The 57,259-nt window shown below is 72.5% G+C and carries 50 protein-coding genes, 1 pseudogene and 1 riboswitch (1 of these 52 cut by a window edge); of the genes and pseudogenes, 28 read left to right on the top strand and 23 right to left on the bottom strand.

Going from position 1 to position 57,259, the window contains the following annotated elements; genetic code table 11:
- Positions 1-424 precede the first annotated feature (424 nt).
- Complete coding sequence (locus ABZY20_RS01340) at positions 425-1,840, bottom strand: NAD(P)/FAD-dependent oxidoreductase (protein WP_356434877.1); 1,416 nt, start codon at positions 1,838-1,840, stop codon at positions 425-427.
- 249 nt (positions 1,841-2,089) lie between these two features.
- The gene (locus tag ABZY20_RS01345; RefSeq protein WP_356434878.1) at positions 2,090-2,986 is read right to left on the bottom strand and encodes a TIGR01777 family oxidoreductase; all 897 of its coding nucleotides are present in this window, start codon (positions 2,984-2,986) and stop codon (positions 2,090-2,092) included.
- Positions 2,987-3,057: 71 nt separating this feature from the next.
- Here ABZY20_RS01345 and ABZY20_RS01350 point away from each other — a divergent pair, with 71 nt between their 5' ends.
- Positions 3,058-3,558 carry a GNAT family N-acetyltransferase gene (locus tag ABZY20_RS01350; RefSeq protein ID WP_356434880.1) on the top strand — a complete coding sequence of 167 codons (501 nt, stop codon included), beginning with the start codon at positions 3,058-3,060 and terminating at the stop codon, positions 3,556-3,558.
- 16 nt (positions 3,559-3,574) lie between these two features.
- On the opposite strand, the gene ABZY20_RS01355 is transcribed toward ABZY20_RS01350, so the two are convergent.
- On the bottom strand, positions 3,575-4,759 hold the full coding sequence (locus ABZY20_RS01355) for a MarP family serine protease (protein ID WP_356434882.1): 1,185 nt from the start codon (positions 4,757-4,759) through the stop codon (positions 3,575-3,577).
- Between the two features lie 193 nt (positions 4,760-4,952).
- Between ABZY20_RS01355 and ABZY20_RS01360 the strand changes: the two genes are divergently transcribed.
- Together ABZY20_RS01360 and ABZY20_RS01365 are read left to right on the top strand one after the other, a co-directional pair.
- The gene (locus tag ABZY20_RS01360; protein WP_356434884.1) at positions 4,953-5,873 is read left to right on the top strand and encodes a peptidoglycan recognition protein; all 921 of its coding nucleotides are present in this window, start codon (positions 4,953-4,955) and stop codon (positions 5,871-5,873) included.
- Positions 5,870-6,112, top strand: a complete 243-nt coding sequence (locus ABZY20_RS01365; RefSeq protein WP_356434887.1) for a hypothetical protein — start codon at positions 5,870-5,872, stop codon at positions 6,110-6,112. Before ABZY20_RS01360 ends, ABZY20_RS01365 begins: the two co-directional genes overlap by 4 nt.
- Before the next feature lie 3 nt (positions 6,113-6,115).
- On the opposite strand, the gene ABZY20_RS01370 is transcribed toward ABZY20_RS01365, so the two are convergent.
- From ABZY20_RS01370 to ABZY20_RS01405, 8 genes are all read right to left on the bottom strand, one after another.
- A complete protein-coding gene (locus tag ABZY20_RS01370) occupies positions 6,116-6,634 on the bottom strand; it encodes a DUF4240 domain-containing protein (RefSeq protein WP_356435988.1) in 519 nt (172 codons plus the stop codon).
- Positions 6,635-6,720: 86 nt separating this feature from the next.
- Positions 6,721-7,707, bottom strand: a complete 987-nt coding sequence (locus ABZY20_RS01375; protein ID WP_356434890.1) for a WYL domain-containing protein — start codon at positions 7,705-7,707, stop codon at positions 6,721-6,723.
- Between the two features lie 69 nt (positions 7,708-7,776).
- A complete protein-coding gene (aceE, locus tag ABZY20_RS01380; RefSeq protein WP_356434893.1) occupies positions 7,777-10,479 on the bottom strand; it encodes a pyruvate dehydrogenase (acetyl-transferring), homodimeric type in 2,703 nt (900 codons plus the stop codon).
- Positions 10,480-10,744: 265 nt separating this feature from the next.
- Positions 10,745-11,368 carry a GntR family transcriptional regulator gene (locus ABZY20_RS01385; RefSeq protein ID WP_356434896.1) on the bottom strand — a complete coding sequence of 208 codons (624 nt, stop codon included), beginning with the start codon at positions 11,366-11,368 and terminating at the stop codon, positions 10,745-10,747.
- A gap of 300 nt (positions 11,369-11,668) precedes the next feature.
- The gene (gene sucB, locus ABZY20_RS01390) at positions 11,669-13,486 is read right to left on the bottom strand and encodes a 2-oxoglutarate dehydrogenase, E2 component, dihydrolipoamide succinyltransferase (protein WP_356434898.1); all 1,818 of its coding nucleotides are present in this window, start codon (positions 13,484-13,486) and stop codon (positions 11,669-11,671) included.
- Positions 13,487-13,549: 63 nt separating this feature from the next.
- Positions 13,550-14,938: a dihydrolipoyl dehydrogenase gene (lpdA, locus tag ABZY20_RS01395; RefSeq protein WP_356434901.1), complete on the bottom strand. Its 1,389-nt coding sequence runs from the start codon at positions 14,936-14,938 to the stop codon at positions 13,550-13,552.
- Between the two features lie 293 nt (positions 14,939-15,231).
- Entirely contained in the window at positions 15,232-16,758 is a 1,527-nt protein-coding gene (locus ABZY20_RS01400) for a leucyl aminopeptidase (RefSeq protein WP_356434904.1), read from the bottom strand.
- Between the two features lie 164 nt (positions 16,759-16,922).
- The gene (locus tag ABZY20_RS01405; RefSeq protein WP_356434907.1) at positions 16,923-17,048 is read right to left on the bottom strand and encodes a hypothetical protein; all 126 of its coding nucleotides are present in this window, start codon (positions 17,046-17,048) and stop codon (positions 16,923-16,925) included.
- Between the two features lie 56 nt (positions 17,049-17,104).
- Here ABZY20_RS01405 and ABZY20_RS01410 point away from each other — a divergent pair, with 56 nt between their 5' ends.
- The 5 genes from ABZY20_RS01410 to ABZY20_RS01430 all read left to right on the top strand — a co-directional run bounded on the left by ABZY20_RS01410 (position 17,105) and on the right by ABZY20_RS01430 (position 23,718).
- Complete coding sequence (locus tag ABZY20_RS01410; RefSeq protein WP_356434910.1) at positions 17,105-19,138, top strand: hypothetical protein; 2,034 nt, start codon at positions 17,105-17,107, stop codon at positions 19,136-19,138.
- 116 nt (positions 19,139-19,254) lie between these two features.
- Positions 19,255-20,778 carry a GT4 family glycosyltransferase PelF gene (pelF, locus tag ABZY20_RS01415; RefSeq protein ID WP_356434913.1) on the top strand — a complete coding sequence of 508 codons (1,524 nt, stop codon included), beginning with the start codon at positions 19,255-19,257 and terminating at the stop codon, positions 20,776-20,778.
- Positions 20,775-22,283, top strand: coding sequence for a hypothetical protein (locus ABZY20_RS01420; protein WP_356434916.1), 1,509 nt, complete (start codon positions 20,775-20,777; stop codon positions 22,281-22,283). The genes pelF and ABZY20_RS01420 overlap by 4 nt, the downstream gene beginning before the upstream one ends.
- Positions 22,280-22,939 carry a spherulation-specific family 4 protein gene (locus tag ABZY20_RS01425; RefSeq protein WP_356434919.1) on the top strand — a complete coding sequence of 220 codons (660 nt, stop codon included), beginning with the start codon at positions 22,280-22,282 and terminating at the stop codon, positions 22,937-22,939. The genes ABZY20_RS01420 and ABZY20_RS01425 overlap by 4 nt, the downstream gene beginning before the upstream one ends.
- Positions 22,936-23,718 carry an endo alpha-1,4 polygalactosaminidase gene (locus ABZY20_RS01430; protein WP_356434922.1) on the top strand — a complete coding sequence of 261 codons (783 nt, stop codon included), beginning with the start codon at positions 22,936-22,938 and terminating at the stop codon, positions 23,716-23,718. Before ABZY20_RS01425 ends, ABZY20_RS01430 begins: the two co-directional genes overlap by 4 nt.
- Here the strand turns inward: ABZY20_RS01430 and ABZY20_RS01435 are convergent.
- Positions 23,678-24,289, bottom strand: coding sequence for an RDD family protein (locus ABZY20_RS01435; RefSeq protein WP_356434925.1), 612 nt, complete (start codon positions 24,287-24,289; stop codon positions 23,678-23,680). The genes ABZY20_RS01430 and ABZY20_RS01435 overlap by 41 nt on opposite strands.
- Positions 24,290-24,372: 83 nt before the next feature.
- On the bottom strand, positions 24,373-25,155 hold the full coding sequence (locus ABZY20_RS01440; protein WP_356434928.1) for an adenosylcobinamide-GDP ribazoletransferase: 783 nt from the start codon (positions 25,153-25,155) through the stop codon (positions 24,373-24,375).
- Positions 25,156-25,215: 60 nt separating this feature from the next.
- On the opposite strand from ABZY20_RS01440, the gene ABZY20_RS01445 reads away from it, so the two are divergent.
- Positions 25,216-25,977, top strand: coding sequence for a hypothetical protein (locus tag ABZY20_RS01445; RefSeq protein WP_356434931.1), 762 nt, complete (start codon positions 25,216-25,218; stop codon positions 25,975-25,977).
- Here ABZY20_RS01445 and ABZY20_RS01450 read toward each other — a convergent pair.
- A pseudogene (locus ABZY20_RS01450) lies at positions 25,881-26,615 on the bottom strand (hypothetical protein); the annotation flags it as partial. The gene ABZY20_RS01445 and the pseudogene ABZY20_RS01450 sit on opposite strands and share 97 nt — an antisense overlap.
- 131 nt (positions 26,616-26,746) lie before the next feature.
- Positions 26,747-27,901 carry a nicotinate-nucleotide--dimethylbenzimidazole phosphoribosyltransferase gene (gene cobT / locus ABZY20_RS01455; RefSeq protein ID WP_356434934.1) on the bottom strand — a complete coding sequence of 385 codons (1,155 nt, stop codon included), beginning with the start codon at positions 27,899-27,901 and terminating at the stop codon, positions 26,747-26,749.
- Positions 27,902-28,083: 182 nt separating this feature from the next.
- Here cobT and ABZY20_RS01460 point away from each other — a divergent pair, with 182 nt between their 5' ends.
- Positions 28,084-29,139, top strand: a complete 1,056-nt coding sequence (locus tag ABZY20_RS01460; RefSeq protein ID WP_356434937.1) for a class I SAM-dependent methyltransferase — start codon at positions 28,084-28,086, stop codon at positions 29,137-29,139.
- A 25-nt stretch (positions 29,140-29,164) separates the two neighbouring features.
- Here ABZY20_RS01460 and ABZY20_RS01465 read toward each other — a convergent pair whose 3' ends face one another.
- On the bottom strand, positions 29,165-30,364 hold the full coding sequence (locus tag ABZY20_RS01465; protein ID WP_356434938.1) for a bifunctional adenosylcobinamide kinase/adenosylcobinamide-phosphate guanylyltransferase: 1,200 nt from the start codon (positions 30,362-30,364) through the stop codon (positions 29,165-29,167).
- Positions 30,365-30,585: 221 nt separating this feature from the next.
- Between ABZY20_RS01465 and ABZY20_RS01470 the strand changes: the two genes are divergently transcribed.
- Positions 30,586-30,798: a hypothetical protein gene (locus tag ABZY20_RS01470; RefSeq protein WP_356434941.1), complete on the top strand. Its 213-nt coding sequence runs from the start codon at positions 30,586-30,588 to the stop codon at positions 30,796-30,798.
- A 48-nt stretch (positions 30,799-30,846) separates the two neighbouring features.
- Here ABZY20_RS01470 and ABZY20_RS01475 read toward each other — a convergent pair whose 3' ends face one another.
- Together ABZY20_RS01475 and ABZY20_RS01480 are read right to left on the bottom strand one after the other, a co-directional pair.
- Positions 30,847-31,584: a methyltransferase domain-containing protein gene (locus ABZY20_RS01475; RefSeq protein ID WP_356435991.1), complete on the bottom strand. Its 738-nt coding sequence runs from the start codon at positions 31,582-31,584 to the stop codon at positions 30,847-30,849.
- 83 nt (positions 31,585-31,667) lie between these two features.
- On the bottom strand, positions 31,668-32,267 hold the full coding sequence (locus ABZY20_RS01480; protein ID WP_356434944.1) for a DUF3043 domain-containing protein: 600 nt from the start codon (positions 32,265-32,267) through the stop codon (positions 31,668-31,670).
- Between the two features lie 317 nt (positions 32,268-32,584).
- On the opposite strand from ABZY20_RS01480, the gene ABZY20_RS01485 reads away from it, so the two are divergent.
- The 5 genes from ABZY20_RS01485 (at position 32,585) to ABZY20_RS01505 (ending at position 38,985) form a co-directional block, all read left to right on the top strand.
- Entirely contained in the window at positions 32,585-33,367 is a 783-nt protein-coding gene (locus tag ABZY20_RS01485; protein WP_356434947.1) for a PspA/IM30 family protein, read from the top strand.
- 34 nt (positions 33,368-33,401) lie between these two features.
- On the top strand, positions 33,402-33,680 hold the full coding sequence (locus ABZY20_RS01490) for a hypothetical protein (RefSeq protein ID WP_356434950.1): 279 nt from the start codon (positions 33,402-33,404) through the stop codon (positions 33,678-33,680).
- Between the two features lie 127 nt (positions 33,681-33,807).
- Positions 33,808-35,025, top strand: a complete 1,218-nt coding sequence (locus ABZY20_RS01495) for a histidine kinase (protein WP_356434953.1) — start codon at positions 33,808-33,810, stop codon at positions 35,023-35,025.
- Complete coding sequence (locus tag ABZY20_RS01500) at positions 35,022-35,705, top strand: response regulator transcription factor (protein ID WP_356434955.1); 684 nt, start codon at positions 35,022-35,024, stop codon at positions 35,703-35,705. The genes ABZY20_RS01495 and ABZY20_RS01500 overlap by 4 nt, the downstream gene beginning before the upstream one ends.
- 160 nt (positions 35,706-35,865) lie before the next feature.
- Positions 35,866-38,985, top strand: a complete 3,120-nt coding sequence (locus ABZY20_RS01505; RefSeq protein ID WP_356434957.1) for an efflux RND transporter permease subunit — start codon at positions 35,866-35,868, stop codon at positions 38,983-38,985.
- Between the two features lie 78 nt (positions 38,986-39,063).
- Here the strand turns inward: ABZY20_RS01505 and nadA are convergent, their stop codons facing one another.
- A complete protein-coding gene (gene nadA / locus ABZY20_RS01510; RefSeq protein WP_355854055.1) occupies positions 39,064-40,248 on the bottom strand; it encodes a quinolinate synthase NadA in 1,185 nt (394 codons plus the stop codon).
- Between the two features lie 284 nt (positions 40,249-40,532).
- Between nadA and erpA the strand changes: the two genes are divergently transcribed.
- Complete coding sequence (gene erpA / locus ABZY20_RS01515) at positions 40,533-40,889, top strand: iron-sulfur cluster insertion protein ErpA (protein ID WP_130437147.1); 357 nt, start codon at positions 40,533-40,535, stop codon at positions 40,887-40,889.
- Positions 40,890-40,988: 99 nt separating this feature from the next.
- On the opposite strand, the gene ABZY20_RS01520 is transcribed toward erpA, so the two are convergent.
- The gene (locus ABZY20_RS01520) at positions 40,989-42,956 is read right to left on the bottom strand and encodes a hypothetical protein (protein ID WP_356434961.1); all 1,968 of its coding nucleotides are present in this window, start codon (positions 42,954-42,956) and stop codon (positions 40,989-40,991) included.
- A gap of 146 nt (positions 42,957-43,102) precedes the next feature.
- Positions 43,103-43,312: a hypothetical protein gene (locus tag ABZY20_RS01525; RefSeq protein ID WP_356434963.1), complete on the bottom strand. Its 210-nt coding sequence runs from the start codon at positions 43,310-43,312 to the stop codon at positions 43,103-43,105.
- Positions 43,313-43,443: 131 nt separating this feature from the next.
- On the opposite strand from ABZY20_RS01525, the gene ABZY20_RS01530 reads away from it, so the two are divergent.
- Complete coding sequence (locus ABZY20_RS01530) at positions 43,444-44,418, top strand: carbohydrate kinase family protein (RefSeq protein ID WP_356434966.1); 975 nt, start codon at positions 43,444-43,446, stop codon at positions 44,416-44,418.
- A 118-nt stretch (positions 44,419-44,536) separates the two neighbouring features.
- Here the strand turns inward: ABZY20_RS01530 and ABZY20_RS01535 are convergent, their stop codons facing one another.
- The gene (locus ABZY20_RS01535) at positions 44,537-45,916 is read right to left on the bottom strand and encodes an aminotransferase class V-fold PLP-dependent enzyme (RefSeq protein WP_356434968.1); all 1,380 of its coding nucleotides are present in this window, start codon (positions 45,914-45,916) and stop codon (positions 44,537-44,539) included.
- Positions 45,917-46,181: 265 nt separating this feature from the next.
- Here ABZY20_RS01535 and coxB point away from each other — a divergent pair, with 265 nt between their 5' ends.
- From coxB to ABZY20_RS01555, 4 genes are all read left to right on the top strand, one after another.
- The gene (gene coxB, locus ABZY20_RS01540) at positions 46,182-47,147 is read left to right on the top strand and encodes a cytochrome c oxidase subunit II (RefSeq protein ID WP_356434971.1); all 966 of its coding nucleotides are present in this window, start codon (positions 46,182-46,184) and stop codon (positions 47,145-47,147) included.
- Complete coding sequence (ctaD, locus tag ABZY20_RS01545; RefSeq protein ID WP_356434974.1) at positions 47,144-48,880, top strand: cytochrome c oxidase subunit I; 1,737 nt, start codon at positions 47,144-47,146, stop codon at positions 48,878-48,880. The genes coxB and ctaD overlap by 4 nt, the downstream gene beginning before the upstream one ends.
- Positions 48,877-49,275 carry a cytochrome c oxidase subunit 4 gene (locus tag ABZY20_RS01550; protein ID WP_356434977.1) on the top strand — a complete coding sequence of 133 codons (399 nt, stop codon included), beginning with the start codon at positions 48,877-48,879 and terminating at the stop codon, positions 49,273-49,275. The genes ctaD and ABZY20_RS01550 overlap by 4 nt, the downstream gene beginning before the upstream one ends.
- 142 nt (positions 49,276-49,417) lie before the next feature.
- Entirely contained in the window at positions 49,418-50,671 is a 1,254-nt protein-coding gene (locus ABZY20_RS01555) for an Ig-like domain-containing protein (RefSeq protein WP_356434980.1), read from the top strand.
- A 70-nt stretch (positions 50,672-50,741) separates the two neighbouring features.
- On the opposite strand, the gene ABZY20_RS01560 is transcribed toward ABZY20_RS01555, so the two are convergent.
- Positions 50,742-51,143: a hypothetical protein gene (locus ABZY20_RS01560; RefSeq protein ID WP_356434983.1), complete on the bottom strand. Its 402-nt coding sequence runs from the start codon at positions 51,141-51,143 to the stop codon at positions 50,742-50,744.
- 144 nt (positions 51,144-51,287) lie between these two features.
- Here ABZY20_RS01560 and ABZY20_RS01565 point away from each other — a divergent pair, with 144 nt between their 5' ends.
- The 6 genes from ABZY20_RS01565 to ABZY20_RS01590 all read left to right on the top strand — a co-directional run.
- Complete coding sequence (locus ABZY20_RS01565) at positions 51,288-51,908, top strand: heme-copper oxidase subunit III (protein WP_031115828.1); 621 nt, start codon at positions 51,288-51,290, stop codon at positions 51,906-51,908.
- Positions 51,909-51,985: 77 nt separating this feature from the next.
- Complete coding sequence (locus tag ABZY20_RS01570; RefSeq protein ID WP_356434986.1) at positions 51,986-52,798, top strand: c-type cytochrome; 813 nt, start codon at positions 51,986-51,988, stop codon at positions 52,796-52,798.
- The gene (locus ABZY20_RS01575) at positions 52,795-53,862 is read left to right on the top strand and encodes a Rieske 2Fe-2S domain-containing protein (RefSeq protein WP_356434988.1); all 1,068 of its coding nucleotides are present in this window, start codon (positions 52,795-52,797) and stop codon (positions 53,860-53,862) included. The genes ABZY20_RS01570 and ABZY20_RS01575 overlap by 4 nt, the downstream gene beginning before the upstream one ends.
- On the top strand, positions 53,859-55,481 hold the full coding sequence (locus ABZY20_RS01580; RefSeq protein ID WP_356434991.1) for a cytochrome bc complex cytochrome b subunit: 1,623 nt from the start codon (positions 53,859-53,861) through the stop codon (positions 55,479-55,481). The genes ABZY20_RS01575 and ABZY20_RS01580 overlap by 4 nt, the downstream gene beginning before the upstream one ends.
- Positions 55,482-55,619: 138 nt before the next feature.
- Positions 55,620-56,684, top strand: a complete 1,065-nt coding sequence (gene trpD / locus ABZY20_RS01585; protein WP_356434994.1) for an anthranilate phosphoribosyltransferase — start codon at positions 55,620-55,622, stop codon at positions 56,682-56,684.
- Positions 56,685-56,763: 79 nt separating this feature from the next.
- Positions 56,764-56,880, top strand: a riboswitch (SAM riboswitch).
- A 127-nt stretch (positions 56,881-57,007) separates the two neighbouring features.
- Positions 57,008-57,259: the beginning of an aminotransferase class V-fold PLP-dependent enzyme gene (locus tag ABZY20_RS01590; protein WP_356434997.1), read on the top strand. 1,116 nt of this gene lie beyond the right edge of the window; only the first 252 of its 1,368 coding nucleotides appear in the window; its start codon is at positions 57,008-57,010; the stop codon falls past the right edge of the window.

Below are 57,259 nucleotides of genomic sequence, written 5' to 3' on the forward strand. Positions count from 1 at the left end.
GAGTGACGCATGGCGCGGGCGCCGTGGTCCGGGCCTCGGGTCGAGGTACTCAGGGGCGCGGGGAACTGCGCGCCCAGCCCTCACGCACCCGCACCCGGGGCACGGTCTGAGTCACGCAGGCGCGCGTGCCGTCATCCGGGCCTCGGGTCGAGGTACTCAGGGGCGCGGGGAACTGCGCGCCCAGCCCCCACGCACCCGCACCCGCACCCGGGGCACGGTCTGAGTGACGCATGGCGCGGGCGCCGTGGTCCGGGCCTCGGGTCGAGGTACTCAGGGGCGCGGGGAACTGCGCGCCCAGCCCTCACGCACCCGCACCCGACACCCGCGCACGGCACCCGACACCGGACACCCGACACCCGACACCCGCACCCGACGCACGACACCCGGCACCCGGTCTGAGCGCCCCCGCTCACCTCCCCACCGGCTACGCCGCCCGCGGCACCGTCGGCACCGGATCGGCGACATGCAGCGACCGCCCCGCCCCGAGATCGGCCAGGATCGCCGCCGACGCCCGGTACCCCGAGTGCAGGGCGCCCTGCGCCGTACTGGTGTCCCGGTGGTCCCCGCAGACGTACAGCCCGGCCAGCAGCCGCACCGGCCGCCGCAGATCGTGCGGCGGCCGCATCGCGGGCACCGCCTCGGCCGTGTGGTGCACGGCCAGCGTCTCCCAGCGGGCCGTCGGCATCCCGTACAGCCGCGCCAGATGCATCCGCACGGCCCGGTCGACATCGGCCGGCGGCCGCCCCAGCACCGTGGAGGAGATCAGCGCCCGCCCCGCGGGTGCGCGCGACGGATCCACCCGGCTGACCACCGCCGTGTGCGCGACCGGCCCGCCGAGGTCCGCGTCCAGCAGCAGCGACGACCCCGTCCCGGGCGGCTCGTCGGTCGTGTGGTGCACCACCGTCACCGGATGGAATTCCGGCACCCGCAACCCGGGCAGCAGCTCCGCCGCGGCCCGGGCGTCCGTCGCCACCAGCACCGCCCGGCAGCGGATCTCCCCGTGCTCGGCGGTGGTCACCGAGGTCGTCGAGACGGACGTGACCCGCACGCCCGTGTGCACCGTGCCCGCCGGCAGCCTCCTCGCCAGCAGTTCGGGCAGGGCCTCGGCGCCGCCCTCCGGCAGGCACAGCCGGCCGCTCGCGAAGGCGCGCAGGGCGAGGTCCGCGCACCGGCTGGACGTGGTCAGGTCCGGGTCGCACAGCAGCGCCGCGAGCAGCGGGCGCAGGAAGCCGTCGATCGTCCGCGCGGGCAGTCCGCGCACCGCCAGGGCCTCACCGGCGGGCAGCTCCGGGCGGGCCAGCAGCCGTTCGGCCGGGGTGCCCGCCAGCCGCGTCAGGGCGGCGCCCAGGCGGGCCTGGTCGACGGCCGTGCCCAGCGGGGCGCCGGACCGGCTGCGGGGCACCGAGACCTGCCGTCCGGGCACGGCCACCGGCCGCCTGGGCGGCCTGGGCGCGGCCGGTGGCCGGGGAGCGCTCGCCAGGGTGCGCACCGCGTGCAGTGCGCCCCGTGCGCGCCGTGCGCCCCTCGCGCCGGGCTGGACGCCCGCCCGGTGGTGGCGGCCGTCGCCGTGCAGCAGGACCCCGGGCGCGAACGGGCGCAGCACGAGGCCGCCCAGGCCGGGTGTCCTTCGTAGTTCCGGGTACGCCGTGGACAGCAACTGGCCGATCCTGTCGAGCCGGAAGCCATCGACCTTCTCCGTCGTCATGCGGCCGCCGACACGATGGGCGGCCTCAAGGACCATGGTCGTCACTCCTGCGCTGGTCAGCCGGTGCGCGGCCGAGAGTCCGGCGACCCCGGCCCCCACGACGACCACGTCCGCCTGGTACGCGGGCTCAAGCACGTGCCCCTCCTCGAGGTTGCGCGGGCGCTGGAGACGTCATGCCCTCAACAGGCCGCAGGGATACGCGAGTTCTGGTCGAGGGTAGGGCCGTGATCGGTCAGCGGGAGTCGCGCATCGACAGGGCACGGTCGCACGGCGGTCGCATACGGAGGCCTTGTGCGCACGAAGTGGTCGCAGGGGGTTTGTGCGCGGAGCGGCGGGGCGTCCGCGCGACGCCCGTCGCGAGGGGCGGGCGTCGCGGAGGGACCGTCACAACGCCGCCCGGATCGCCCCCTCGACGTCCGGGAACGCGAACCGGAAACCCGACTCGAGCAGCCGCGTCGGCAGGATCCGCGCGCTGCCGAGGACGTCCCCGGCCATCTCGCCGAGCACGGACCGCAGCACCGGCGCGGGCACGGGGAACAGCGTCGGGCGGCGCAGCACCCGCCCCATCGCCGCCGTGATCTCACGGTTCGTCACCGGGTTCGGGGCGGTGAGGTTGAACGGCCCGGACAGACCCTCGGTGTCGATGAGGTGCCGGAGCGCCGCGACCTCGTCGTGCAGCGCGATGAACGACCAGTACTGCCGCCCGTCGCCCATCCGCCCGCCGAGCCCCGCCTGGAACAGCGGGAACAGGCGTCCCCACGCCCCGCCCTTGCGGGACACGACCAGTCCGGTCCGCGGGAACACCGTGCGCACCCCGGCCTCCCGGGCGGGTGCCGCGGCGGCCTCCCACTCCACGCACAGCTCGGGCAGGAAGCCCTCGCCCGCGGGCGCGCTCTCGTCGACGGCGCGGTCGCCGGTCTCGCCGTAGTAGCCGATGGCGCTGCCGTTCACGAACACCCGCGGCCGGTCCTCGTCGTCCAGCGAGGCGACCGCGCGGGCCAGCGCCGACGTGCCGTTCACCCGGCTGTCGTGGATCCGCTGCTTGTAGGCGTCCGTCCAGCGGCGGTCGCCGACCCCGGCACCCGCCAGGTTCACCACCGCGTCGCACCCGGCGAGCCCCGCGGCGTCCGCCTGCCCCGCCTCGGGGTCCCAGCGGACCTCGTCGGCCCCCCGGGGAGCCCGGCGCACCATACGGCGCACCTCGTGTCCGTCGGCGGTCAGGGACCGCACCAGGGCGCTGCCGATCAGACCGGACGCGCCGGCCACCGCGATGCGTTGCATGGGTCCATCCTGCCCCGCGGCCGAACAAAAACCCCGCTGGGCCACGGCCCGCCCGTTCTAGGGTGACGCCCATGCCAGAGTCCCGCGACCATGACGTCACCATCCGCGCCGCCCGGTCCGCCGACGACGAGGCGCTCGCCCTCATCGACCGGCACACCTGGTCGACCCTGCACGCCGTCATGCCCCGGCCGGCCCCGGACGAGCCCTTCTTCGACGAGCGCCACCTTCCCGAGGACTACCTCGTCGCCGAGTCCGGGGGGGTCCTCCTCGGATACGTCCGCCTCGTCCCGCCCACCGGTCTCGCCGTCAACGAGCACGTCCGCCAGATACAGGGCCTCGCCGTCCTCGACCCGGCCCGCGGCAAGGGCGTCGGACGCGCCCTGGTGCGCGCGGCCGTCGACGCCGCCCGCCGCGAGGGCGCCCGCCGCATCACCCTGCGCGTCCTCGCCCACAACACCCCCGCCCGCGCGCTGTACGCCTCCGAGGGGTTCGCCGTGGAGGGGGTCCTGCCCGAGGAGTTCCTGCTCGACGGCGCCTACGTCGACGACGTGCTGATGGGCCGCTTCCTGTGAGCCGGGCGGGCCCCGCCTACGACGCCGTCGGCTCCCCCGTGTCCACCGGGGCCGTCTCGCCCGCCGCCCGCTTCGCCTCGTCGGCGACCTCCGCCGCCGTCAGCACGTAGCCCGTCCCGGCGTCCGAGGTGGAACGGGCGAAGACCACGCCGAAGACCCGGCCGTCCGTGGTGAGCAGCGGGCCGCCGGAGTTGCCGGGGCGGACCGTGGAGCGGATCGAGTAGATCTCGCGGGTGACCGTGTCGTCGTTGTAGATGTTCTGGCCCGTCGCCCGCACCCGGTTCGCGACCGTCGCCGCCTGCAGGTTCAGGTCGCCGTCCTGCGGATAGCCCGCCACGACCGCCGAGTCGCCGCGCCGGGCGGTGTCGTCGAAGCGCAGCACCGGCGCCCGCAGACCCGGCACGTAGAGCACGGCCACGTCCTTCTGCGGGTCGAACAGCACCACCCGCGCCTCGTACGTCCGCCCGACCCCGCCGATCTGCACGGTCGGCTCGTCGATGCCGGCCACCACGTGGGCGTTGGTCATCACGTGCCGGCGTGCGTAGACGAACCCGCTGCCCTCGCGGCCCTGTGTGCCCGCGACGCCCTCGACCTTCACCGTGCTGCGCTGGGCGGCGGCGGTGGCGGCCGCCGTGACGCTGTCGCCGGAGGGCTCGGCGACCTCGGCCGTCGACTCGTTCTCGAAGGGGTTGAACACCTGCGGGAAGCCCGCCTGGGTGAGCGCGGACGTGGCCTCCGAGAACCACGCCGGAGTCGTGTCCGGCATCGTCCGCTGCACCGCGCCCAGCAGCCGCGAGTCCCGGATCGCGGAGGTCACCAGCGGCGAGGAGGACGCGCCCAGGACGCTCGCCGCCACCCACGCCACGATCAGCACCGCCACCGCGTTGGCCACCGCCCCGCCGATGCCGTCCGCCACGCGCAGCGGCCCCCGGTCCAGCTCCCGCCGCAGCCGCAGGGCCAGGCGGCCCGCCAGCTCGTGCCCCACCACCGCCGGCAGCAGCACCGTGAACACCGCCGCCACCGTCGCGCGCGTCGTGCCCGGCTCGACCAGGTCCATCACCCACGGCAGGATCCACACGCCGGCGACCGCGCCGCCCACGAAGCCCGCCAGCGACACGCAGCCGGCCAGCAGCCCGCGACGGTACCCGGACGCCGCGTAGGCCAGGACGACCAGCAACAGCAGGATGTCGAGCAGGTCCACGCACGCCGCCTTTCTCTCGGAACCCCTAGTACGTGGGGGACGGGTCCGGTGATCAGTCGCACGCGCGCGGGTCGGCCGGAACCGGCCACACGCGCCCCCTGCACCCGGAGAAACGTCGCGGACCGTGACGATGGTTCCACCGGGTGGCACATCACACATCGCGGACGGAGCGGAACCGCCCGACAGTGGGCTCATGCGTGTCTTCCGAAGACGGCGGGGTGCGCACCGGCACCGCGCCGCCGGAACACCCGGCGCACCCGGTATGCCGCGCGCGGCCCGCGTAGTGCTCGGCTGCCTGCCGGGCACCGCCGCCGTCGCCGCGCTGCTGCTGTGCGCCTACGGCGTCGAGAACGCCGCCGGGACGGGCGCCGCCCCGGCCGCGCGCCGCCCCTCCGCCACGCCCCACGCAGCCCCCCGGCCGCCCATCGTGCCCCGCTCGCGCTGGCTGGGCGACGCCGCCCGCGCACAGCCCCGCCCGCGCTACGACGACCGGGTCGCCGCCGTCTTCGTCCACCACACCGACTCGCCCAACGGCTACGACTGCGCCGACGCGCCCCGCATCCTGCGCGACCTGTACAGCGGCCAGACCGGCACCCGCGACTGGGACGACATCGGCTACAACTTCGTCGTCGACCGCTGCGGCACCATCTACGAGGGCCGCGCGGGCGGCGTCGACCGGGCCGTCACCGGCGCCCACACCCAGGGCTTCAACCACCGCACCACCGGCATCGCCGCCCTCGGCACCTTCACCGAGGGCATGCCCGTCCCGCGGCCCCTGATCCACTCCATCGCCGCGCTGTCCGCCTGGAAGCTGGGCCTGACCGGCACCGACCCGCGGGCGCACGTCCGCCTGGTCTCCAGCAACGGCCTGAGCCGGTACGCGGCCGGCACCACCGCCGAGCTGCCCGCCCTGGCCGGCCACAGCGACGGCTACATGACCAGCTGCCCGGGCGCCGCCCTGCACGCCCGCCTGCCCGAGATCAGACGGCTCGCCGCGCGGATGCAGGGCCGCTCCGCCGGCGCACAGGAAGGCCACAGCGAGCGCGCAGCGTCCTCCGATGCCGGCCGCCTACGGTCGCCGGCACAGGCAGCCGACCGGAGGTGGGGACCATGAACGACAGCCTTACGAAGAACCCGGCGAAGAAGCCGACGGACAACCCCGCTACGTACGCCGGGACCGCACGCGGCCCCTGGGCGGTGCTCCGCGCGGCCCTGACCGTGGTGCTGGGCCCGGCCGCTGCCACCGCCTCCGCCCTCGACCAGGCCAACGCCGCCCCGCTGCACCACCCGGTGGAGGCGGACCGGACGCAGCCCCGCCCGCCGTCGCACCCGGGCGGCCACCGGGCGCCCTGACGATCAGCTCCGGAAACGCTCCCACAGCCGGGGATAGCGCTCGGCGAGCAGCCGCTCGTTCTCGAAGTCCAGCGGCGTGCCGTCCGGCTCAGCAGGCGCCGCGGGCAGCTCCAGATCGGGTGCGACCAGGCCGGTGAGCTGCTCGTAGGCCTCGTCCGCCGCGTAGCCCAGATCCTCGCCGTCGCCGTCGATCTCCTCGTCGAAGTCGTCCAGCAGATCGGCGAGCGCGTCCGGGTCGTGCAGCGCCCCCTCGAAGACCTCGCGGCCCTGGCCGATCAGCCAGCACCGGAAGAAGTCGAACGCGTCGTCGCTCGCCCCGTCCAGCAGCACCCAGGCGGCGCCCCACAGGTCCCAGCGGTAGGCCCGGTTGTAGCGGGACTCGAAATGACGGGCGAAGTCCAGGACCGAGTCCGGGTCCAGCTGGGCGAGCCGGTCCACGAGCACGTCGGCCTGCTCCTCCGGGTCGCCCTCGGCGGCCTCCCGGGCGTCGTCCACCAGCTCCCAGAACTCCGTCTCGTCCATCACGGGTCAAGCATCGGCCCTGGGGCACAGGGGCGCACCCGGAGTGCGCGGGATCGTTATGCGCCGCCCCGGGGGTACGGACACCGTCACGCGCCCTGCCGCGGGTGGTACAGCCGGGCCAGCCGCAGCGCGTCCGCGGCGAACCGCTCGCGCAGGCCCTCCGGCTCCAGCACCTCCGCCTCGGGGCCCAGCGCCGCCAGCTGGGTGTGGGCCACCTCCTCGGACTCCACGGCCAGGCAGACCCTCACCCATCCGTCGCCGTCCGGATCACCCGCCTGCGCCAGCGCCTCCCGGGCGGACACCGGGTCCAGCGCGTACGGCAGGGCCCGCACCCCGTCCGGGGACAGCCGCACCACGACCCGCGCCCGCAGCAGGGACCGCGCGAACTGCTCCGCCCGCTCCTCCCAGAACGCCGGCAGGTCGAAGTCCGCCTCCCGCTCGAAGCGCTCCGCTCCCGGGTCCACGGCGGTGAACCGGTCGATCCGGTACACCCGGAAGGACGCCCCGCCCGTCACCCGGGCGCACAGGTACCAGACGCCCGCCTTGAGCACCAGCCCGTACGGCTCCAGCTCCCGGACGACCTCGTCCTCCCCGCGCCGGTAGCGCGCGCTGATCCGCCGGTCGTCCCACACCGCGTCCGCGACCGCGGGCAGCAGCGCCGGCGTCTTCGGCTCCCTGAACCAGTTCGGCGCGTCCAGGTGGAACCGCTGCGCCGCCGTCCGGGAGGCGTCCCTGAGGGACGGCAGCAGCGCCGCCGACACCTTCAGCCGGGCCGCCGAGGCCGCGTCCTCCAGCCCCATCTCGCGCAGCGCCCCCGGCACCCCGGACAGGAACAGCGCCTCGGCCTCGCCGCGGTGCAGCCCGGTCAGCCGCGTCCGGTAGCCGCCGACCAGCCGGTACCCGCCGGCCCGGCCCCGGTCCGCGTACACCGGCACTCCGGCCTCCGACAGCGCCTGCGCGTCCCGCGTCACCGTCCGCTCCGACACCTCCAGCTCCCGGGCGAGCTCGGCGGCCGTCATGGAGGGCCGGGACTGGAGCAGCAGCACCATCTTGATCAGCCGGGCAGCACGCATGTCCACATCATGCAGCAGGCCCCCGCCGGGGCGGGGGCCTGCCGATCAACGGTCCGTTCTCGGGGAGGACTACAGACCGTACTTCTCGCGCGCTTCCTTCACGGCCGCCGCCTTGACCTCGCCGCGCCTGGCCAGCTGGGCCAGGGCCGCGACGACGATCGACTCGGCGTCGACACCGAAGTGGCGGCGGGCCGCCTCGCGGGTGTCCGAGAGGCCGAAGCCGTCGGCGCCCAGCGAGGACCAGTCCTGCTCGACCCACTGCGCGATCTGGTCCGGGACCTGGCGCATGTAGTCGGAGACCGCCAGCACCGGGCCCTCGGCGCCCTGCAGCGCCTGCCGCACGAACGGCACCCGCTCCTCGCCGCGCAGCAGCGCCTCGTCCGCCTCCAGGGCGTCCCGGCGCAGCTCGCTCCAGGACGTCGCCGACCACACGTCGGCCGCCACGCCCCACTCGTCGGCCAGCAGCCGCTGCGCCTTCAGGGCCCAGTGGATCGCCGTGCCGGAGCCGAGCAGCTGGATCCGCGGGGCGTTCGCCGGGGGCGTGATGCCCGCCGACTCCGCCGTGTTGAAGCGGTACAGGCCCTTGACGATGCCCTCGTCGATCCCGGCGACGGACGGCTTCGCGGGCTGCGGCAGCGGCTCGTTGTAGACGGTCAGGTAGTAGAAGACGTCCTGGTCCTCGCCCGGTGCGGCCTCGCCGTACATCCGGCGCAGACCCTCCTTGACGATGGCCGCGACCTCGTAGGCGAAGGCCGGGTCGTACGTCAGCGCCGCCGGGTTGGTCGCGGCGATGACGGGGGAGTGGCCGTCGGCGTGCTGCAGGCCCTCGCCGGTCAGCGTGGTGCGGCCCGCCGTGGCGCCGACCAGGAAGCCGCGGCCGAGCTGGTCGCCGAGCTGCCACATCTGGTCGGCCGTGCGCTGCCAGCCGAACATCGAGTAGAAGATGTAGAACGGGATCATCGTCTCGCCGTGCGTCGCGTACGACGTCGACGCGGCGATGAAGTCGGCCATCGAACCGGCCTCGGTGATCCCCTCGTTGAGGATCTGGCCGTTCCTGGCCTCCTTGTAGTACATCAGCTGGTCGCGGTCGACCGGCTCGTACGTCTGGCCCTTGGGCGAGTAGATGCCGAGCGACGGGAACAGCGACTCCATGCCGAAGGTGCGCGCCTCGTCGGGGACGATCGGCACCCAGCGCTTGCCCGTCTCCTTGTCGCGGACGAGGTCCTTGACCAGGCGGACGAACGCCATGGTGGTGGCCACGTTCTGCGAGCCGGAGCCCTTGTCGAAGGAGGCGAACGCCTTCTCCGCCGGGGCGGGCAGCGGGGCGACCGGGTGCACGCGGCGGGCCGGGGCCGGACCGCCGAGGGCGGCGCGCCGCTCCTGGAGGTAGCGGACCTCGGGGGAGTCGGCGCCGGGGTGGCCGTAGGGGACCACGCCGTCGACGAAGTCGCTGTCCTTGATCGGCAGGCCGAGCAGGTCGCGCATGTTCTTGAACTCGTCCACCGAGAGCTTCTTCATCTGGTGGTTGGCGTTCTTCGACGCGAAGCCCTCGCCCAGGGTGTGGCCCTTGACCGTCTGGGCCAGGATCACGGTCGGCGCGCCCTTGTGCTCGACGGCCGCCTTGTACGCGGCGTACACCTTGCGGGCCTCGTGACCGCCGCGCGAGAGGTGGAAGCACTCCAGGATCTTGTCGTCGCTCAGCAGCTTCGCCATCTCCGCCAGCGCCGGGTCGGCGCCGAAGAAGTCCTGGCGGATGTAGGCCGCGTCGCGCGTCTGGTACGTCTGGATCTGCGCGTCCGGTACCTGGCGCAGGCGGCGTACGAGCGCGCCCGTGGTGTCGAGCTGGAACAGCTCGTCCCAGGCGGTGCCCCACAGCGTCTTGACGACGTTCCAGCCGGCGCCGCGGAACTGGGCCTCCAGCTCCTGCACGATCTTGAAGTTGGCGCGGACCGGGCCGTCCAGGCGCTGCAGGTTGCAGTTGATGACGAAGGTGAGGTTGTCCAGCTCCTCACGGGCCGCGAGCGCGAGGGCCGCCGTCGACTCGGGCTCGTCCATCTCGCCGTCGCCGAGGAACGCCCACACGTGCGAGGCGGAGGTGTCCTTGATGCCGCGGTTGGTCAGGTAGCGGTTGAACCGCGCCTGGTAGATGGCCGACAGCGGGCCGAGGCCCATGGAGACCGTCGGGAACTCCCACAGCCAGGGCAGGCGGCGCGGGTGCGGGTAGGAGGGCAGGCCGTCGCCGCCCGACTCGCGGCGGAAGTTGTCGAGCTGCTGCTCGCTGAGCCGGCCGTCGAGGAACGCGCGGGCGTAGATGCCGGGGGAGGCGTGGCCCTGGATGTAGAGCTGGTCGCCGGAGCCGTCGGCCTCTTTGCCCTTGAAGAAGTGGTTGAAGCCGGTCTCGTAGAGCCAGGCGGCGGAGGCGAAGGTGGCGATGTGGCCGCCGACGCCGTACTTGCTGCCCCGGGTCACCATCGCGGCCGCGTTCCAGCGGTTCCAGGCGGTGATCCGCTGCTCCATCGCCTCGTCACCGGGCACGGCCGGCTCGGCGGAGGTCGGGATGGAGTTGACGTAGTCGGTCTCGAGGAGCTTCGGCAGCGCGATGCCGGCGCCCTCGGCGCGCTCCAGCGTGCGGCGCATCAGGTATGCGGCACGGTGCGGCCCGGCTGCCTTGGCGACCGCGTCCAGGGAGGCCTGCCACTCGGCGGTCTCCTCCGGGTCCCGGTCGGGGAGCTGGTCGAGCTCGCTCGGCTGGATGGCGTTGGGGTCGGTCATGTCGCCGCCTTCCTCAGTCGAAGGGGGTTCCCTCACATAAGGGGATCGGGGTGCCCTTGGTCTTTGGCAGGACAGGGCTGGGGCTCGGGTGGAAGCCCGTCGGCGACTGTAACTCGCTGATCGATGATCGATCAAAGGGTTGAGGGGCAAAACCTCTTGATCACGAGAAAGTAGGCACGCGGTGCCTCCGACGGTGGCACGCGGTGACGGGTTTTCGAACGGTTTTCGCAGGTCGGAGGCGTTTGAGCGAGGGTGCGCTCGGGTGTCACGCCCGGGGCGCGCAGCCCAGGACGTGCGCCTTCACCAGTTCCGCGATCCGGGGGTCACGGCGCTTGAACGCGGCGACGAGCTCCTCGTGCTCCTCGGCGTACGACTGCTGCCGCGTGCCCAGCCAGCGGATCGACAGGGCCGTGAACACCTCGATGCCCAGGCCCTCCCAGGTGTGCAACAGGACCGAGTTGCCCGCGGCGCGGACCAGTTCGCGGTGGAAGGCGACGGTGTGGCGGACCTGGGAGGTGCCGTCGGCCATGCGGTCGGCCTCGTACAGGGCGCCCACGTGGGGCTCCAGGGCCGAGCAGTCCTCGGCGAGGACCGGGGCGGCCAGCTCCGCCGCGATGGCCTCCAGACCGGCCCGGACCGGGTAGCTCTCCTCCAGGTCGGCCGCGGTGAGGTTGCGCACGCGCACGCCCTTGTTCGGGGCGGACTCGATCAGGCGCAGCGACTCCAGCTCGCGCAGGGCCTCGCGGACCGGGGTCTGGCTGACCTCCAGCTCGGTGGCGATCCGGCGCTCCACGATCCGCTCGCCCGGCTGCCAGCGTCCGCTGATGATCCCTTCCAGGATGTGCTCGCGGATCTGTTCGCGCAGCGAGTGGACGACGGGCGCGGTCATGGAGGCTCCTCGGTCGGGATCGACGTTTAGACAATACGGCTGGTTCGCTCCGCGGGTGGGACCGACGAGGGTGCTTGCACGCAGGTGAGACCAGTTGCACACGGGGTGGGTGGCGCCTTGGTGCCCGGCGTGCCCGGCGTGCCCGGCGTGCCCGGCGTGCCCGGCGTGCCCGGCGTGCCCGGCGGGTGGGCGGCCACGGGCCGTCGGTGGCCGATCGCGTGGTTCCCCGCGCCCCCAAGCGAAGTGCCCCCGCTCGGAGATGATCCGAGCGGGGGCACCGCACAGCCGTACCGCGGAAGGTCAGAGACCGAGTTCGACCTCGAACTCGCCGGCCTCCAGGATGGCCTTGACCGCCGTCAGGTAGCGGGCGGCGTCGGCGCCGTCCACCAGGCGGTGGTCGTAGGACAGGGTCAGGTACGTCATGTCGCGGACGCCGATGACCGTGCCCTCCTCCGTCTCGATGACGGCGGGGCGCTTGACCGTGGCGCCGATGCCGAGGATCGCGACCTGGCCCGGCGGCACGATGATCGTGTCGAACAGCGCGCCGCGCGAACCGGTGTTGGAGATGGTGAAGGTCGCGCCGGACAGCTCGTCCGGGGTGATCTTGTTGGCGCGGACCTTGCCCGCCAGATCGGCCGTGGCCTTGGCGATGCCGGCGAGGTTGAGGTCACCGGCGTTCTTGATGACCGGGGTCATCAGGCCCTTCTCGGAGTCCACCGCGATACCGATGTTCTCGGTGTCGAAGTAGGTGATGGTCCCCTCGGCCTCGTTGATCTTGGCGTTGACGGCCGGGTGGGCCTTCAGCGCCTGCGCCGCGGCCTTGACGAAGAACGGCATCGGGGAGAGCTTGACGCCCTCGCGCGCCGCGAACGCGTCCTTGGCCCGGGCGCGCAGCTTCATCAGACGCGTGACGTCGACCTCGACGACCGAGGACAGCTGCGCCTGCTCGTGCAGGGCCTTGACCATGTTGTCGCCGATGACCTTGCGGATCCGCGGCATCTTGATGGTCTGCCCGCGCAGCGGGGACGCCTCCAGCGCCGGGGCCTTCTTCGAGGCGGCCGGAGCGGCGGCGGCCGGAGCCGGAGCGGCGGCCGCGGCCTTCGCGGCCTCGGCGGCGGCGACGACGTCCTGCTTGCGGATGCGGCCGCCGACGCCGGTGCCCTTGACGGTGGACAGGTCGACGCCGTTCTCGGCGGCGAGCTTGCGCACCAGCGGGGTGACGTAGGCGCCGTCGTCGGCCGGCTTGGCGGCGGCCGGAGCGGCCGGTGCCTGGGCCGGAGCCGGGGCGGGCGCCGGAGCGGCCGGGGCCGGCTCGGGAGCCGGGGTGACCTGCTGCTGCGGGGCCGGAGCCGACGGGGCCTGCGGGGCCGGGGCCTGCTGCGCGGGGGCGGGCTGCGCCGGGGCCGGAGCCGGGGTGGGCTCGGGCTGGGCCGGGGCGGCCGGGGCCTCCTGCGCGGGGGCGGCGGCCGGAGCGGCACCCGCCTCGCCGATGACGGCCAGCTTGGCGCCGACCTCGGCGGTCTCGTCCTCGCCGACCACGATCTCCAGCAGCGTGCCCGAGGCGGGCGCCGGGATCTCGGTGTCGACCTTGTCGGTGGAGACCTCGAGCAGCGGCTCGTCGGCCTCGACGGTGTCACCGACCGACTTCAGCCAGCGGGTGACGGTGCCCTCGGTGACGGACTCGCCGAGCGCGGGCAGGACGACGTCCGTGCCCTCGGCGGAACCGCCGCCGGTGGCGGCTTCGGCGGTGGGAGCGGGCGCCGGGGCGGCCTGCTCGGTGGAGGGCGCGGCCGCGGCCGGCTCCGGGGCGGGCTCGGCGACCTGCTCGGCCTGCGGGGCCTGCTCGGCGGCCGGGGCCTCCTGGGCCGCGGGGGCGCCGGAGCCGTCGTCGATCAGGGCCAGCTCGGCGCCGACCTCGACCGTCTCGTCCTCGGCGACCTTGATGGAGGACAGCACGCCGGACGCGGGCGAGGGGATCTCGGTGTCGACCTTGTCGGTCGACACCTCGAGCAGCGGCTCGTCGGCCTCGACGCGCTCACCCTCGGCCTTCAGCCAGCGGGTGACAGTGCCCTCGGTGACGCTCTCGCCGAGCGCCGGAAGGGTTACGGAAACCGCCATGGTTTCGGTTGCTCCTTACGGAAAGTGCGGAAGTCTGTGTCGTCGCGTTCGTCGACCGAGGGGTCAGTCGTGCGCGTGGAGCGGCTTGCCGGCCAGGGCCAGGTGGGCCTCGCCCATCGCCTCGTTCTGCGTCGGGTGGGCGTGGATGAGCTGCGCGACCTCGGCGGGCAGCGCCTCCCAGTTGTAGATCAGCTGGGCTTCGCCGACCTGCTCGCCCATACGGTCGCCGACCATGTGGACGCCGACGACGGCACCGTCCTTGACCTGGACGAGCTTGATCTCGCCCGCGGTGTTGAGGATCTTGCTCTTGCCGTTGCCGGCCAGGTTGTACTTCAGGGCGACGACCTTGTCCGCACCGTAGATCTCCTTGGCCTTGGCCTCGGTGATGCCGACGGAGGCGACCTCGGGGTGGCAGTACGTCACCCGCGGGACACCGTCGTAGTCGATCGGGACGGTCTTCAGACCGGCCAGGCGCTCCGCCACCAGGATGCCCTCGGCGAAGCCGACGTGCGCGAGCTGCAGCGTCGGGACGAGGTCGCCCACGGCGGAGATGGTCGGCACGTTCGTGCGCATGTACTCGTCGACCAGGACGTAGCCGCGGTCCATCGCGACGCCCTGCTCCTCGTAGCCCAGGCCCTGGGAGACCGGGCCGCGGCCGATGGCCACCAGCAGGATCTCGGCCTCGAACTGCTTGCCGTCGGCGAGGGTGACCTTGACGCCGTCCTGGGTGTACTCGGCGCTCTGGAAGAACGTGCCCAGGTTGAACTTGATGCCGCGCTTGCGGAACGCGCGCTCCAGGAGCTTGGAGGAGTTCTCGTCCTCGACCGGGACGAGGTGCTTCAGGCCCTCGATGATCGTGACCTCGGTGCCGAAGGACTTCCAGGCGGAGGCGAACTCGACGCCGATGACACCGCCGCCCAGGATGATCGCGGACTTCGGCACGCGGTCCAGCACGAGGGCGTGGTCGGAGGAGATGATCCGGTTGCCGTCGATCTCCAGGCCGGGCAGCGACTTGGGCACCGAGCCGGTCGCGAGCAGGACGTGGCGGCCCTGGATCCGCTGCCCGTTCACGTCGACGGAGGTCGGGGAGGACAGGCGTCCCTCACCCTCGATGTACGTCACCTTCCGGGAGGCGATCAGGCCCTGCAGGCCCTTGTACAGACCGGCGATCACGCCGTCCTTGTACTTGTGGACCCCGGCGATGTCGATGCCCTCGAACGAGGCCTTCACACCGAACTGCTCGCTCTCGCGGGCCTGGTCGGCGATCTCGCCCGCGTGCAGCAGGGCCTTGGTGGGGATGCAACCCTTGTGCAGGCAGGTGCCGCCGACCTTGTCCTTCTCGATCAGGGCGACGTCCAGGCCCAGCTGCGCCCCGCGCAGGGCCGCAGCGTAACCACCGCTGCCACCGCCGAGGATCACTAGGTCGAAAACGGTGCTGGCGTCGTTCGCCACGTCACGTCCTCCATGCATGTGCGCCGTACGCCGGTCGTCACTGACCGGCAGGCGGCTGGTGTCCGGCCGCTCGTTCTTCGGCCCTTCGGTGGGGCCCTGTCCTGCCGTGCCCCATCTTCGCACTTGTCGGCACACAACGAGACGCCGGGCTGCTGTGTGAGACGCCCCACGTCCGGACGGGCCGCGCGAGCAGGGGCGCGGTCCCGCCGAAGGGGCGCGGGGAACCGCCCGGCCGGGCCCCCGCGCCCCCGCACTCGCCCTACGACGGGCGAGACCGGGCTCTCAGACGACGGTCAGCCCAGATCCCCGGCGGCCGTCAGCTCCGCCAGCCGCACCAGCGTGCGCACGCCGCTGCCCGTGCCGCCCTTCGGCGTGTAGCCGAACGGGCCGCCCTCGTTGAAGGCCGGTCCGGCGATGTCGAGGTGCGCCCAGGTGATGCCCTCGCCGACGAACTCGCGCAGGAAGAGCCCGGCGACGAGCCCGCCGCCCATCCGCTCGCCCATGTTCGCGATGTCGGCCGTGGGCGAGTCCATCCCCTTGCGCAGGTGCTCCGGCAGCGGCATCGGCCACGCCGGCTCGCCGACCTCCTCGGCCGCCTCGTACAGCGCCGTGCGGAAGGAGTCGTCGTTGCCCATGATCCCGAACGTCCGGTTGCCCAGCGCCAGGACCATCGCGCCGGTCAGCGTCGCCACGTCCACGATCGCGTCCGGCTTCTCCTGGGAGGCGGCCCACAGCGCGTCGGCCAGCACCAGCCGGCCCTCGGCGTCGGTGTTGAGCACCTCCACCGTCTTGCCGCTGTACATCCGCAGCACGTCACCCGGACGGGTGGCGGAGCCGGAGGGCATGTTCTCGGCCAGGGCGAGCCAGCCGGTGACGTTGACCTCCAGGCCCAGGCGCGCGGCGGCGACGACGGCGGCGAACACCGCGGCCGCGCCGCTCATGTCGCACTTCATCGTCTCGTTGTGACCGGCCGGCTTCAGCGAGATGCCGCCCGAGTCGTAGGTGATGCCCTTGCCGACGAAGGCCAGGTGCTTCTTGGCCTTGGAGGAGGTGTAGGACAGCTTCACCAGGCGCGGGGTCGCCGCCGAGCCGGCGCCGACGCCGAGGATGCCGCCGTAGCCGCCCTTGGCCAGGGCCTTCTCGTCGAGCACCTGCACCTTGATGCCGTGCTCCTTGGCCGCGGCCTGCGCGATCGCGGCGAACGACTCGGGGTTCAGGTCGTTGGGCGGGGTGTTGACCAGGTCGCGGGCGCGGTTGAGCTCCTCCGACACGGCGACGGCGCGCTCGACGGCCGCCTTGTACGCCTTGTCGCGGGGCTTGCCGCCGAGCAGGGCGACCTCGGCGAGCGGGGCCTTGCCGTTCTTCGCCTTGGGGTCCTTGCCATTGGCCTTGTACGCGTCGAAGGCGTACGCGCCGAGCAGCGCGCCCTCGCCGACCGCGCCGGCGTCCGCCGCGTCGGTCAGGGGCAGGGCGAAGGCGGCCTTCCGGGAGCCGGCCAGGGCGCGGGCGGCCACGCCGGCGGCCCTGCGCAGCACGTCGGCGTCGTAGCCGGCGTCCTTCTCGGGCACCGCGCCCAGCCCCACCGCCAGCACGAGCGGGGCCTTGAAGCCGGACGGTGCCGGCACCTTCGTCACCTCGCCCTCGCCGCCGGAGGCGCCGAGAGTCTCCAGGACGCCGGCCAGCCTGCCGTCGTACGCCTTGTCCACGGCCTCGGCGCCCGGTGCGACGACCGGCCCCTTGGCACCCTTGGCGACACCGATCACGATCGCGTCGGCCCGCAGACCGGACGCCGCGGCGGTGCTGAGAGTGAGAGCAGTCACGGTGGTGAAATCTCGCTTCCGATGTGAAGTTGCGGTGGTCGAGCGGTGTGGGTCGACCGGGCCCGACAGCCGACCCTATGCGGACCTCAGGGCGCGGTTTCAGCGGGGCCGTCCCCGGTGCGGCGAACACTCGACGACGAGACTACGCGCGTGGCCCGGTTCGCTCATTCCTGCGGGCGTTCACCGGTCGATGGCATGGTGGCCACTTCTTGATCCCTCACACCGGTGAGCTGAGTCACACTCGTCACGATCCGGTGAGCGCCCTGCTCGCCGCTTTGCATGATTTCCATGGATCCTCCTCTGTTCGACCGCAAGGGGATCCCGCGGATCTTCTGTGGGGGGCACCATGGCGCTGCGTGCGCGCAGATGGAGAAACACGACCGCCGCGATGACGGCGGCCGGCGTGATCATGGCCGGGGCGGTGGCGCCCGGCGCGGCCGCCGCGGAGGACCCGCGCATCGACCTGAGGGTGCTGGTCGTCGACAACGGCGACAGCCCCGTCCGGGCCGTCACCGCACAGCTCAGGAGCACGGGCGTCCCGTACACCACGATCGACCTGAACGACGCCGCCCGCCCGAGGATCACCGAGTCGTTCCTGAGCGACACGGTCGACGGCCGGCCCCGCGCCCGGTACCAGGGCGTCGTCCTGCCGAACGAGGCCCCGTTCGGTGCGGGTTCCGCCGAGCAGGCCGCGCTGGAGGCGTACGAGAGGACGTACGGCATCCCGCAGGTCGACGCCTACACCTGGGCACACCCCGGGGTCGGCCTCGACTACACCAGTGAGGGCGGCTGGGCCGGCGCCCTGGACGGGCGGGAGGCCTCCGTCACCCCGGCCGGGAAGGCCGGCTGGTTCGGCTATCTGGAGGGCGCGTTCCGCTTCGAGGACAACGCCCCCTCCGTGCAGGAGAGTTACGGCTACGCCGCCCGCCCCCGCGCCGGCTTCACCAGCTACGTCGACATCCCCGTGCCGGGCGGCACCGGCCGCGGCAGCCTGGTCGGCGAGTACGCCCACGACGGCCGCCGCGAACTCGTCGTGACGTTCGCCTGCAACGGCAGCCAGCAGCAGTTCCGGCTGCTGGCCCGCGGCATCGTCGAGTGGCTCACCCAGGGCGTGCACCTGGGCCGGACCCGCAACTCCTTCGCGGTCCACGTCGACGACGTGTTCGCCCCGGACAGCCGCTGGGACACCGAACGCAACTGCACCCCGGGCGACTTCGACTGCGCGGGCGGCGACGGCGAGGGCACCGCGCCGATCCGCATGACCGCCGCCGACGCCGCCTACGCCGCCCAGTGGCAGCGCGAGCACGGCTTCACCATGGACATGGTCTTCAACGCCGGCTCGGGCGAGGAGTGGAAGGCCGAGCACGGCGGCACCGACGCCCTCACCGCACGGCTGCTCGCCGACAAGGCGCAGTACCGCTGGGTCAACCACACCTACACGCACCCCTTCCTCGGCTGCGTCCAGGACACCTCCACCGTGCCGTGGAGCTGCGCGAAGAACGCCGACGGCTCGACGACGTACATGAGCCGCGCCGAGATCGCCGCGCAGATCCGCGACAACCACGACTGGGCCGTGCGCAAGGGCCTGCCCGTCGACCGCGCCGAGCTGGTCACCGGGGAGCACTCGGGCCTCAGGACGCTGCCGCAGCAGCCGGACGACAATCCGAACCTGGCCGGCGCGCTCGCCGGCACCGGCATCCGGTGGATCGCCTCGGACAACTCCCGCGAGCCCGGGCAGCGCGCCGTCGGCCGGGCCCTGACCGTCCCGCGCCACCCGATGAACGTGTACTACAACGTGGGCACGGCGGCCGAGATGGCCGACGAGTACAACTGGATCTACACCTCCCGGGCCGACGGCGGCAGCGGCGTCTGCGAGGACGACCCGGCCTCCACCTGCCTCGACGCACCGCTGGACGTCACCACCGGCTACACCGGGCACATCGTCCCGCAGGAGGCCCGCACCGCGCTCGGGCACGTCCTCGCGGGCGACCCCCGGCCGCACTACGCGCACCAGTCCAACCTGGCCGAGGACCGGCTGCTCTACCCGGTGATGGAGAAGGTGCTCGACGACTACGGGGCGCTGTTCGCCGGCAACACCCCGCTGGAGAACCCCCGGCACAGCGCCATCGGCACCGAGGTGCAGCGCCGCGCCGCCTGGCAGAAGGCCCTGGCGGACAACCGCGTGACGGCGTACCGGATCGGCGGCACGGTCACCGTCACCGCACCGTCCGGCACCCAGATCCCGATGACCGCCCCGGAGGGCACCACGAAGCAACTCGTCCTGGGCACCACCGCCTTCGGGACCCCGTACGCGGGAGCCCGCTCGGCCTGGACGACCCCGGCCGCGCTCCAGCCGGCCCTGACGCTGAAACTCCCCTAGGGGGAGCGCCCGAAGGGGCGCGGGGAACTGCGCGACCAGCCCACACGACGCCCGCACTCGGCATCCGGGCATGCAGTTCCCCGCACGACATCCGCAACACAGGGGGGAAGCACCGCATGAGGCGAACAGGCCGGCATGTCACCATGCTCACGGAAGGCACCTACCCGCACGTCCACGGCGGCGTCAGCACCTGGTGCGACCAGCTCGTCAAGGGCATGCCGGAGGTCGACTTCCACATCGTCTCGCTCACCGGCAGCGGCCGCGAACCCGTCGCCTGGGAGCTGCCGCCCAACGTCCGCCGGCACACCCCGGTCCCGACCTGGGGCCCGCGCCCCGGCCGCAGAAGGCCCCCGTACGGCAGGGCCCGCCGCCGCTTCACCGAGACCCACGAGCGCTTCCTGCTGTCCTTCCTCGACCCCGGCTCGCAGGCCGACTTCGGCGAGTCCCTGGAGGAACTCGCCGCACTCGCCCGGGACGGACGCCTGCCCGCCGCGCTGCGCACCGAGTCGGCGCTGCGGTCCCTGATGGGGATCTGGACCATGCCGCATCTGCCGACGGCCGCGGCCCGCCCCACGGTGCACGACGCGTTGACCGCGACCGACCTGCTGGAGCACGCCCTGCGCCCGCTCGGCGTCCGCATCCCGGAGGACTCCGTCGCGCACGCCGTCAGCAGCGGCCTCGCCACCCTGCCCGCGCTCGCCGCCCGCCACCTGGACGGCGTGCCGTTCCTGCTCACCGAGCACGGCATCTACCTGCGCGAGCGCTACCTCGGCCACCGCCGGGGCGGCCAGCGCTGGCCCGTGAAGGCGTTCATGCTGGGCTTCTACCGCGAGCTGAACTCCTACGGCTACCGCGCCGCCGACCTGATCACCCCGTGCAACCAGTACAACCGCCGCTGGGAGGAGCGCGGCGGCGCCGACGCCGGCAAGATCCGCACGGTCTACAACGGCGTCGACCCGGCCGCCTTCCCGCACGCCGGCCCCGAACCCGAGGTCCCCACGCTGTCCTGGTGCGGGCGGATCGACCCCATCAAGGACCTGGAGACGCTGATCCGCGCCTACGCCATGGTCCGGGCCGAGGTCCCGGCGACCCGGCTCCGGCTCTTCGGCCCGGTCCCGCCCGGCGGCGAGGCCTACCGCACCCGCCTGGAGAAGCTCGCCGCCGAACTGGGCGTCACCGACGGACTGACCTTCGAGGGCCGTATCGAGGAGGTCTGGCGGGCGTACGCGGCCGGGCACGTCGTCATGCTGTCGTCGATCTCCGAGGGCTTCCCGTTCTCCCTCATCGAGGCCATGTCGTGCGGCCGTACGACGGTGTCCACGGACGTCGGCGGGGTGCGCGAGGCCGTCGGCGACACCGGCCTGGTGGTCCCGCCGCGCGAGCCGGAGAGGATGGCCGCCGCCGCGCTGACCCTGCTCAAGGACGACGAACGGCGGCTGGAACTGGGCCGGTTGTCGCGCCAGCGCGTCATCGACCGGTTCACGCTGCGCCGCTCGGTGGACGCCTTCCGCACCATCTACAAGGAACTCGCGGGCGAGGACGAGGTGTACGAGCCCACCCTGGAGACCGTCGCCGACTGGACCCTGGAGCTGCGCGACCCCTGGTACGCGTCCGTCGCCGCGGACGGGGCCGGCTGGTGAGCGGAAGCGTCTGGCTCCCCCCGGGCTCCCGCCCGGACGCACTCCCGGAGATCCCCCGGCCGCACCCCCCGAGCTGGGCGCTGCCCGACCCGGTCGACGAACTCGCCGACCGGCTGGAGGACTTCGTAGCCGCGGCCGTCCACCCCGACGAGATCGCCGCCCTGCTGGAGTCCGACGGCCTCTCGGACGAGAGGATCCGCGAGCGGTACGGCGTGAAGAACTCCTTCGCCCTCGCCGAGACCCTCTACGAACGCGTCGAGCGCCGCTACCCCGAGCCCGACGGCCCCGCCGGCGACCCCTGGCGGATCGGCCTGCTCGGCTGCCTGCTGCGCGGCGTGGTCTTCGCCCTGCCCGGACTCGCCTACGTCCTCGGGTCGCCGCTTTTCACCGGCCCGGGCGACCTCGGCCTCCCCGCGGGCACGGTCCCGCTCCTGGCCGGCGCGCTGTGCGGCTGGAGCTGGAACCAGGGCCTGGCCCACCGGGCGTACGCGTGGCTGGGGCTGGGCGACCGCCCGGCCGCCCGGCGCGCCCTGCTGCTCGGGGCCCCGGCGGGCGCGCTGCTCGGCTCCCTGGTCGCCCTGCTGTGCGCGGGCGGCGCCGGACCGGCCGTGGTGGCCTTCGCCGCCGGGCAGTCCTGCTACCTCGCGGCGGCGACCGTCCTGCTGGTGATGGGCCGCGAACGGCTCCTGCTGGCCGCCCTGGGGCCGATGGCGCTCGGCGCGGTGCTGTCCCTGGTCGACCCGCTGCCCGAACCGGCCGGCGCGGTGCTGCTGCTGGGTTCCCTGGCCGCGGTCGTGGTGCTCGCGCTGCGCGAGGTGGCGCCCACCCTGCGGGACGAGGGCGGCTGGATCGCCGGCCTCGCCGCCCTGCTCCCCTTCGGCGCGTCCGGCACCGCACCCGCCCGGCACCGCCCCGCCGGGCGCCGGCTCACCGGCTCCCTGCCGTACGCGCTGTTCGGGCTGGCCACCGGCGTCCTCGTGCTGCACGCGGCGCTCGGCGACGTCCTCGCGGGCGGGAGCGCCACGGCCGTGGCCGCGCCGGCCGCCGTGGCGCTCACCCTCAGCATGGGACCCGCCGAGTGGCTGCTGTACCGCTTCCGCAGCGACAGCCTCGCCGCACTGCGCGCCAGCGGCAGCGCCCGCGACTTCCGGCGCGTCACCGTCCTCACCGTCGTCCAGTGCCTGGCCGCCTACCTCGCCGCCCTGCTCGCGCTGAGCCTCGCCGCCTCCGCCCTGTGGCCGCACGCCCCGGTCCCCGGCGGCGTCCGGCTGGCCGGGCTGCTGCTGCTCGGTGCCGTCCTGTGGACGGGACTGCTGCTCCAGTCGTTCGGCGCGGTGACCGGCGCGACCGCGGTGTGCTGCGCCGCCGCCCTCGCCCAGACGCTGCTCCTCGTCACCCGCACCGGCGATCCGCACGCGTCCGGTGCGCTCGTGTACGGCACCGCCGCCGCCGTCCAGGCGGCCCTGGTGTGCACCCTCCTGGGAAGGGCAACCGCCCACCGATGAGCACTCTCCTGGTCCCGTACTACGAGCACCCGTCCGTCCGCCCCGCCGAATGGGACGCCATCGTCGCCGCCGCACCCCGCCTCTACGGGGTGGTCCTCAACCCGGCCAGCGGCCCCGGCGACCGCCCCGACCCGGCCTTCGCCGAGGTCGCCGCCCGGCTGCGCTCGGCGGGCGTACGGGTCCTCGGCTACGCCGACACCGGCTACGGCCGCCGCGCCGCCGGCGACGTCGTACGCGACCTCACCCGGCACCGCGACTGGTACCGCGCCGACGGCGCCTTCCTCGACCAGGTCCCGTCCGGGCCCGAGGAGTTCGAGCACTACCAGAGACTGGCCGTCGCCGCCTGGGGCGTCGGCTGCGGCACCCTCGTCCTCAACCACGGCACGGCACCCCACCCCTGCTACGGCCGCATCGCCGACGTCCTCGTCACCTTCGAGGGCACCTGGGCGTCGTACCGCGCCCTGCCCCCGCAGCCGTGGCCGGGAGGCCCCGACGTCCGGCTGTGCCACCTGGTCCACGGCGTCCCGCCCGACGCCGACCCGGCGGCCCTGGCCCGGGCGAGGGGAGCGGCGGTGCACTGCGCGGTCCCCGGCACGGGGGACCATCCTTGGGGCACCCTGCCGTACACCCTGAAGAACACGAGGAACACCCCGTGAGACGCCCCGCCCCGCTGGTCGCCGCCCTGCTCGCCCTGCTGCTCGCGGGCTGCACCGGCGCCCCCGACGACAAGCCCGGCCCCCGCTGGCAGCCCCGCCCGGGCACCGCCTGGCAGTGGCAGCTCAGCGGACGCCTGGACACCTCCGTCGACGTGCCGGTCTACGACATCGACGGCTTCGACCACTCCGCGGACACCGTCGCCGGGCTGCACGACGACGGACGCAAGGTCATCTGCTACCTGTCGACCGGCGCCTGGGAGGAGTTCCGCCCGGACGCCGGGAAGTTCCCGGAGGAGGTCCTGGGCCGGGGCAACGGCTGGAAGGGCGAGCGCTGGCTCGACATCCGCCGCACCGACGTCCTGGAGCCGCTGATGGCGGCCCGGATCGACATGTGCCGCGACAAGGGCTTCGACGCGGTCGAGCCCGACAACATGGACGGCTACCGCAATGACACCGGCTTCCCGCTCACCGCCGCCGACCAGCTCCGCTACAACCGCCTCATCGCCCGCCTCGCCCACGACCGGGGCCTCGCCGTCGGGCTGAAGAACGACCTGGACCAGATCCCGGAACTGGTCGGCGACTTCGACTTCGCGGTCAACGAGCAGTGCGCCCAGTACGGCGAGTGCGCGGCCCTGAAGCCGTTCGTGGCGGCGGGCAAGGCCGTCTTCCACGTCGAGTACGAGGTCCCCGTCCGCCGCTTCTGCGCCGACTCCCGCCGCCTGAAGCTGAGTTCACTGCTCAAGAAGTACGAACTGGGGGCGTGGCGGCAGGCATGCTGAGTTCGATCCCCGTCACCGACGTGCCCGCCACCCGGTCGGCCAGCGACCGCCGGGCGGGGGAGAGGACCGGCAGCGCGTTCAGCAGGAACAGCAGCACCGCCACCGCCCACACCAGCACCGACAGCACGACCTGCCCCTCGACCAGCAGCACGCAGGCGACGGCGTACACGGCGACGTCCACGGCGGTGGTGACGGCGGCCCGCCGCGCGGCCCTGACCCGGCGCGGGAGGCCCGAGGTGACCTTCAGCCCGGCCACGGCCTTGCCCACCGTGCGCCCGGCCAGCGCCAGGCACGCCCACTGGTAGAGGAACACCGCCAGCACCAGCAGCCCGAAGGCCTGCTCGACGTAGAGCACCGACTTGTCCCACAGCCGCAGCCCGAGGTCCTGGGAGGCGCCGACCACGTCGCCGCGGGAGGTCAGCAGGTCGAAACCGCCCCGGGTGGCCAGCTCGGGCACGTCGGTCACGAGCGCCGAGATCCGGTGGAAGGTGAGCACCGCGAGCGCCGAGGCGAGCGCCACCACCAGCGCGAAGTCGACGGACCAGGCCACGGCACGGCGCAGCTTCGGCATGGACGTCCCCCGATCACTTGTGTGTCCGGGGCAGGAAACTAGCGGCTCGGCGGGGCGGGCAGGAGGGGGACGGGGAGATCGTTTCAGCCCAGTGACAGAACGACCAGCGCGAGGGTCGCCGCCGTCTCCGCCAGGCCGCCGAAGACGTCCCCGGTCACCCCGCCGAAGCGGCGCGTGCAGTGCCGCAGCAGTGCCTCCGCGGCGGCCAGGGCGAGGACGACGGCGAGCACGGCCCGGACCGCGCCGTACGCCCCGGACAGGGCTCCCACCGCCGCCGTCACGCCCACGACGGCGACCGCGGCGGCCAGCGCCCGGCGCGGCGGCACCACGCCCGCCACCGCCGCGCCCAGCCCTTCCGGCCGCGCCGCCGGCACCCCGGCCCGGGCCGCCAGGGTCAGGGCCAGCCGGGCCGCCGTGGCGGAGACGACGGCGGCGAAGGCGCCCCACGCCCAGGAGGCGCCGTAGGCCTGGGTGAGCGCGGCGGCCTGCGCGAGCAGGACCAGGACCAGGGTGATCACACCGAACGGCCCGATGTCCGACTGCTTCATGATCCGCAGCGCGTCCTCGGCGGGCTTGCCGCTGCCCAGCCCGTCGGCGGTGTCGGCCAGCCCGTCGAGATGCAGCCCCCGGGTGAGCGCCGCCGGCACGGCGACGGTGGCCACGGCGGCGAGCGGAGCGCCCGCGCCGAGGAACAGCAGTACGAGCCCCACGGCGGCCGAGGCGGCGCCGACCGCCAGCCCGGCCACCGGAGCGCACAGCATGCCGCCGCGCGCCGCCTCCCTGTCCCACCGGGTCACCCGGACGGGGATCACCGTGAGCGTGCCGAAGGCGAAGCGCAGTCCGTCGAGGGAAGAGGTTCTGGGCACCGGCGCAGGCTACCCGCCGGTCGGCAGGGCGGGACCGGCGGCCGCGGATAAAGTGCACGTATGGGATGGCTGGAGCGGAACATCATCGAACCCGGCAAACTGCCCCTGCTCCTGGCTCTCGTCGCCTTCGTGCTGACCTTCCTGATCACCCGGGGCATCACCCGCCTGATCCGCGCGGGCAAGGGCCCGTTCGGCAACATCAGCACCGGCGGCGTCCACGTCCACCACGTGGTCCCCGGGGTCATCCTGACGATCGTCGGCGGTTTCGGCGCGGTCGCCGGCGGCCAGTACGGCTGGGGCTCCTACCTGGCCGCGGTGGTCTTCGGCATCGGCGCCGGACTCGTCCTGGACGAGTTCGCCCTGGTGCTGCACCTCGCCGACGTCTACTGGACCGAGGACGGCCGCAAGAGCGTCGAGATGGTCGTCCTCACCGCCTCCCTGGTCGGCCTGCTCCTCATCGGCTTCTCGCCCTTGGGCGTCAACGACCTCAGTGAGGACCAGCAGCAGAACCGCGCCGTCGTCCTGGCGAACATCCTGGCCAACTTCGCGCTCGCCCTCGTCGCCCTGTTCAAGGGCAAGGTCCGCATGGCCGTCCTGGGCGTGGTCATCCCCCTCGTCGCCGTGGTCGGCGCCGTGCGGCTGGCCCGTCCCACCTCGCTGTGGGCCAAGCGGTTCTACCGCAACCGCCCCAAGGCCCGGGCCCGGTCCGCCCTGCGCGCGTACCACCACGACCGCCGCTGGGCCGGACCCAGACGCGCCTTCCAGGACTGGATCGGCGGCGCCCCCGACCCCGAGCGGACCCGCTCCCTCGAACACCGCTGACGCACCTCGCCGGCTGCGCACAGCACCAGCACCGCCGCGATCGCCGCGAGGTGCTCCTTGCCCGCGAGGTTCTCCTTGAGGACGACCTCGGCCACCATCGCGGCCACCACCAGCGCGGCCGTGACGTACGCGCGGTGGCGCACGCCCAGGAAGACGGCCAGAGCCACCACCGCCGCCGACGGCCCGGTGTCCACGACCCAGCGGTCCGAGGCGGGCAGTCCCAGCGGAGATCCGGGTCCCAGCCGGACGCCCAGCCGCGCGTACATCGTGCCCGCGAGCGTGGCGGCGTAGGCGAGGGCGAGTGTGCGCCACCGGCCCAGGCACAGCTCCGCGAGGCCGAACACCAGCAGGAGCTGCGCCAGCGCGCCCCACACCGGCAGATCGAGCGCGGGCACGAACAGCGACAGCGGCGTCCGCAGCAGCACGAGCCACAGCGGGTCCGCGGCCCGGACCGTGCCCACGTCCTGCACGAACCGGTGGCCCCACGGCTGGGTGTGCGCGGCGTGCAGCGCGGCCGTCAGGCACACGGCCGTGACGGCCAGGGGCACCGCCCGCCACCGCCGCCGCACCAGCGGCCCGCGCACCGCCGCGCACAGCGGCCCCCATTCCGCGCGGGCCCAGCGGGCGAGCGTGCTCATCGGGTCGTCCTCGTCCGTGCGTCGGTCCGTCCGCGATGCCCGCCACTCGGTTGGGCCGGCACCACGTTCCAAGACCGGCCCGGACGGGACGAAGTTGAGCCGGACGCGCGTGACCAGGATCTCCGGGCGGCTCAGCGCTCGGAGGGAACCCCGGCGGCCTCCTGCCCGTCGGGCGCCTGTGCCGCCCCGGCGGTCTCCTGATCCCCGGGCTCCTCCGGCTCGCCGGGCTTCTCGGGCTTGACGGGCTTCTCGGGCAGCTCCGCCGCCAGCGCGGCGGCCGCCTGCACGAGCGGCAGCGCCAGCAGGCCGCCGGTGCCCTCCCCGACGGTCACGCCGTGGTGCAGCAGCGGCTCCAGGGCCATCCGGTCCAGGGCCTTCGCCTGGCCGGGCTCACCGCTGTCGTGCGCGGCCAGCCACCAGTCCGGCGCGCGGAAGGCGATCCGCTGCCCGACCAGCGCGCACGCCGCCGCCACCACCCCGTCGAGCACCACCGGCAGCTTGCGCACCGCGCACTGCAGCAGGAAGCCCGTCATCGCCGTCAGGTCGGCGCCGCCCACCGTCGCCAGCAGCCGCAGCTGGTCGCCGAGCACGGGCCGGGCCCGGCGCAGCGCGTCACGGATCGCCGCGCACTTGCGCATCCACGCCAGGTCGTCGATCGCCAGCCCGCCGCGCCCGGTGACGACCGACGCGTCGACCCCGCACAGCGCCGCGACCAGCACGCCCGCCGCCGTGGTCCCGCCGACGCTCACATCGCCCAACACCACCAGGTCCGTACCGGAGTCGGCCTCCTCGTCGGCCACCGCGACCCCGGCCCGGAACGCGGCCTCGGCCTCCTCCTGCGTCAGCGCGTCCTCGACGTCGATCCGCCCGCTGCCGCGCCGCACCCGGTGCCGTACGACGTCCTCCGGCAGGGTCTTCGGGTCGCAGTCCAGGGCCATGTCGACGATCCGCACCGGCACGCCCTGCCGCCGGGCGAGCACCGACACCGGCCGGCCGCCCTCCAGCACCTCGCGCACCAACTCCGCGGCGCTGCCCGCCTGTCGGGCCGAGACGCCCAGCTCGGCGATGCCGTGGTCACCGGCGAAGAGCACCACCCGCGGCCGTTCCACCGGCCGCACCGGCACGGCCGACTGCGCCGCCGCCAGCCACTCACCCAGCTCGTCGAGGCGGCCCAGTGACCCGGGCGGCACGACCTGCCGCTCCCGGCGCGCCTCCGCGTCACGGCGCACCCCGCCGTCCGGACGCTCGATCAGATCGGTGAAGTCGTCGAGATTAAGCGAGCTCATTCGCCGAACAGTACCGGCACCGGTCGAACGGCAGGGCGCCACATGACCACTCCGCCGAGGCGACGTCGTTGCACCCGGCATCGGCATCCCATACGTTCCGTTTTGCAGCGGATTGTCGTACCCGGTTCGCTCGCCGTCCCGCCGTACGTCCCCTGCCGTACGCCCTCGCCCGGGAGCCGCCCATGCCCGCACGCCCCTTCCACCCCGCCCCGTCCGCATCCCCCGTCCCCCAGGCGACCACCCGGGTCCACGAACCACGTCGCGAGGACTGCCCCTGGTGCGGCTCCGCCCGGCTGCGCAACCGGCTGCGCACCGGCGACCTGCGGCAGTTCCAGCCGGGCAGCTTCACCGTCGACGAGTGCCGCGACTGCGGCCACACCTTCCAGAACCCCCGCCTCACCGCCGAGGGCCTGGCCCGCTACCACCGGATCGTGCGCGGGGCGCCCAGGGAGCCGGCCTGCGACGGCCTGCTGGCCCTGCGCGCCGGCCACCGCCGCCACCGCTCGGCCGCCCGCGCGATGCGGCGCCTGGGCGAACCCGAGAGCTGGCTGGACGTGGGCACCGGCCACGCCGGCTTCCCCGCCGCGGCCCGCGAGTTCTTCCCCTACACCGCGTTCGACGGACTGGACCCCACCCCGCGCGTGGTCCGCGCCCGCTCCGCCGACCGCGTCGAGGAGGCCCACGTGGGCCGCCTGACCGACCCGCGGATCACGGCCCCGCTGCGCGAGCGCTACGACGTGGTCAGCATGCTCCACCACCTGGAGGGCACGGCGGACCCCCGAGCCGAACTCCGCGCGGCTGTGGGCCTCCTGCGCCCCGGCGGCCACCTCCTCGTGGAGACCCTCGACCCCCGCAGCCTGTTCGCCGCGCTCCTGGGCCGCTGGTGGCTGCCCTACGACCAGCCGCGCCACCTCCACCTGCTGCCCCCGCACAACCTCCGCGCGGAACTGGAGGCGTCCGGCTGCGCGATCCTGACGCTCGACCACCGTCCGGTCCACGTCCCCCACGACCTCGCGGGCGCCACGGCCCTGGCCCTCTCCCACAGCCTCCCGGCCCCCGACGCCCCCTGGCGGGCCGTCCCCCCGCCCCGCTCCCACCAGCACCTGCGCACGGTCCTGCTGCGGGCCGGCGTCCCCCTGGTGGCCCTGGCGGCGGCGGCCGACCACCTCATCGCCCCGCTCGCCCGCCGCACCCGCTTCGCGAACACCTACCGGGTGATCGCCCGCAGGACCGCCTAGCCGCACCGGCGAGCCGGGTCGCCCGTCACCCCCGCAGCACCATCGCCTGCCCCGCCACCACCAGCACCACGTGCTCGCACTCGTCCGCGAACCCCGCGTTCAGCCGCCCCAGTTCGTCCCGGTAGCGCCGCCCGGACGCGGTCGCCGGCACGATGCCCGACCCCACCTCGTTCGACACCGCGACCACGGTCCGCCGGGTCGCCCGCACCGCCTCGGTCAACTCCCGCACCCGCTCCCGCAGCACCTTCTCGCCCCGCTCCGCCCACACCGCGTCGTCCCACGCCCCGGCGGCGTCCATCGCGTCCGTCAGCCACAACGACAGGCAGTCGATGAGCAGCGGCGGCCCCTCCGCCTGCAGCAGCGGCACCAGATCGCAGGTCTCGACCGTCTGCCAGGAACCCGGCCGCCGCTCCCGGTGCGCCGAGACCCGCACGGACCACTCGGTGTCCCCGTTGCGCGACCCGCCCGTCGCCACGTACAGCACGTCCGGGAAGGACTCCAGCCGCCGTTCGGCCTCCACCGACTTCCCCGAGCGGGCGCCGCCCAGCACCAGCGTCCGCCGCGGCACGTCGGGCACGTCCTCGTAGGCGCCCACGGCCAGCGTCGTCCCGTCCGGCACGGCCCGCGCCCCGGCCGCCGCGAGCCGCCGCGCGAGCTCCGGGCCCGGCGGCACGTCGTGGTCCAGGTGCACGGCGACCACGTCGGTCGTCGGCCCGGCCGCGCCCACCGCCCGCAGCTTCGCCAGCGCGTCCGGCCGCCCCACCACGTCCAGCAGCACCATGTCGTACGGCTCGGCCGGCTCCTCCAGCCCCGCCGGCGCGCCGCCCGGCGGCAGATACAGCAGGCGCTGCCCCTCCGGCCCGGTCACCGCGTAACCGGTGCCCGGCGCGTCCAGCGCCACCGCCCGCACCCGGTGTCCCGTCAGCAGCGTCAGCTCCCGCCCGTCCGGCACCCGCCCGGGCTGCGGCAGCCCGGCCGGCACCTCCACCGCGGGCCCGTCGTGCGGATGCGACAGCAACACCTGCCGTACGCCGGTCAGCGAACGCCCGGCACGCGCCGCCGCGAACGCCGCCCCGGGCGTCAGGTCGAGCAGCAGCGCCCCGTCCACGAGCAGCGCGGCGGCCGCCCGGGCGTCCGGGCCGATCGCGGACGCGCAGGCCGCGCAGGGACAGTCGGGGCGGGGCAGGCCCGCGGGGGCGCCGGTGCCGAGCAGAGTCAGTTCCACGCCCCGATTCTCACCCGTGACCATGTGACACGCGTGTCGGCACCGTCCCCACAGGGGCCCGGGGGAACCGCGCGACCAGCCCTCACGGCCGCACCGACCCGATGACCCGCACTCCCGACCACGTGTCCCGCCCCACCCGGCCAAGCGCATAGGCTCGGGTCGGGAGCCGGACCGGGATCCGGCTTTTCGCTGTGCAGTGTGCTCACACATGGGAGGCGTACATGGCGGCATGGTCGTGGCGGTTCGAGAAGACGGACGGGACGGAGGTCCAGCCCGCGGTGCCGCCGGAGGAGTTCCCCACGCAGGGGGACGCCGAGTCCTGGATCGGGGAGCACTGGAAGGCCCTGAAGGAGGGCGGCGCCGACCAGGTGCGGCTGTTCGAGGACGCCACGGAGATCTACGGGCCGATGAGCCTGCACGCCGCCGAGGCGTGAGCCCGGGGGGCGGGGGCCGACGGCCCTCGCCCTCCCTCACCGGGTGCGTCAGCCCCGTACGCCGCACAGGTGCAGCAGCGCGGCCACCCCGCGGTACGGATCCGTCCGCCCCGCCTTCTCCTCCACCGCGAGCAGCGTCTCGACGTCGGCCGGAACCTCGGCGCCGTCGGCCGCCGTGTCGGTGAACACGCGCACCCCGTACCAGGCGTGCAGCGGCGCCCCGATCCCCGCGAGCGTCGCCGTCAGGTCCTTCAGCCGGTCGGCCCGTACGTCGAGCCCCGGCCGGTCGGGGATCCCGCCGTCCGAGTCGGTCCGGCTGTGAGGGCGGTAGGAGACCGTGTCGAACGCGGCCAGCGCGCCCGCCCAGTCGCCGGACAGGCCGGGCCGTATCGCCAGCGCGTCGCCGTTGCGCACCAGCAGCGACAGCAGCCCGCCCGGCGCGAGCATCCGGGCCAGCCCCGCCAGCAGCGGGTCGGGCTCCTCGACGTACATGAGCACGCCGTGGCACAGCACCACGTCGAAACTGCCCGGCAGGAAGTGCACACCGGTGTCCCGGCCGTCGCCCTCGATGATCCGCATCCGCTTGCGGATGCCCTCCGGTTCGCCCGCGAGGCACTCGCGGGCGGCGGCGATCATCGACACGTCCTGCTCCAGACCGGTCACCTGGTGCCCGGCCCGGGCCAGCCGCAGCGCCTGCGTGCCCCGGCCCATCCCCACGTCGAGCACGCGCAGCCGCCGCCCGACCGGGAACCGGCCGACTATCTGCTCGTCCAGCTGGCGCGTCACCAGCTCGCGGCGGACGACCTCACGCACCCCCTCCGGCGCGGCCGGCCGGGCGTGGGCCGCACCCCCGGGCAGCGGCGTCGTGGTCAGGGCCGCTCTCCGCGCTTGACCTGCGGCTTCGGCAGCCGGAGCCGGCGCATCTGGAGGGAGCGCATCAGGGCGTAGGCGACGGCGCCGCGCTTGTTCTCCCCGGCGAAGCGCTCGTTCAGCTGCTTCTTCAGGCGGAAGGCGGTGACGAACGAGTCGAGCACGATCAGCACGATCACCACGAGCCACAGCAGCAGCGCGATGTTCTGCAGCGAGGCCACCCGCACCATGCTCAGCACGAGGATGACCACCGCCATCGGCAGGAAGAACTCCGCGATGTTGAACCGCGAGTCGACGAAGTCGCGCGCGAACCGGCGGACCGGTCCCTTGTCACGCGCGGGCAGGTACCGCTCGTCGCCGGAGGCCAGCGCCTGGCGCTGCCGCTCCAGCGCGGCACGGCGCTCCTCCCGCTGCCGCTTGGCGGCGTCCTTGCGCGTCGTCGACGTGTTGGCCACGCTGCGGCGCTGCGACTGGGCCGCACTGCGCTTGGGCGTGGGGCGGCCCTTGGGGGCCTCGGGGTGACGGGGCTGACTGGAGTCGGTCACCGGCGCCTTGTCGGCTGCCTGGGCCTTCTCATCCTTCGCACGGCTACGGAACACAAAACCCAAGGGTAAGGGCTTCCCGGCATGGACCGAAGCCCCGTGGGGAACGATCCGGCAACACCAGTCGTCAGTAAGGGGACAGAGGGGACGTTGTGTACGCACCCGGTCGTTCCCCGGGGGACGGGCACCCGGTGACCCCGGGGACCACCTACTCCCTACGCCGGAGCGGCGGCGCACGCAGTCGTCCTTGGGGATGAGCGCATCCGTCCCCGAACAGTGCGGTAATGGATGCAGGGCCCGTACTGTGGGTTCTGTCGCAGGAGCTGGAGCCGGAGTCGGTCAGAAGGGGGCGCGCGAAGCCCATGAGCGGTGTCATGAAGCGTATGGGGATGATCTTCCGCGCGAAGGCGAACAAGGCCCTTGACCGGGCCGAGGACCCGCGCGAGACCCTCGATTACTCGTACCAGAAGCAGCTGGAGCTGCTCCAGAAGGTCCGCCGCGGCGTCGCCGACGTGGCGACCAGCCGCAAGCGCCTGGAGCTCCAGATGAACCAGCTGCAGTCGCAGTCCACCAAGCTGGAGGACCAGGGCCGCAAGGCGCTCGCGCTGGGCCGGGAGGACCTCGCCCGCGAGGCGCTCTCCCGCCGGGCCGCGCTCCAGCAGCAGGTGACCGACCTGGAGACCCAGCACGCGACGCTCCAGGGCGAGGAGGAGAAGCTCACCCTCGCGGCCCAGCGGCTCCAGGCCAAGGTGGACGCCTTCCGCACGAAGAAGGAGACCATCAAGGCGACGTACACGGCGGCCCAGGCGCAGACCCGGATCGGCGAGGCCTTCTCCGGCATCTCCGAGGAGATGGGCGACGTGGGCCTGGCCATCCAGCGCGCCGAGGACAAGACGGCACAGCTCCAGGCCCGGGCCGGCGCGATCGACGAACTGCTCGCCTCCGGCGCCCTCGACGACCCCTCCGGCATGCACAAGGACGACATCCAGGCCGAGCTGGACCGGCTCTCCGGTGGTACGGATGTAGAGCTGGAGCTGCAGCGCATGAAGGCCGAGCTGGCCGGCGGCTCCGGCAGCGGACAGCAGGCCATCGAGGGCGGCACCCAGCAGCAGTCGCAGCAGCAGCCGCAGGACACTCCGCGCTTCGACAAGCAGTAGACGGGCAGTAGGGGTCCACGCCTAGGAGGGCGACATGATCGTACGGATCATGGGGGAGGGCCAGGTGAGGCTGGCCGACAGCCACCTCGCCGAGCTGAACAAGCTGGACGACGAGCTCCTCGCGGAAATGGAGAACGGCGACGGCCCCGGCTTCCGCCGCACCCTCCAGGCACTCCTCACCCAGGTCCGCGACCTGGGCGACCCCCTCCCCGACGACTCCCTGGAGCCGTCGGAGCTGATCCTGCCCTCTCCGGACGCGACGCTGGAGGAGGTCAGGGAACTGCTCAGCGACGACGGCCTGATCCCCGGATGACGTAGCCGCACCTACGCCGGACGGCGGACCCAGCGCGCCCCGGCCCGCTGCCGGACACCGCACAACCGGCCACTCGGCCCGGGCCGCCCATACCCCCGCACACCCGCCCCGGCTACCGTGAACCCCCGTGAGCACCCTCGCGCGGGCCAGATGCCGGGCCAAGGCGCATCCCCTGGCCGTGGACGCCGTCCTCGCCGCGGCCGTCCTGGTCTGCATGGTCGCCGGCTCGTTCGTCGAACCCCGCCACCGCGACAGCGTCAGCTGGGCCCTGCGCACCCCCGACACCCTCAGCCTCGTCCTGATGACCCTGGGCGCCGCCGCCCTGGTCTTCCGCCGCCGCGCGCCCCTGGCGGTCCTCGCCCTCACCGGCGCCCTTTCCGTGGTCGAGTCCGTCACCGGCGACCCGCGCGCCCCCGTCGCGATGTCCGCGGTCATCGCCCTGTACACCGTCGCCGCCACCACCGACCGCCCCACCACCTGGCGCGTCGGCCTGCTCACCATGACCGTGCTGACCGGCTCGGCGATGGCCGCCGGGAGCCTGCCCTGGTACGCCCAGGAGAACCTCGCGACCCTCGCCTGGACGGGCATCGGGGCCACCGCCGGAGACGCCGTGCGCAGCCGCCGCGCCTTCGTCCAGGCCATCCGCGAGCGCGCCGAGCGCGCCGAGCGCACCCGTGAGGAGGAGGCCCGCCGCCGGGTCGCCGAGGAGCGCCTGCGCATCGCCCGGGACCTGCACGACGTGGTCGCCCACCACATCGCCCTGGTCAACGTGCAGGCCGGGGTCGCCGCGCACGTCATGGACAAGCGCCCCGACCAGGCCAAGGAGGCCCTCGGGCACGTGCGCGAGGCCAGCCGCTCCGCCCTCAACGAGCTGCGCGCCACCGTCGGCCTGCTCCGGCAGTCCGGCGACCCCGAGGCGCCCACCGAACCGGCCCCGGGCCTGGACCGCCTCGACGAACTCACCGGCACCTTCCGCAACGCCGGCCTGCACATCGAGGTCGCCCGCGCCGACCAGGGCACCACCCTGCCCGCAGCCGTCGACCTGGCCGCCTACCGGATCATCCAGGAGGCCCTCACCAACGTGCAGAAGCACGCCGGGCCCCGGGCCAAGGCCGAGGTGAGCGTCGTCCGGGTGGGGCCGCACATCGAGATCACCGTGCTCGACGACGGCAGCGGCGAGGACCGGGCCCCGGGCGGCGGCGGCCACGGCCTGCTCGGCATGCGCGAGCGCGTCACCGCCCTGCGCGGCACCCTCACCACCGGTCCCCGCTACGGCGGCGGCTTCCGCGTGCATGCGATCCTGCCCGTCAAGAACCCCACCGCGACCGGGGAGGGCCCCGCATGACCATCCGTGTCCTGCTCGCCGACGACCAGGCGCTGCTGCGCAGCGCCTTCCGCGTGCTCGTCGACTCCGAGCCCGACATGGAGGTGGTCGGGGAGGCCTCCGACGGCGCGGAGGCGGTGCGGCTGACCCGGGAGCAGCGCGCCGACGTCGTCCTCATGGACATCCGCATGCCCGGCACCGACGGACTCGCCGCGACCCGCATGATCAGCGCCGACCCGGAGCTGTCCGGCGTCCGCGTGGTCATCCTGACGACCTTCGAGGTCGACGACTACGTCGTGCAGTCGCTGCGCGCCGGCGCCTCCGGCTTCCTCGGCAAGGGCTCCGAACCCGAGGAACTGCTCAACGCCATCCGCATCGCGGCCGGGGGCCAGGCCCTGCTCTCCCCGGCGGCCACCACCGGTCTGATCGCCCGCTTCCTCGCCCAGGGCGACCCGGCCGGCGAGGACCGCGACCCGGCCCGCGGCGAGCGGCTGGACTCGCTGACCGTCCGGGAGCGCGAGGTGCTCGTCCTGGTCGCCGGCGGGCTCTCCAACGACGAGATCGCCGAGCGGCTGGAGGTCAGCCCGCTGACGGTGAAGACGCACGTCAACCGGGCCATGGCCAAGCTCGGCGCCCGCGACCGGGCCCAGCTGGTGGTGACCGCGTACGAGTCCGGCCTGGTCCGTCCAAGGGTGGAGTGAACCCGGCCCGGTCGTACTGCGGCGGGAGTATGCGCCGGATAAGGAACGGGACCTGGGGCTTACGAAACCGGCTCCGCCCATGGCCCAGGGTGTAGGGGCGGGCGCTCGTCTGCGCGTCCGCTGCCGCTTCTGCCGCTAAACAGAAGAGAGACCCTGACCCATGTCCTGGCTGTCGAGATTCAGCCTCGCGCAACGGGCCCTGATAGGGCTGATGTCCATCATCGCGCTCGTCTTCGGGGCGATCGCGATACCCCAGCTCAAGCAGCAGCTGCTGCCCACCATCGAACTGCCCGTGGTGTCCGTGCTGGCGCCCTACCGGGGCGCGTCCCCGGACGTGGTCGAGAAGCAGGTCGTCGAGCCCATCGAGGACAGCCTCGAAGCCGTCGACGGCATCAGCGGCGTCACCTCCACCGCCAGCGAGGGCAACGCCGTGATCATGGCGTCCTTCGACTACGGCAACAACACCGAGCAGCTGGTCGCCGACGTCCAGCAGGCCGTCAACCGGGCCCGCGTGCAGCTCCCGGACGACGTCGACCCGCAGGTCGTCGCCGGCTCGACGGACGACATCCCGACCGTCGTCCTTGCCGTCACCTCCGACCGCGACCAGCAGGCCCTGGCCGACCAGCTCGACAAGACCGTCGTACCGGACCTGAAGAGCATCGACGGCGTCGGCCAGGTCACCGTGGACGGCGTGCGCGACCTGCAGGTCACCGTCACGCCCGACGACGCCGAGCTCGCGAAGGCGGGCCTGACCTCGCAGTCCCTCGCCCAGGCGCTCCAGGCGGGCGGCGTGACCGTCCCGGCCGGATCCTTCGACGAGGGCGGCGCCAACCGCACCGTCCAGGTCGGCGGCGGCTTCACCTCCGTCGAGCAGATCCGGGACCTGAGGGTCACGGGCGAGCCCGGCAAGGGCCGGCCGGTGCGCCTCGGCGACGTGGCCGCGGTGAAGCAGCAGGAGGCCCCGGCGGACTCCATCACCCGCACCGACGGCAGGCCCAGCCTCGCCGTCGCCGTCACCATGGACCGCGACGGCAGCGCGGTCGCGATCTCCGACGCGGTCAAGGACAAGCTCCCGGGCCTGCGCGAGGACCTCGGCTCCGGCGCGGACCTCACGGTCGTCAGCGACCAGGGCCCGGCCGTGTCGAAGTCCATCAAGGGCCTGACCACCGAGGGCGGACTCGGACTGCTCTTCGCGGTCCTGGTGATCCTCGTCTTCCTGGCCTCGATCCGCTCCACCCTCGTGACGGCGGTGTCCATCCCGCTGTCCGTGGTCCTGGCGCTGATCGTGCTGTGGACCCGGGACCTGTCGCTCAACGTCCTCACCCTGGGCGCCCTGACCATCGCCATCGGCCGGGTCGTCGACGACTCGATCGTGGTCCTGGAGAACATCAAGCGCCACCTCGGCTACGGCGAGGAACGCAGGTCGGCCATCCTCCAGGCCGTCCGCGAGGTCGCGGGCGCGGTGACGTCGTCCACGCTCACCACGGTCGCCGTGTTCCTGCCGATCGGTCTGGTCGGCGGCATGGTCGGCGAGCTGTTCGGCTCCTTCAGCCTCACCGTCACGGCCGCCCTGCTGGCGTCCCTGCTCGTCTCCCTGACGGTCGTACCGGTCCTGTCGTACTGGTTCCTGCGCCCGCCGAAGGGCACCCCGCAGGACGCGGCCGAGGCCCGCCGGCTGGCCGAGGAGAAGGAGGCCAGGAGCCGGCTGCAGCGGATCTACGTCCCGGTGCTGCGGTTCGCGACCCGCCGCCGTCTCACCAGCGTGGCCCTCGCGGTCGTCGTCCTGATCGGCACGTTCGGGATGGCCCCGCTGCTGAAGACGAACTTCTTCGACCAGGGCGAGGTCGAGGTCCTCACCGTCAAGCAGGAGCTGAAGCCCGGCACCAGCCTCGCGGCCACGGACGCCCAGGCCAAGAAGGTCGAGCGGCTCCTCGCCGGCACCGAGGGCGTGAAGAACTACCAGGTCACGGTCGGCTCGTCCGGCTTCATGGCCGCCTTCGGCGGCGGCACCGACACCAACCAGGCGTCCTACCAGGTGACCCTGGAGGACTCGGCGTCGGCCGAGGACGTCCAGGACCGCATCGAGAAGGGCCTGGCCGGGCTGAAGGGCATCGGCACGACCACCCTCACCGCCGGTGACGGCTTCGGCGCCCAGGACCTCAGCGTGGTCGTGAAGGCCGCCGACGCCGACGTCCTGCGCACGGCGTCCGAGGAGGTCCGCAGGACGGTCGCCTCCCTCGACGACGTCACGGACGTCACCAGCGACCTCGCGCAGAGCGTCCCGCGCATCTCGGTCAAGGCCAACGCCAAGGCGGCCGCGGCCGGCTTCGACGACCAGACCCTCGGTGCCGCCGTCGGCCAGGCCGTCCGCGGCACCCCGGCGGGCAAGGCGGTCCTGGACGACACCGAGCGCGACGTCGTCATCCGCTCCGCCGAGCCCGCGCAGAGCCTGAAGCAGCTTCAGGACCTGCGCCTGGGCGGCAAGGTGAGGCTCGGCGACATCGCCACGGTGAAGCTGGTCGACGGCCCGGTGTCCATGACCCGCATCGACGGCCAGCGCGCGGCCACCGTCACCGCCAAGCCGGACGGCGACAACACCGGCGCGGTCAGCGCCGAGCTGCAGTCCGAGATCAGCGCGCTGAAGCTCCCGGCCGGCGCCACGGCGTCGATCGGCGGGGTCTCCGAGGACCAGGACGAGGCGTTCGCCAACCTGGGCCTGGCGATGCTGGCGGCCATCGCGATCGTCTTCATGCTGCTGGTCGGAACCTTCCGGTCCCTGATCCAGCCGCTGATCCTGCTGGTCTCCATCCCGTTCGCGGCCACGGGCGCGATCGGCCTGCTGGTGGCGACCGGCACCCCGATGGGTGTCCCGGCGATGATCGGCATGCTGATGCTCATCGGCATCGTCGTGACCAACGCGATCGTGCTGATCGACCTGATCAACCAGTACCGCAGGCAGGGCCACGGCGTCGTCGAGGCCGTGGTCGAGGGCGGCCGGCACCGGCTGCGCCCGATCCTGATGACCGCCCTGGCGACGATCTTCGCCCTGCTGCCGATGGCCCTCGGCATCACCGGCGAGGGCGGCTTCATCGCCCAGCCGCTGGCCGTGGTCGTGATCGGCGGTCTGGTGACGTCGACCCTGCTCACCCTGCTGCTGGTCCCGACGCTGTACGCGATGGTCGAACTCCGCAAGGAGCGCCGGGCGAAGAAGCGCGCGGCGAAGAAGGGCTTCGCGGCCGAGGAGAAGACCACGCGGGAGCCGGAGCCTGCTCAGGTCTGAGTCTGACCCCGCAGGACGGCGAGGGCCCACCCGGTGCACCGGGTGGGCCCTCGCCGTGCATGCAGGGGGGAGACGGCGTTACGGCAGCGCCAGCATCCGCTCCAGCGCCAGCTTCGCGAACGCCTCCGTCTCCTTGTCCACCTCGATGCGGTTGACGAGGTTGCCCTCGGCCAGGGACTCCAGGGCCCAGACCAGGTGGGGGAGGTCGATGCGGTTCATCGTCGAGCAGAAGCAGACCGTCTTGTCGAGGAAGACGATCTCCTTGCCCTCCGGCGCGAAACGGTTCGCCAGACGGCGGACCAGGTTCAGCTCGGTGCCGATGGCCCACTTGGAACCGGCCGGCGCGGCCTCCAGGGCCTTGATGATGTACTCCGTCGAACCGACGTAGTCCGCCGCGGCCACGACCTCGTGCTTGCACTCGGGGTGGACCAGGACGTTCACGCCCGGGATGCGCTCGCGGACGTCGTTCACCGAGTCCAGGCTGAAGCGGCCGTGCACCGAGCAGTGCCCGCGCCACAGGATCATCTTCGCCGCGCGCAGCTCGTCGGCGGTCAGGCCGCCGTTCGGCTTGTGCGGGTTGTAGACGACGCAGTCCTCCAGGGACATGCCCATGTCGCGGACCGCGGTGTTGCGCCCGAGGTGCTGGTCGGGCAGGAAGAGCACCTTCTCGCCCTGCTCGAAGGCCCAGTCCAGGGCCCGCTTGGCGTTGGACGAGGTGCAGATCGTGCCGCCGTGCTTGCCCGTGAACGCCTTGATGTCGGCGGAGGAGTTCATGTACGAGACGGGCACGACCTGCTCGGCTATGCCGGCCTCGGTGAGCACGTCCCAGCACTCGGCGACCTGCTCGGCCGTCGCCATGTCGGCCATCGAGCAGCCGGCCGCGAGGTCGGGCAGCACGACCTTCTGGTCGTCGGAGGTCAGGATGTCCGCGGACTCCGCCATGAAGTGCACACCGCAGAACACGATGTACTCGGCCTCCGGACGCGCGGCGGCGTCCCGGGCCAGCTTGAAGGAGTCCCCGGTGACGTCGGCGAACTGGATGACCTCGTCGCGCTGGTAGTGGTGGCCCAGCACGAAGACCTTGTCCCCGAGCTTCTCCTTCGCCTTGCGGGCGCGCTCCACCAGGTCCGGGTCGGACGGCGAGGGCAGGTCGCCGGGACACTCCACGCCGCGCTCGCTCCTCGGGTCGGCCTCACGGCCGAGGAGCAGCAGGGCGAGGGGCGTCGGCTGTACGTCGAGCTCCTGGGTCTGGGCGGTGGTCACGACACGCACCCTTTCTGTTTCCGGCGACTTTTCGTCGATTTGACGCTATCTATCATAACCGCTTCACGTCACTTTGACGATGGCCATAGCGTCTGTGTGACGTGAATCCCCACCGGGCTCCGTTCATTCCCGGGACGACCCGGAAAGAGCCGTTTTCCCGTTCCCGGCGCGTGTGCGAGCATGAAAAGGAGCCGAGATCGAGCGCCCGGCCCCGGAATGAATCCGAGGCCCCGCCGGTTGCACCCGTCGGCAAGCAGTCTCCGTACAACCCGGGAGAGATGTAGATGTCCGTATCGGACGAGACCAGCACCGTCACCGACGGCATCATCCTGACCGACGCCGCCGCGTCCAAGGTCAAGGCGCTGCTCGACCAGGAAGGCCGCGACGACCTCGCGCTGCGCGTCGCCGTCCAGCCCGGCGGCTGCTCCGGCCTGCGCTACCAGCTCTTCTTCGACGAGCGGTCCCTCGACGGCGACGTCGAGAAGGACTTCGACGGTGTGAAGGTCGTCACCGACCGCATGAGCGCCCCGTACCTGGGCGGCGCCACGATCGACTTCGTGGACACCATCGAGAAGCAGGGCTTCACGATCGACAACCCCAACGCGACGGGCTCCTGCGCCTGCGGCGACTCCTTCAGCTGAGCCGCCGAGCCGCCCTAGGCGGCAGCGAACACGACGAAGGCGGCGGTCCCGGCAAGGGGCCGCCGCCTTCGCGCGGTGAGAGGTCCCGCGGCGTGCGTCCTACCGCTCCCGCGTCGGGGGCGCCGGCAGCCGCGCGCCCTCCTTGGCCAGCGGCACCGCCTTGCCGTCCGCGCCCACGACCCGGCGGTCCCCGAGCGGCTCGTCCAGCCGCACGGTCTTCTCGAACTTCTTCGCGATCATGATGCAGACCTTGTCCGGCCACGGCGTCGAGGTCACCGTGACGGTCACCTCGTCGCCCTTCTCGGTGGCCCGGACGTCGTAGTCGGCGCACACCCCGCCCGTGAACGTGACGGTCAGCTCCGCGCCCTCGGCCCGGTAGCCCTCGACCTGCACCTCGCGCGGCTGCGGCTTCGACGTCGGCTCGTCACCCGGCCCGCCCGGCTCGGGGGAGGCCAGGAACTTCGGGTCGACCGCCGGATAGGTCACCGTGAACGGCTCCTTCGCGCCCGGCGCCGTCACCTCGAACAGCCACGACGGCACCAGCGCCTGGCGCCCGTCCACGACGTGCGCGGCCAGCCCGAACACCGCGCTCTCGACCGTCACCGTGTCCCGCTGGGGCGCGCCGCTCGCCGGCGACTCGCAGGGCTGCTCCGGCCGGTCCTCGCCCTCCAGCGGCACGGGGCCGGTGCAGCCACCGATGCCCACCCGGCCGTCGCTCTTCGGCTGCCCGTTCATCAGCTCCAGCGCCTTCTGCACGGTGACCACGGGGTACGTGTCGCCCTCGACCGGCGTCCTCAGCTGACCGCTGCCGCCGACGACCTCGCCGTCCGAGCCGACGGTGACGCCGGTCGTCCAGCCGTACGTGGGCAGTCCGCCGACCACGGGAGCGGCGTTGACCACCCGCTGGGCGCCCATCACCTGACGCGCGTCGACTTTCGCGTCGTCCTGACCCAATGCCTCCAGCACGGGTGCGGCGGCCTTCTCCGCCTCCTCCTCGCTCACCGTCTCGCCGCCGGTGCGCGGGGCCTTGTCGCAGGTGTCGACGCCCTTGCAGTCGTCCGTGCCCGGGGCGTACCGGCTGAACGACCAGGCGCCCGGCGCCTGCTTGTTCACCTGCAGCGCCGGCCCCGAACCGTCCTGGCCGCCGATCTTCCACACCTCGCCCTGCGCCACCGGCGTGCCCTCGACCCCGAGCGCCTTCGCCAGCCGGGCCACGTCGTCCTTGCCGACCTCGCCCTGCGCCCGGTACACCGGGGCGTCCCGGGGGCCGGTGGGCAGCGGGCCGCCGACGCGGTAGGTGGCGCCGTAGGGGTTGGGCTCGCCGGGCGCGATGCCGTTGCCGTCCTCGCCCGTGGAGTCCGAGTAGCCGTCCAGCGCCAGCGGCGGGGGAGTGCCGTCCCCGCCGGGCGCGCCGGACGTCGTGTCCTCGCCCGACCCGCCGGAGGCGTGGGAGGCGAGCCAGGCCCCGCCGCCGCCGATCAGCAGGACGGCGGCGGCGACGGAGGCGATGATCGCGGGCGTCCGGGAACGCCCGGGGTGACGGGCCGGGTCCTCGTCGTCGCGGAGGCCCGGGCGCGGCGCCGGGCCGGCGGGGCCTTCCTTGCCGCCGCCGGCCTCGGCGCCGGCCTCCTCCGCCTGCTCGGCAGCGGCGGAGGCGGCACCCTGCTCCGCCCCGGCCGCCCCGGCACCCTGCTCCGCCCCGGCCGCCCCGGCTCCGGGCTCGGCAGCCCCGGCTGCGGGCTCGGCCGCCTTCTCGGGCTCGGTAGCCCTCTCGGGCTCGGCGCGCTGCTCCGGCTCACCGGCTTCCCCGGCCTCACGAGTCTCCCCGGCCTCAGTGGCGTCCTGCGGCTCATCGGCCTCAGCGGCATCCTGCGGCTCACCGGCTTCCCCGGGCTCAGCGGCACCCGTCGACCCCTCGGTCTCGGCGGAGGTGGAAGCCCTCGCCCCGGCGGAGGAAGAAGCCTCCGCCGAAGCCGTACCCGAGGCCCCGGCCTCCGGCGCGTCGGCGGTTCCGGCGGCGCCCGCTTCCCTGCTGTCGTCGTCGTGATCGGGTCGCTCGGTGTTCACCGCATCGCTCCTTCGGCTGCACAGCTGTCCCATGGGACCCGGCCCGGTCGGTTCCGGGCCGCTGGTGGGTCGTATCCCGCCTCCCCTTTACGGGGGACAGCGATGGGACGCAGCGGGGGAGCTCACGGTTCCCGGGTGTGCGCCGTTCAGTCCCCGTAGTCCGACATGGCGTCGAGCAGCCGCGCCGACGCCGGGGGCACGGTCACGCCGTGGATCAGGGCCGGGGAGACCGGCCGGGAGGCCGTGCGGTCGGGTGCGGCCCAGTGCGGAGCCATCCGCGCGCCGAAGCCCGGCAGTGACGCCAGGTCGCCTTCGAGGTCGACGGGAACGGGGGTCTGGACCTTGAGGTTCGTCATAGCCGCACCGTAGGCACGCACGAGCCCACGAAGAAAGATCTACTATCGGGTAGTTTCGCTGCCTTCAGGGCGGCCCGCCCACCCGATAGCGTGAAGCGTCAAGGTCCGCCTCCCTCAGGAGAATCCACGCCGTGCGCATCGCAGTCACCGGCTCCATCGCCACCGACCACCTCATGACCTTCCCCGGCCGCTTCGCCGACCAGCTCGTAGCGGACCAGCTGCACACGGTCTCGCTGTCGTTCCTGGTCGACAAGCTCGACGTGCGCCGCGGCGGCGTCGCCGCGAACATCGCGTTCGGCATGGGTCAGCTCGGCACCCGGCCGATCCTGGTCGGCGCCGCGGGCGCGGACTTCGACGAGTACCGGGCCTGGCTGGAGCGGCACGGCGTCGACACCGACTCCGTGCGCATCTCCGACACCCTGCACACCGCCCGCTTCGTGTGCACCACCGACGCCGACCACAACCAGATCGGCTCCTTCTACACGGGCGCCATGAGCGAGGCCCGCCTCATCGAGCTGAAGACCGTCGCGGACCGGGTCGGCGGTCTCGACCTGGTCTCCATCGGCGCGGACGACCCGGAGGCGATGCTCCGGCACACCGAGGAGTGCCGCTCCCGGAACATCCCGTTCGCCGCCGACTTCTCCCAGCAGATCGCGCGGATGGACGGCGAGGAGATCCGCATCCTGCTGGACGGGGCGACGTACCTCTTCTCCAACGAGTACGAGAAGGGCCTGATCGAGACAAAGACCGGCTGGACGGACGCGGAGATCCTGTCCCGCGTGGGCCACCGGGTGACCACCCTCGGGGCGCGCGGCGTGCGCATCGAGCGGGACGGCGCCGACCCGATCGAGGTCGGCACGCCGGACGAGGAGCGCAAGGCCGACCCGACCGGTGTCGGCGACGCCTTCCGGGCCGGGTTCCTCTCCGGCCTGGCGTGGGACGTCTCGCTGGAGCGTGCCGCGCAGGTCGGCTGCATGCTGGCGACGCTCGTCATCGAGACGGTGGGCACCCAGGAGTACCAGCTGCGGCGCGGGCACTTCATGGAGCGGTTCACGAAGGCCTACGGCGACGAGGCGGCGACGGAAGTGCAGGCGCACCTGTCCTGATCGCCCCTGATCGCGGGCGGCTGCGGGCGCGTGGGGGCCGATGGCGGTTCCCCGCGCCCTCGGCGTCTCCGCGCCCTCGGCGTCTCCGCGCCCTCGGCGTCTCCGCGCCCCGGGCCGCTCAGCTCGCCCGGCGGACCACGTACGCCGTTCCCCGCCGCGCGGGCTCCTCGCCCACGTACTCCTGGTTCCGCATCTCGCACCACGCCGGGATGTCCAGCCGTGCCGCCTCGTCGTCCGACAGCACCCGGACCAGGCCCCCCACCGGCACGTCACCGATGACCTTGGCCAGCTCGATGACGGGGATCGGGCAGCGCTTGCCGAGGGAGTCCACGACCAGGACGTCCGCCTCGCGGGCGACCTCGGTACCGGCCGGCGCGCCCAGCTTCTCCCGGACCGCCGCCACCGCCCCGGGGAGGACGGCCAGGAACCTCTCCACGTCCTCCTCGGCCGCACCCGGCGGCAGCGAGACCCGCACGTTCCCCTCACTCAGCACCCCCATGGCCCGCAGCACATGGCTGGGCGTCAGCGTGCTGCTCGTACAGGACGATCCGGACGAGACGGAGAAATCCTCCCGGTCCAGCTCGTGCAGCAGCGCCTCCCCGTCGACGTACAGGCAGGAGAAGGTGACCACCCCGGGCAGGCGCCGCACCGGGTCGCCGACCACCTCGACGTCGGGCACCAGCCGCGGCACCCGGGCCCGGATCCGGTCCGTCAGCTCCCTCAGCCGCCGGGCCTCCCCGGCGGCCTCCGCCCGGACGGCCCGCAGCGACGCGGCCGCCGCCACGATCGCCGGGATGTTCTCGAAGCCGGGCGCCCGCCCCGACTCCCGCTCGTCCGAGGGCCCTTGCGGCGCGAACCGCACCCCCTTCCGCACCACCAGCAGCCCGACCCCCGACGGCCCGCCCCACTTGTGCGCACTGGCCGTGAGCAGCGACCAGCCGCCCTCCACCGGCCCCCACCCCAGCGACTGCGCGGCGTCCACCAGCAGCGGCACCCCGGCCTCCCGGCACTCCTGCGCCACCGCCGCGACCGGCTGCTCCGTCCCCACCTCGTGGTTGGCCGACTGCAGACACGCCAGCGCGGTGTCCGCGCGCAGGGCGTCGCGGTAGGCGCCGGGGGCCACCGCCCCGCCCCGGTCCACCGCCACCCGGTCGACCGATCCGCCGTCCGCCTCGTGCAGCTCGGCCGAATGGAGTACCGAAGAGTGTTCGACCGCTGACACGATCAGGTGGCGCCCGACCCGCCTCCGCCCGGCCAGCGCCCCCGCAATCCCGGTGTGCACGGCACGGGTTCCGGACGAGGTGAACACCAGCTCGTCAGGCCGGCACCCCACCGCCTCGGCAGCGGCCTCCCGGGCCGCGTCCAGCAGCACCCGCGCCCGCCGCCCCTCCCGGTACAGCCGGGCCGGATCCGCCCACCCCTCGTCGAGAGAGGCCAGCAGCGCCTGGCGGGCGACGGGATGAAGCGGAGCAGCGGAAGCAGCGTCGAAGTAGGGCACACGGCAACGCTAGAACGTCCGGCGCGAAGACGCCCCAAGGGGCCGCGGACAAGGGCGCGACGGGCCGCGACGAGGGCCGCCGCCGCCAAACCAGCGAACCACCCCACCTCATAGGCACCCCTCCTGGGGAACCCCCGGAAGGCGTCGGCTAGGGTTTGGTCCGCATAAACATCCAAACCCCTGCCCGACGCAGGGCGGCGACCGACCAGCGAGAAGGCCAGGCCGCAGCCGAACCGCGCGGGCGAGACTCTCGGGAAGGCGCTACGTGAGTCCCAACGGCTCCGACCGCTCGCCGCGGCGCCCGATGCGGCGGAAGCTGCTGCAGGCACTGACCGCGGGCCTGGTCTTGGCGACAGCCACCGGTTGCTCGTACAACTGGGAAGACTTCCCCCGCCTTGGTATGCCCACCCCGACCACGGAAGAGGCTCCGCGGATCCTCTCCCTGTGGCAGGGGTCCTGGGCGGCTGCGCTCGCCGTCGGCGTGCTGGTGTGGGGTCTGATCCTGTGGAGTGCTTTCTTCCACCGGCGCAGTCGCACCAAGGTCGAGGTACCTCCGCAGACCCGGTACAACATGCCCATCGAGGCGCTGTACACCGTGGTCCCGCTCATCATCGTCTCGGTGCTGTTCTACTTCACCGCCCGCGACGAGTCCGAGCTGCTCAGCCTCAAGAAGAAGCCCGACGTCACGGTCAACGTGGTCGGCTTCCAGTGGAGCTGGTGCTTCAACTACATCGAGCCCGTCGCCGGTTCCTCCGGTGACGCCAAGACCTCCAAGGACCTGGACGCGATCCCGGACCGCTACAAGGAGGACTTCCCGGCCAACGCCGGCGGCACCTACGACTGCGGCACCCCCGGCACCCGGAACCCGCAGACCAACAACCCGGGCCCGACGCTCTGGCTCCCCGAGGGCAAGAGGGTCCGCTTCGTCCTGACCTCGCGTGACGTCATCCACTCCTTCTGGGTGGTGCCGTTCCTGATGAAGCAGGACGTCATCCCGGGCCACACCAACGCCTTCGAGGTGACCCCCAACAAGCAGGGCACCTTCCTGGGCAAGTGCGCCGAGCTCTGCGGCGTCGACCACTCGCGGATGCTGTTCAACGTGAAGGTCGTCTCCCCCGAGCGCTACGAGCAGCACCTCAAGGACCTCGTGAAGAAGGGGCAGACCGGTTACGTTCCCGCCGGCATCGAGCAGGCGGGACCTGAGAAGAACCGGGAGTCGAACGTACTGTGAGCATCCTGAATGACCCCAAGGGTGCCGCGGCAGCTGGGTCCCACTACGAGGACGAGCTGCCGGTCCGGCGCCAGAACCGCGGCAGTGTCGTGGTCAAGTGGCTGACGACGACGGACCACAAGACGATCGGCACGCTGTACCTGGCCACGTCGTTCGCGTTCTTCGTCATCGGTGGCGTGATGGCGCTGTTCATGCGCGCCGAGCTCGCCCGGCCTGGTCTGCAGATCATGTCGAACGAGCAGTTCAACCAGGCGTTCACGATGCACGGCACGATCATGCTGCTGATGTTCGCGACGCCGCTGTTCGCCGGTTTCGCGAACTGGATCATGCCGCTGCAGATCGGCGCGCCGGACGTGGCGTTCCCGCGGCTGAACATGTTCGCCTACTGGCTGTACCTGTTCGGCTCGCTGATCGCGGTGGCCGGGTTCCTGACCCCGCAGGGCGCGGCCGACTTCGGCTGGTTCGCCTACAGCCCGCTGTCGGACGCGGTCCGCTCCCCGGGCATCGGCGCCGACATGTGGATCATGGGTCTGGCCTTCTCCGGCTTCGGCACGATCCTGGGCTCGGTCAACTTCATCACCACGATCATCTGCATGCGCGCTCCGGGCATGACGATGTTCCGGATGCCGATCTTCACGTGGAACGTGCTGCTGACCGGTGTGCTGGTCCTGCTGGCCTTCCCGGTCCTGGCCGCGGCGCTGTTCGCGCTGGAGGCGGACCGCAAGTTCGGGGCGCAGATCTTCGACCCGGCCAACGGCGGTGCGCTGCTGTGGCAGCACCTGTTCTGGTTCTTCGGTCACCCCGAGGTGTACATCATCGCGCTGCCGTTCTTCGGCATCATCAGTGAGGTCATCCCGGTCTTCTCCCGCAAGCCGATGTTCGGTTACACGGGTCTGATCGGCGCGACCATCGCGATCGCGGGTCTGTCCGTGACGGTGTGGGCGCACCACATGTACGTCACCGGCGGTGTGCTGCTGCCGTTCTTCTCCTTCATGACGTTCCTGATCGCGGTCCCGACCGGTGTGAAGTTCTTCAACTGGATCGGCACGATGTGGAAGGGCTCGCTGTCCTTCGAGACGCCGATGCTCTGGGCCGCCGGCTTCCTGATCACCTTCACCTTCGGTGGTCTGACCGGTGTCATCCTGGCCTCGCCGCCGATGGACTTCCACGTCTCGGACTCGTACTTCGTGGTGGCGCACTTCCACTACGTCGTCTTCGGCACCGTGGTGTTCGCGATGTTCTCCGGCTTCCACTTCTGGTGGCCGAAGTTCACCGGCAAGATGCTGGACGAGCGCCTCGGCAAGATCACCTTCTGGACGCTGTTCATCGGTTTCCACGGCACGTTCCTCGTCCAGCACTGGCTGGGCGCCGAGGGCATGCCGCGCCGCTACGCGGACTACCTCGCCGCCGACGGCTTCACCGCGCTGAACACGATCTCGACGATCAGCTCGTTCCTGCTCGGCATGTCGATCCTGCCGTTCTTCTACAACGTGTGGAAGACGGCCAAGTACGGCAAGCCGGTCGGCGTCGACGACCCGTGGGGCTACGGCCGCTCCCTGGAGTGGGCCACCTCCTGCCCGCCGCCGCGGCACAACTTCATCACCATGCCGCGGATCCGCAGCGAATCCCCGGCGTTCGACCTGCACCACCCTGAGATCGCTGCTCTCGACCAGCTCGAGAACGTGGGCCACGGCGACAAGGCCCTCGCTGGCGGCAAGGAGGCCGGCAAGTGAAGATCCAGGGCAAGATGTTCATGTGGCTGAGCGCCTTCCTGCTCATCATGGCCATCGTCTACGGCGTGTGGTCGAAGGAGCCGGCCGGCACCACAGCCCTCTTCCTGGCCTTCGGCCTCGCGATCATGATCGGCTTCTACCTCGGCTTCACGGCCAAGCGGGTGGACGTCGGCGCGCAGGACGACAAGGAGGCGGACGTCGCGGACGACGCCGGCGAGGTCGGGTTCTTCAGCCCGCACAGCTGGCAGCCGCTCTCCCTGGCCATCGGTGGCGCCCTGGCCTTCCTGGCCGTCGCCATCGGCTGGTGGCTGATGTACTTCTCGCTGCCGATCATCCTGATCGGCATCTGGGGCTGGGTCTTCGAGTACTACCGCGGTGAGAACCGCACCCAGTAGCACACGCCGAGCGCCACAGGGGCCCGGACACTCCGCAAGGAGCGTCCGGGCCCCTGTCCGTGTCCGGCGGGCGCAGCAATACGTGTCACTCGAACGAGTCAGTCGGCGTGCCGCTGTTGACCGGCCTTCCTAGCGTGAGGTCATGAGCCACACAGCGATATCCCGCCCCCGGACCGCCGTCAGCTGCACGCTGCTGGTCATCGCCCTCTGCGCGGGCGTCACCGCCTGCGGCTCGGACGGCAACCCGCTCGCCGCCCGCCCCTTCGACGCGGCGGACCAGGTCTCCGTCAACGCCCCCGACGGCGACCGCGAGAAGGCCGACCCGGACAAGCCCCTGGAAGTTGTCGAGGACTCCGACGGGCGCATCACCGACGTCACCGCCTACGACGCCTCAGGACGCCACGTGGCGGGCGAACTCGCCGCCGACGGGGGCCGCTGGCACAGCACCTCGCCGCTCGCCGCCAACGCCCGCTACACGGTCCGGGTGAGCACCGAGGACGAGGACGGGGCGCCCGGCCGCAAGGTCCTCACCTTCGACACCGGCAAGCCGGCCACCCAGAAGCGCCTGGACGTCACCTTCGGCCCCAAGGCGGGCACCTACGGCGTCGGCCAGCCCATCACGGCGGAGCTGAGCCAGCCCGTCAAGGACAAGGCCCAGCGGGCCGTCGTGGAACGCGCGCTCAAGGTCTCCTCCATCCCCGCCACGGACGGCGCCTGGCACTGGGTGGACGACAAGAAGCTGCACTACCGCCCGAAGGACTACTGGCCCGCGCAGGCCACGGTCCAGGTCCGCAGCAACCTGCAGGGCATCAAGATCGGCGACCGGATGTGGGGCGGCAAGGCCAAGCCGCTGACCATCAGCACCGCCGACAAGGTCATAGCCGTGACGGACGCCGCGGCCCACCGGATGACCGTCTACAAGAACGACGAGGCCGTCCGGGAGATCCCCGTCACCACCGGCATGCCCGGCTACGACACCCGCAACGGCGTCAAGGTCGTCCTCGCCAAGGAGGGCACCGTCCGCATGACCAGCGCCAGCATCGGCGCCTCGGACTTCTACGACCTGATCGTGCACCACTCCGTGCGCGTCACCAACAGCGGCGAGTACGTGCACGCCGCCCCCTGGTCCGTCGGCTCCCAGGGCTCCGCCAACGTCAGCCACGGCTGCATCGGCATGAGCACCGAGAACGCCGCCTGGTTCTACGAGAACATCCGCGAGGGCGACATCGTCAAGGTCGAGAACTCCGGCGGGGACACCATGCCCCCCTTCGGCAACGGCTTCGGCGACTGGAACCTCGACTGGGCGAAGTGGCGCACGGGCAGCGCCCTGCTGGGCGGCACCCCGGAGGGCCCCACCCAGGCGGACCGGGCCCGTCTACGGCCGCAAGGCGTCTGACCACCAGGGGCGGGGGCGCGGACGAGTCCCACGCCCCCGCGGGCGCCGCACCACCGGCGGCGCCGGGCTCTCAGGCGTTCAGGGCCGCCTTCTCCCGCAGCAGGGAAGCCAGGGCCGCCGCGAACTCCACCGGCTCCACCGGCAGCGTCACCGCCGCCTCCGCACGGCTCCAGGTCGCCAGCCACGCGTCCTGCGGCCGGCCGATCAGCAGCAGCACGGGCGGGCAGTCGAACACCTCGTCCTTGATCTGCCGGCACAGGCCCATGCCCCCCATGGGCACCGCCTCGCCGTCCAGGACGCAGACGTCGACACCGCCCCGGTCCAGCTCCTTGATCACCGCCGCCGGGGTCGCGCACTCCAGGAACTCCACCACAGGGACGTCCGGGGCCGGCCGTCGGCCGGTCGCGAGCCGTACCTGCTCGCGGGTGTTGGAGTCGTCGCTGTAGACCAGCACCGTGGCGGTCGGCTGCATTGTTCCTCCGTGACGTCAGCGTCGTAAGGACAGGCCTGTGGGGCGGATGCTACTCCCTGGAACACCACGTCAACACCGGTACGACCGGCTTCAACACTCCGAACGGCACCCCCCGGAGTGAGGGCGGGATAAGCGACCGACATAATGTCGGTCGTGGCGACAGCAACGACAGTAGAAACCGGGCACGCGCACCCGTCGGTCAACAGGCCGAACCTCACCAGCGTCGGAACCATCATCTGGCTGAGTTCCGAGCTGATGTTCTTCGCGGCCCTCTTCGCGATGTACTTCACCCTGCGATCGGTGACCGGGCCTGACTTCTGGCACGAGAAGGCCGACGCCCTGAACTTCCCGTTCTCGGCGACGAACACCACGATCCTGGTGCTCTCCTCCCTCACCTGCCAGCTCGGCGTCTTCGCCGCCGAGCGCGGTGACGTGAAGAAGCTCCGGATGTGGTTCATCGTCACCTTCATCATGGGTGCGATCTTCATCGGCGGTCAGGTCTTCGAGTACACCGAGCTGGTCAAGCACGAGGGCCTGTCGCTCTCGTCCGACCCGTACGGCTCGGTCTTCTACCTGACCACCGGCTTCCACGGCCTGCACGTGACAGGCGGTCTCATCGCCTTCCTGCTGGTCCTGGGCCGGACCTACGCGGCCCGGAGGTTCACCCACGAGCAGGCGACGGCCGCGATCGTCGTGTCCTACTACTGGCACTTCGTCGATGTCGTCTGGATCGGCCTCTTCGCCACGATCTACATGATCAAGTAGCAGGGCCCGCATCCACGCGCCCTCCGGGGCGCATCCCAGAAGCATCGACGCAGAAGATCCTGACACCGGGGTAATCCGTGAAAAAGCTCTCCGCACGACGACGCCACCCGATGGCGGCACTCGTCGTCCTAATCCTCGCGCTGGTCTTCAGCGGGGGGCTGTACGCCGTGTTCGCACCCACGAGCAAGGCCGAGGCCGACACAACCGCCCAGTCCCTCGCCATCGAGGAGGGCAAGAAGCTCTACTCGGTCGGCTGCGCCAGTTGCCACGGCACCGGCGGTCAGGGCACCTCCGACGGGCCGAGCCTGGTGGGTGTGGGCGCCGCGGCCGTCGACTTCCAGGTGGGCACGGGCCGGATGCCGGCCGCCACCTCGCAGAGCCCGCAGGTCCCGAAGAAGAAGAACATCTACTCGCAGGCCGAGATCGACCAGCTCGCGGCGTACATCGCCTCGCTGGGCGCCGGTCCGTCCGTTCCGACGGAGGAGCAGTACAGCCCCGAGGGGGCCGACATCGCCAAGGGCGGTGAGCTGTTCCGCACCAACTGCGCGCAGTGCCACAACTTCACGGGCAAGGGCGGCGCGCTGACGCACGGCAAGTACGCGCCGTCGCTCGAGGGCGTCTCCCAGAAGCACATCTACGAGGCCATGCAGACCGGCCCGCAGAACATGCCGTCCTTCCCCGACACCACGCTGTCGGAGAAGAACAAGAAGGACATCATCGCGTACCTCGACGCGGTCAACAGCGAGAAGACCGAGAGCCCCGGCGGCCTCGAGCTGGGCGGTCTCGGGCCGGTCAGCGAGGGTCTGTTCGGCTGGATCTTCGGTCTCGGCGGGCTGATCGCCGTCGCCGTGTGGGTCGCCGCCCGGACCGCAAAGGCCAAGAAGTCATGAGTAGCCAAGACATTCCAGAAGAGAACCTGCCCGCCGCGCAGTCCGCAGGACACGACGAGCACGGCGTGGTGAGCGTCGCGGACGAGAAGCACCCGTTCGCCGACCCGGGCCTGCCGCCCCACGAGCACCGGATCCAGGACGTCGACGAGCGGGCCGCCAAGCGGTCCGAGCGCACCGTCGCCCTGCTGTTCACGGTGTCGATGCTGGCCACCGTCGCCTTCATCGCCGCGTTCGTGGCGATCCCGGTCGACAAGGCGGTCTACATCTTCCCGCTGGGCCGCATCAGCGCGCTGAACTTCGCGCTGGGCCTGACGCTCGGCATCGCGCTGTTCTGCATCGGCGCGGGCGCCGTCCACTGGGCGCGCACCCTGATGTCCGACGTGGAGATCGCCGACGAGCGCCACCCGATCGAGGCGGAGCCCGAGGTCCGCGAGAAGGTCTTCGCCGACTTCAAGCAGGGCGCCAAGGAGTCGGCGCTCGGCCGCCGCAAGCTGATCCGCAACACCATGCTCGGCGCGCTGACGCTGGTGCCGCTCTCCGGGATCGTGCTGCTGCGCGACCTCGGCCCGCTGCCCGGCACCAAGCTCCGCCACACGCTGTGGTCCAAGGGCAAGCTGCTCGTCAACATGAACACCAACGAGCCGCTGCGTCCCTCCGACGTCGCGGTCGGTTCGCTGACCTTCGCCAAGCCCGAGGGCCTGGAGGAGCACGACCACGGCTTCCAGAACGAGATCGCCAAGGCCGCCCTGATGATCGTCCGGATCCAGCCGGAGGACATCAAGGACAAGCGCGAACTCGAGTGGTCGCACGAAGGCATCGTCGCGTACTCGAAGATCTGCACCCACGTCGGCTGCCCGATCTCCCTGTACGAGCAGCAGACGCACCACGTGCTCTGCCCCTGCCACCAGTCCACCTTCGACCTGTCCGACGGTGCCCGAGTGATCTTCGGTCCCGCCGGTCACGCCCTGCCGCAGCTGCGCATCGGCGTGAACGACGAGGGCTACCTCGAGGCGCTCGGCGACTTCGAAGAGCCCGTCGGTCCTGCCTTCTGGGAGCGCGGATGAGTAACAAGGACGACCGCCGTAAGGCGCCCGCCGGAGAGCGGGTCGCCGACTGGGCCGACGGCCGCCTGGGGATCTACTCCCTGGCCAAGGCCAACATGCGCAAGATCTTCCCGGACCACTGGTCCTTCATGCTCGGTGAGATCTGCCTCTACAGCTTCATCATCATCATCCTCACGGGTGTGTACCTGACGCTGTTCTTCCACCCGTCGATGAACGAGGTGGAGTACCACGGCAGCTACGTCCCGATGCAGGGGCAGCTGATGTCGGAGGCGTTCGCCTCCACGCTGGACATCAGCTTCGACGTCCGCGGCGGTCTGCTCATCCGGCAGATCCACCACTGGGCGGCGATCATCTTCCTCGCCGGCATGTTCGTGCACATGATGCGCGTCTTCTTCACCGGCGCGTTCCGCAAGCCGCGCGAGATCAACTGGCTGTTCGGCTTCCTGCTGTTCGTCCTGGGCATGTTCACCGGCTTCACCGGCTACTCGCTCCCGGACGACCTGCTCTCCGGCACCGGTGTCCGCTTCACGCAGGGCGCGATCCTGTCCGTGCCGATCGTCGGCACGTACATCTCGATGTTCCTGTTCGGCGGGGAGTTCCCGGGCACCGACTTCATCGCCCGGTTCTACTCGATCCACATCCTGCTGCTGCCGGGCATCATGCTCGGGCTCGTGGTCGGCCACCTGATCCTGGTCTTCTACCACAAGCACACGCAGTTCGCGGGTCCGGGACGGACCAACAAGAACGTCGTCGGCATGCCGTTGCTGCCGGTCTACATGGCCAAGGCCGGAGGCTTCTTCTTCCTGGTCTTCGGTTTCATCGCGGCCCTCTCCGGCATCGCCACGATCAACCCCATCTGGAACCTCGGCCCCTACCGGGCCGACCAGGTGTCGACCGGTGCCCAGCCCGACTGGTACATGGGCTTCGCCGAGGGTCTCATCCGGGCCATGCCGGGCTGGGAGATCAACTTCTGGGGTCACACGCTCGTCCTGGGTGTGTTCATCCCGCTGGTGCTCTTCGGCGTCTTCCTCGCGATCATCGCCCTGTACCCGTTCATCGAGTCGTGGATCACGGGGGACAAGCGCGAGCACCACATCCTGGACCGGCCGCGCAACGCCCCGACGCGCACCGGCATCGGTGTGGCGTGGATCACCGCCTACATCATCATGCTGATCGGCGGTGGCAACGACATCGTCGCCACCCACTTCCACCTGTCGATCAACGCGGTCACCTGGTTCGTCCGGATCGGGTTCTTCCTCGGGCCGGTCATCGCGTTCATCGTCACCAAGCGGATCTGCCTCGGCCTGCAGCGCCGGGACAAGGAGAAGGTGCTGCACGGCCGCGAGTCGGGCATCATCAAGCGCCTGCCGCACGGTGAGTTCATCGAGGTGCACGAGCCGCTCAGCCAGGAGCAGATGTACACGCTCACGGCGCACGAGCAGTACGAGCCGGTCGAGCTCGGCCCGACGGTCGACGAGAACGGTGTCGAGCGCAAGCTGAAGGGCTCCGAGAAGCTGCGCGCCAAGCTCAGCGACGCCTACTACGGCGAGGGTGCCCAGATCCCGAAGCCGACCGTCGAGGAGTACCGGGAGATCACGAGCGGCCACGGCCACCACTGATCACTGCTTCGCCACGCCACACGAAGGGCCCCGTCCGGTGTTCGGACGGGGCCCTTCGCCATGCCCTGCGGCTGGATAGGGTGGACCTCGTTGAGACTCTCGTCCCGTAGTGCGGGACGCCTGATCCTGGAGCGGCTTATGAGCGCTGTGACCCCCGCTGGAGGCGACACCGCGGCGGGCCGCTCCTGGCCCCTGCTGTTGAACGGCCTGCTGGAGGGCCGGGACCTCACCGCGGACGACACCGCCTGGGCGATGGACCTGATCATGCGGGGCGAGGCGACGGACGCGCAGATCGCCGGGTTCGTGGTGGCGCTGCGCGCCAAGGGCGAGACCGTCGAGGAGATCGCCGGATTCGTCCGGGCGATGTACGCGCACGCCAACGTGATCGAGGTCCCCGGCCCGGCCGTCGACATCGTCGGCACGGGCGGTGACGGCGCGAAGACGGTCAACATCTCCACGATGTCGGCGATCGTCGTCGCCGGCACGGGCGCCAAGGTCGTCAAGCACGGCAACCGCGCGGCGTCCTCGGCGTCCGGGGCGTCGGACGTCCTGGAGAAGCTCGGCGTCAACCTGGAACTGCCCACCCACCGGGTGGCCGCGGTGGCCGAGGAGGCCGGGATCACCTTCTGCTTCGCGGCGAAGTTCCACCCGTCCATGCGGTACGCGGGCGCGGCGCGCGGCCAGTTGGGCATCCGGACGATCTTCAACGTGCTGGGGCCGCTGACCAACCCCGCGAAGGTCCGCGCCCAGGCCGTCGGTGTGGCGGACCCGCGCATGGCGCCGATCGTCGCCGGCGTCTTCGCCGAGCGCGGCCACTCCTCCCTGGTCTTCCGGGGCGACGACGGCCTGGACGAGCTGACCACCACCGCCACCTCCCGGGTCTGGACCGTCCGCGACGGCAAGGTCACCGAGGAGGCCTTCGACCCGCGCGAGGTGGGCCTCGAACTGGTCCCGGTGGAGGCCCTGCGCGGTGCGGACGCCTCCTACAACGCGGAGGTCGCCCGGCGGCTGCTGGACGGCGAGACCGGCCCGGTGCGCGACGCCGTCCTGCTGAACTCGGCGGCTGCCCTGGTCGCGCTGGAGCCGGGCGCGGCACCGCTCGCCGAGCAGATCGGCGCCGGGATGGCGAAGGCGGCCGAGTCGATCGACTCCGGTGCCGCCAAGCGGGTGCTGGAGCGCTGGGTGGCCGCCAGCAACGCGTGACGGGCGACGGGTGAGGTGCGTCCCGCGATCCGGATCCGGGTTGCGGGGCGCCGATCACTTCACGTACGTTCCTGTACCAGGTCATGAGTGACAGTCATGAGGCCCCGGCCGACTGTCCGGCAACCCTCCGTCCGTGGCGGGGTGCCCCGGGTGAGGACCAGGCCGTGGTCAGCAAGGTCCACGGCAAGCGCGGACCCCTCGCGGAACCAGGGGTCCTGGTCGTCGAGGAGTCTCCCGTGAGCAAGCGAATGCGCTAGGGCCGCAGAGCCCCGCCTCCGCACCCCCTTGTTCTCTTCACCCCCTGGTCTCACGGGAGTTCAGCCATGTCCGTCTCCACCGCTGCCACCGTCCAGTCCGTTTGTGCCCCGCTGCCCGTTCTGGGACGGGACGTCACCGTGCCGCTCGTCACGGGCGGTGAGGTCACCTACGCCGCACTCGACTACGCGGCCAGCGCTCCGGCGCTCCAGCGGGTCTGGGACGACGTCGCCGCCTACGCGCCCTACTACGGCAGCGTCCACCGCGGCGCCGGGTACCTGTCGCAGCTCTCCACCGACCTGTTCGAGAACGCCCGCCGG

This window comes from Streptomyces sp. NPDC006624 (genome assembly GCF_040611555.1).
Classification (GTDB): Bacteria; Actinomycetota; Actinomycetes; order Streptomycetales; family Streptomycetaceae; genus Streptomyces.

Coding starts and splice junctions, on each gene's coding strand:
- ABZY20_RS01345 (WP_356434878.1), bottom strand. CDS start 2,986: ATGCAACGCATCGCGGTGGCCGGCGCGTCCGGTCTGATCGGCAGCGCC.
- ABZY20_RS01350 (WP_356434880.1), top strand. CDS start 3,058: ATGCCAGAGTCCCGCGACCATGACGTCACCATCCGCGCCGCCCGGTCC.
- ABZY20_RS01360 (WP_356434884.1), top strand. CDS start 4,953: ATGCGTGTCTTCCGAAGACGGCGGGGTGCGCACCGGCACCGCGCCGCC.
- ABZY20_RS01365 (WP_356434887.1), top strand. CDS start 5,870: ATGAACGACAGCCTTACGAAGAACCCGGCGAAGAAGCCGACGGACAAC.
- ABZY20_RS01370 (WP_356435988.1), bottom strand. CDS start 6,634: ATGGACGAGACGGAGTTCTGGGAGCTGGTGGACGACGCCCGGGAGGCC.
- ABZY20_RS01375 (WP_356434890.1), bottom strand. CDS start 7,707: ATGCGTGCTGCCCGGCTGATCAAGATGGTGCTGCTGCTCCAGTCCCGG.
- aceE (WP_356434893.1), bottom strand. CDS start 10,479: ATGACCGACCCCAACGCCATCCAGCCGAGCGAGCTCGACCAGCTCCCC.
- ABZY20_RS01385 (WP_356434896.1), bottom strand. CDS start 11,368: ATGACCGCGCCCGTCGTCCACTCGCTGCGCGAACAGATCCGCGAGCAC.
- sucB (WP_356434898.1), bottom strand. CDS start 13,486: ATGGCGGTTTCCGTAACCCTTCCGGCGCTCGGCGAGAGCGTCACCGAG.
- ABZY20_RS01405 (WP_356434907.1), bottom strand. CDS start 17,048: ATGGAAATCATGCAAAGCGGCGAGCAGGGCGCTCACCGGATCGTGACG.
- ABZY20_RS01410 (WP_356434910.1), top strand. CDS start 17,105: ATGGCGCTGCGTGCGCGCAGATGGAGAAACACGACCGCCGCGATGACG.
- pelF (WP_356434913.1), top strand. CDS start 19,255: ATGAGGCGAACAGGCCGGCATGTCACCATGCTCACGGAAGGCACCTAC.
- ABZY20_RS01425 (WP_356434919.1), top strand. CDS start 22,280: ATGAGCACTCTCCTGGTCCCGTACTACGAGCACCCGTCCGTCCGCCCC.
- ABZY20_RS01435 (WP_356434925.1), bottom strand. CDS start 24,289: ATGCCGAAGCTGCGCCGTGCCGTGGCCTGGTCCGTCGACTTCGCGCTG.
- ABZY20_RS01445 (WP_356434931.1), top strand. CDS start 25,216: ATGGGATGGCTGGAGCGGAACATCATCGAACCCGGCAAACTGCCCCTG.
- cobT (WP_356434934.1), bottom strand. CDS start 27,901: ATGAGCTCGCTTAATCTCGACGACTTCACCGATCTGATCGAGCGTCCG.
- ABZY20_RS01460 (WP_356434937.1), top strand. CDS start 28,084: ATGCCCGCACGCCCCTTCCACCCCGCCCCGTCCGCATCCCCCGTCCCC.
- ABZY20_RS01470 (WP_356434941.1), top strand. CDS start 30,586: ATGGCGGCATGGTCGTGGCGGTTCGAGAAGACGGACGGGACGGAGGTC.
- ABZY20_RS01485 (WP_356434947.1), top strand. CDS start 32,585: ATGAAGCGTATGGGGATGATCTTCCGCGCGAAGGCGAACAAGGCCCTT.
- ABZY20_RS01490 (WP_356434950.1), top strand. CDS start 33,402: ATGATCGTACGGATCATGGGGGAGGGCCAGGTGAGGCTGGCCGACAGC.
- ABZY20_RS01500 (WP_356434955.1), top strand. CDS start 35,022: ATGACCATCCGTGTCCTGCTCGCCGACGACCAGGCGCTGCTGCGCAGC.
- ABZY20_RS01505 (WP_356434957.1), top strand. CDS start 35,866: ATGTCCTGGCTGTCGAGATTCAGCCTCGCGCAACGGGCCCTGATAGGG.
- erpA (WP_130437147.1), top strand. CDS start 40,533: ATGTCCGTATCGGACGAGACCAGCACCGTCACCGACGGCATCATCCTG.
- ABZY20_RS01525 (WP_356434963.1), bottom strand. CDS start 43,312: ATGACGAACCTCAAGGTCCAGACCCCCGTTCCCGTCGACCTCGAAGGC.
- ABZY20_RS01555 (WP_356434980.1), top strand. CDS start 49,418: ATGAGCCACACAGCGATATCCCGCCCCCGGACCGCCGTCAGCTGCACG.
- ABZY20_RS01560 (WP_356434983.1), bottom strand. CDS start 51,143: ATGCAGCCGACCGCCACGGTGCTGGTCTACAGCGACGACTCCAACACC.
- ABZY20_RS01565 (WP_031115828.1), top strand. CDS start 51,288: ATGTCGGTCGTGGCGACAGCAACGACAGTAGAAACCGGGCACGCGCAC.
- ABZY20_RS01575 (WP_356434988.1), top strand. CDS start 52,795: ATGAGTAGCCAAGACATTCCAGAAGAGAACCTGCCCGCCGCGCAGTCC.
- ABZY20_RS01580 (WP_356434991.1), top strand. CDS start 53,859: ATGAGTAACAAGGACGACCGCCGTAAGGCGCCCGCCGGAGAGCGGGTC.
- trpD (WP_356434994.1), top strand. CDS start 55,620: ATGAGCGCTGTGACCCCCGCTGGAGGCGACACCGCGGCGGGCCGCTCC.